Source organism: Autumnicola patrickiae (assembly GCF_031846525.1).
In the GTDB taxonomy this organism is placed as follows: Bacteria; Bacteroidota; Bacteroidia; order Flavobacteriales; family Flavobacteriaceae; genus Autumnicola; species Autumnicola patrickiae.
Genome location: NZ_JAVRHM010000005.1, coordinates 1 through 57,671 on the forward strand (window position 1 = coordinate 1; position 57,671 = coordinate 57,671).

Here is a 57,671-nt window from a genome sequence, read left to right on the forward strand (position 1 = left end):
GTTGTTAGTAGAAAGCCCTCGCAGATTCAGTTCTGGGAGGGCTTTTTTAATTAATGAGCTTCCAGCCAATTTTGTCCTTCTCCAAGATCTACATCTAACGGTACTTCCAGCTTAAACGCATTTTCCATTTCATGCTTGATCATTTTTTTGATTTCTTCCAGTTCTGACTTGTAAACATCAAAAACAAGTTCATCATGTACCTGTAGGAGCATTTTAGTTTTGTACTTCTTTTCCTTCAGCTTTTTGTGGATGTTGATCATAGCTAGTTTAATGATGTCGGCAGCGCTTCCCTGGATTGGTGCATTAACGGCATTTCTTTCCGCAGCTCCTCTTACCATTGCATTCTGCGAATTTATATCTTTCAGATACCTTCTTCTACCTAAAACCGTCTGGACATATCCGTTCTCTCTTGCGAATTCTACCTGTTCACTAATAAAATTGCTCAGTTTAGGATAAGTCTTATAATAAGTGTCAATTAACTCTTTGGATTCAGATCTACTTAGGCTGGTTTGATTGCTAAGGCCAAAAGCGGAAACTCCATATATAATACCAAAATTTACAGTTTTCGCATTGCTTCTCTGTTCGCGCGTCACTTCTTCAATAGGTACATTAAAAACATTTGCAGCTGTAGAAGCATGGATATCTTCTCCTTCCTTGAATGCTTTAACCATTGTTTCTTCCTGGCTAAGTGCAGCAATAATCCGTAATTCAATCTGGGAATAATCGGCAGCCAGTAAAATATAATTTTCATCCCTTGGGACAAATGCTTTTCTCACCTCCCGGCCTCTTTCTGTCCTTATAGGGATATTCTGAAGGTTAGGGTTATTAGAGCTTAACCTACCAGTAGCGGCAATTGTCTGCACATAATCTGTATGTACGCGGCCTGTGGATTTTTCGATTTGCCCGGGGAGAGCATCTATATAAGTATTTTTTAATTTTACAAGTCCGCGGTAATCCAGGACACGCTGAATAATATCGTGATCTTTGGCTAATACAGAAAGTACATCTTCGCTGGTGGAGTATTGTCCTGTTTTAGTCTTTTTAGGTTTCTTTACCAGCTCCATTTTTTCAAAAAGAATAATTCCTAATTGTTTGGGAGAACCAATATTAAATTCTTCCCCCGCATCAGAATAGATTTTTTCTTCCAGCTCTTTAATGTCTTTATCGAGTGCTTCGGAAAGGGAATTAAGAAATTTTTCGTCAAGGTTAATTCCTTCCAGTTCCATTTCGGCAAGAACTTTAACCAGCGGAATTTCAATTTCATTAAATAATTTCCGCGTGTTTGCCTCATTAAGTTCCTTTTCAAAAAACTGCTTAAGCTGAAGGATAACATCTGCATCTTCTACAGCGTATTCACACTGGCGATCCAGCGGAATGTCCCGCATAGTCTTCTGATTTTTTCCTTTTTTACCAACAACTTCAGATATGGGCTGCGGAGAATAATTGAGGTAAGTTTCTGCCAGGATATCCATATTGTGGCGCATATCCGGGTTTATCAGGTAATGGGCAATCATCGTATCAAAAAGTTTTCCCTTGATTTCGATGCCATACCGGGCCATTACTTTAATGTCATACTTTAAATTCTGACCAATTTTTTCGGTGTTTTCGTTTTCAAAGAAGGGCCGTAGTTCTTCAATAAGCTGTTGCGCTTCATTAGTATCTTCAGGAAACGGGAGGTAAAAACCTTTTCCGGTTTCCCAGGAAAAGGCGATCCCTACAAGTTCTGCATCCATTGGATTGGTGCTTGTAGTCTGGGTATCGAAACTTACGCTCTGTTGCTTCATTAAATTCTGAAGAAAAAGTGTGCGTGCCATTCCTGTGCTTAAGCTTTGATAAACGTGCGCTGTATCTTCTAAAGATTTTCTGCCAGAAGTAGGCTCAATCTTTTCTGCATCTCCAGATCCAAAAAGAGAGAACTGTCCGGCTCCCGCCACCTGTGCATTCTGCTTTGCTGAAGGGGAATTGGTAACCTGTGTTTGTGGATGATCTTCTTCCCCACTAAACAACTTCAGAAACTGATCCTTCAGTCTTCTAAACTCCAGCTCATCAAAAATTTCCTGCACTTTTTCAGCGTCAGGCATCGAAAGTTGATAATCTTCAGCATGAAATTTTACATCACAGTCCGTTATAATTGCAGCGAGTTTTTTGGAAAGGATTCCCTGTTCTGCATGGGCTTCTACCTTTTCGCGCATTTTGCCTTTTAGCTTTGCGGTGTTGGCGAGCAGTTCTTCCATACTGCCGAATTCCTTCAGAAATTTCTTAGCAGTTTTTTCGCCCACCCCCGGAAGGCCTGGAATATTATCAACAGCATCGCCCATCATCCCAAGGAAATCGATCACCTGCTCGGGACGCTCTACCCCAAATTTCTTCTGAACTTCAGGAATTCCCCATATTTCAATACCATTTCCCATTCTTGCAGGGCGGTACATAAAAATATTTTCGGTAACCAGCTGTGCAAAGTCCTTATCGGGAGTTACCATAAAAACCTTGTAATCTTCTTTTTCAGCTTGTTGCGCCAGCGTTCCAATAATATCGTCGGCCTCGCAACCGGGAAGTACCACTACCGGAATATGCATTGCTTTCAGGATATCCTGGATTATAGGAATTGCCTGCATTATTGGCTCCGGCGTGGCATCGCGATTGGCTTTGTATTCGCTAAACATTTCCTTTCTTACTTCGCTGCCTTCTTTGTCAAAACATACCGCGAGATGATCTGGTTTTTCACGCCGAATAACATCAAACAGCGAATTGGTAAATCCCATAATTGCTGAAGTGTCAAAACCTTTAGAATTAATCCTTGGATTTTTTATAAAAGCATAATAACCACGGAAAATAAGTGCGTATGCGTCAAGTAAGAATAAGCGTTTTTGAGCGGACATATATAGTTTGGATGTTATTTACAGAATATTTCAAAACTACAAAGATAATGTCATATAAAAGAAAAGCCATTCAGAAATGAACGGCTTTAAGAGAATTAAATTGCCACCTGCCGGCGCTTATTTCGGTAGCCAAAGTATAGAACATAGAGATAGCAAAATATCACGAGTAGAAAAGCAACTTTAAAGCTAAAATTGTCTATTAGATAGCCAAATGCCGGAGGTATGATTGCCCCTCCCATTATCATTGTACAAAGGATTCCCGATCCCTGTGGCTTATCGTCTCCCAGCCCGTCGAGAGCAAGACTAAAAATAGTTGGGAAGACAATGGAATTAAAAAATCCAATTGCAATAATTGTCCACATCGCCAAAAGACCTGTACTAAAGTTGGTTATTACTAAAAGTGCGATTGCGCAGGATGCAAATATACTCAGCACTACAGCGGGATTCATAATACTTGTAAGGTAAGAACCAATAAACCTGCCCACCATTGCACCTGTCCAGTAAAAGGTAACAAAAACGCCTACAATGGCCATACTGCTTGCTTCAGCTAATCCAGAATTCAGCGTCCATTCTGCAATATTCCGCATGAATGGTGTATCGCGGATAGTTTCAGATAATTCCAGGCTTAGAAAATAATTTACCATATAACTCCCCAGTGCAACTTCTGCACCTACGTAGAAGAAAATGGCAACTGCACCAAGAATGACATTCTTGTTCTTAAGTACTTTTCGGTAGTCGTTGGATGCGGCTGTATCTCCAATTTTTGGAAGTTTTACAAAAAGAAAAACCACGGCTATAAGAATTATAAAAACTGCAATCCCCAGAAAAGGAGTTTGTACTGTAGCAGCTTCAGAAATATAATATTTTTGTTGTTCGGCTTCAGTCATAAAAGCAATTTCATCGGTAGACATTACTTTGTCACTTAAGATAAAAAGTGCTCCAATAATTGGCGCAATAGCTGTCCCGAGAGAATTAAAAGCTTGTGAAAGATTTAGTCGGCTAGAAGCAGATTTTTCCGGACCAAGTATGGTTACATAAGGATTAGCAGCCACCTGTAAAATTGTAATTCCGCCTGCGAGGATAAAATATCCAAGCATAAAAACTCCAAAAATCCTATAGGATGCAGCCGGATAAAAAAGCAGACAACCCACTGCCATAGTCAGCAGGCCAAGTATGATTCCTCTTTTGTAACCGATTTTTGACAAAATATATCCCGCGGGAATAGACAATAGTAAATAGGCTCCAAAAAATGCAAATTGCACCATTCCAGCCTGAAAATAGCTAAGCGTGAAAACTTCCCGTAAACGCGGAATTAATGAATCTACCAGTACAGTGATAAAACCCCATAGAAAGAAGAGGATGGTTAAAAATATGAACGCGGTACGATTGGTTTTTTTTTGATTCATCGTTAAGTATGGATTAGATCGATTTTTCGCTTAGAATTAATGCTATGTTTAGGAAGCATCTTTCAAAAAATCTTTAATTATCGGGTTCTGAAAAATGCAAATGGTTTTAAGTTTTAAGTCGGGCGAAAGTACATCTATGACTTTAGATAATCAAATTAAAAGAGTTTTGAAAGATGCTAAAGATTTTTGGTTTGTTGGCAGAAGCATTTGAAAGGCCTATGATGGTATTAGATAAATTAACTATAATCGGCAGTTATACAGAGGGATTAGAGCTATATTCGCGCAAAAATCACACTGGCCAATGCGTTGGATTATTTTTATTGTTATCTATGTCCTGCTGGATATTTACTCCTATCAGGTTTTTAAAACCGTAAGTAAGTATTCCTGGATCTATTATATTTACCTGTTCCTTTCCCTTGGGGTGCTGGCAAACCTTCTTTATCAGTTTAACAATGGAGAAGGAGACGGTTGGGCCGGTGCACGTTCTTATGCAGTAGGCTTCTTCCTTGTCTTTTTTGTGCCTAAACTCATTTTCTTTATTTTTATGTTTGGGGAGGATATCGTGAGGCTTTTTGTAGGTGGAGGTCGAAAATTGGCAAATTCGGGCACTGACTTTAATTTGCCTTCACGAAGGAAGTTTATTAGTCAGATTGCGCTTGGGCTGGCTGCCATTCCTTTTGCTTCTATGCTCTACGGAATGTATAAAGGCAGGTACGATTTCCGTGTTTTGAAGTATACGTTGTACTTTGATGATCTTCCCGAAGCTTTTGACGGGTACAGGATTAGCCAGATTAGTGATGTACATAGCGGGAGCTTTGATAATCCCGAAAAAATTAAATATGGCGTCGATTTGTTAAGAGAACAGGATAGCGACGTAGTGTTTTTTACTGGTGATCTTGTAAATGATGTAGCATCTGAAATGGAAGACTGGAAAGATTTATTTTCGACTGTAAAAGCGCGTGACGGAGTTTTTTCCATCCTCGGAAACCACGATTACGGAGATTATAAAAACTGGGGAAGTGCAGCTGCAAAAAGGGAAAATCTTCAGGCTCTAAAGAATACTCATGCAGAGATGGGCTGGAACCTGATGCTGAATGAACACCGTTTCCTGGAGAAGAATGGCGAACGGATTGCACTTGTTGGAGTTGAAAACTGGGGAGCCGGTGGATTCAAGAAAAACGGAGATCTCGACAAGGCTTCTGAAGGTTTAACAGCTAAAGATTTTAAAATTCTGCTTAGTCATGATCCTTCGCATTGGGATGAGAAAGTGCGGACAGACGAGAAACATTTCCAGTTAACCCTTAGCGGCCACACTCACGGGATGCAGTTTGGGATAGAAATTCCCGGCTGGTTCCAGTGGAGCCCTGTGCAGTATCGCTACGAGCATTGGGGAGGGATATATGAAGAAATGGGAAGGGTTTTAAATGTAAATCGCGGCTTTGGATTCCTTGCTTATCCCGGGCGTGTTGGAATATGGCCAGAAATTAGTGTTATTGAACTGAAAAAAGGTCCTAAACCTGCATAATAATTAGAATTTACTATATTTGAGTATGCCGGCATGTATGGTATACAAATCTAATTGTGATAAAAGCTTGATTTTATGTCAAAATTTGGTGAACTGGTAGATCTAAACATCCCTGTGTTGTTAGATTTTTATACTGAATGGAATGATGCTTCTAAAGCAATGCATCCGGTTTTAAGAGATGTTGCAGCCGCACTTGGCGATAAGGCCAAAGTGATAAAAATTGATGTAGACAAAAATGCCCAACTGGCTGAAGCTCTTCGTGTAAAAGCCCTTCCAACATTAATGATCTATAAAAACGGCGAAATGAAGTGGAGGCAGAGTGGGGAACAGGATGCCAACACAATCATTGGCCTTTTAAAAGAATACGTCTAAAGCTTTTTAAAGCTGAAGTTCTTGTTTTTGTAATATTCCAGCACCTGCGGCAGTACTTTTTGAAGGTTTTTAAAGGCTTTTCTGCTATCGTGAAAAACGATAATGCTACCTTTTTCTGAATTATCTAAAACATTTTTTAAACAGTCTTCCTCAGATACATTAGCATCGAAATCCCAACTTATCACATCCCACATCACTAACTGATAGCCCATATTTGCCAATTTTCGTGCCTGACTGTTTTTGATCCTTCCGTAGGGAGGGCGAAAAAGTTTGAGAGTTTGTAGTTCAGAGTGAGGAGTTTGGAAACGTTCTTTTCCTTCAAAGTTCATTACTTCTTCAGCTTCAAGAACGTTCTCAATATATGCTGAAGTTGAAGTTTTCCAGCCGTCCAGGTGATTAAAAGTATGATTTCCCACAGTATGCCCTTCGGTAAGTATTCTTTCAAAGATTTCGGGATGCTTTTTCACATTATCACCAATACAAAAGAAGGTGGCGTGCGCATTATATTCCTTTAAAAGATCCAAAACCCAGGGAGTAACTTCAGGAATTGGTCCGTCATCAAAAGTGAGGTAAATACTCTTTGAGGTTTGCAGTTTTGTCCATCTGCGGGGGTAAAGCCGCTTTAGAACTGAAGGATATTTTACCAGAAATTTATTCATGTTAATTTCTGTGGAAGATGAATTTGTGAATTTTAGGAGCACCTTCAAAAATGGCAAATATCGACCTGCTATAATAATAAAGCTCGTTTCATTCTGAAGTGAAATAATTCAGCCATGAAACAATTTTGGATCATGGCTGAAGTTTTCTTTACTACTGAAGTTCTTCCGCTTCTGCTGGAAATTCTTCAGAAAAAGTATCTATTCCCTGCTGCGGATTAATTTCACGGTCAAACTGCTCTTCAATTAATTGCTGCGAAGGACCGGCATCAGTATCTATTTCTTCATCTTCAGCATAAAAATGTCGGAACAGTCGCAGATATTCATTATACTCATCTGCCTTTTCCTTTACGATTTCCTCGTCCTGTTGTCTTACCAGGATATCTACAAGGGAACGGTATCTCTCAATATCTGTTATAATTTCATTTGCATAACGATATTGCCTGTCCCTGTCCCAGGTTTGGTAATATCTGAGGTTCTCCTGATATTTTGCAGCTATTTGCTCCCAAAGAGCCCTGGCTTTTTCTACTTCATTTACTTCGTAATAACCTTCAATAAAAGGTTCTACAAGGGAATAGTACCCGTAATAATCAATTGGCATTTTTTCTATTCCTAAATCCAGAATTTCTTTAGCAGCCGATGTATCCTGTTCCTGTAAAAGATTTTCTACCAGTCGGGCGAGATTGCTTCTGTAGGTAATCGCATTTTTGCGGGTTTCGGGATCATGGTAGATATCGGGATCTCCCATATTACCCCAATCCCAGTTTTTCACAATATTGTACATCTTCTCGGTATTCACCCTACCCATATCAAACGGATTTCGTGGATTAACGGGGGTACGGATAGGTACGAGCTTATAGGCCACTCCTTCCAGTTGCAGGTAATCCTTCATCCAAAGGTAATCTTCGTCTCCAAAACTGCCTCCGGTAAAATAAATTGGACGTTCCCAATCGTTGTTGGCAATTATATCTAACATCATTAATCTGTTCTTGTACAAGACACTTTGATCGATATGGATGTCTATATGATCTACAATTTGATCGCTTTCATCTTCCTGTACAATTCCATTTTGAAGAACTTTCTGCTTATCCACAGGGATTCTTACATTTTGGGTAGGGAAGGTGTTAATCGTTTGTCCACCTCTAAGCTCTGCCTGGGTGCGTTCGTCGTCACTTTCAATGTAGTTCATCCAGAGCTTGATAGACAGCGTATCAGAGGTTCGTTCACTAAAGAAGATTGCATCATTTTTTCCTGTGTAGAAATCATGGTCCAGTTGGGATGGGATTGGATCACTTTCAAAAGCCTTGCGCTTCATCTGGTCGATGTACCAGTCGGTCGCAAAGAGGCTGGTATTAATAACCCTTACATCTGTTCTGTATTTCTCCACCTGCTGTATATACCATAACGCAAAGGTGTCATTATCACCAATAGTAAAAATAATTCCGTTTTCCTCCACAGAATCCAGGTACATTTTGGCCATTGCAAGTGCGGTATAGCGGCCGGATCTATCATGGTCGTCCCAGTTCTGACTTGCCATGATGGTAGGCACAGCCAGTAAAGTACCTACAATTACAATGGGCACTGCGAGTTTGGGTTTTAAATAATCTTTGAGCATATCAATAAGAGCATAGACCCCAAAACCAATCCATATTGCAAATACATAAAAAGAACCAACAAGGGCATAATCCCTTTCCCGTGGCTCAAAGGGCCTCTCATTAAGATAAATTTTTAGCGCTATCCCTGTGAAAAGGAAGAACACAAGCAGCACCCAAAAATTATTTTTGTCCTTTTTAAACTGAAATACCAAGCCTATTAATCCCAAAATCAACGGAAGGAAATAATACGTATTTCTTGCTTTGTTATTTTTTACATCACTGGGTAGCTCGTCCTGAGACCCCAGGTGCATTTCATCAATAAAGTCTATGCCGCTTAGCCAGTTTCCGTTTAAATCAGTATATTTCCCCTGCACGTCATCCTGGCGGCCCACAAAATTCCACATAAAATAGCGCCAGTACATATACCCAATCTGGTACTCCAGTAAGTACGCGATGTTAGATGCAAAAGTGGGTTTTTCTACATCTATATAATCACTAAACCTCTGCAGGAAGTTATGATATTCCTCAGTATCCAGCTGGTTTGCATTATAGCTTCTCCGGAATTCATTAATAGCCTGCATGAGCTGTTCTTCCCCCTGGTACTCACGTTTTACTGTAAATTCCAGTGGACCGGTAAACTCCATATAATTTACTGCGTGCTGGGTGCTCCACATTCGTGGTAGAAAGGCTTTATGATCATCATCCAGGTTTTGCCTGGCGTTCTTGTAATCATTTACAATAACATATTCTCCCTTCTCCTCATCTTTCTCATAATAGGGCTTGTCGTCTTTGTAAGGATTGTCTTCATCCAGACCGGCATACATTTCTGACCATTGCGGGCCATAAAAAAGATGAGTTTCTCCATATTGTTCCCTGTTGTAATAAGCCAGAAGTTCCCGTGCATTATCGGGACTGTTTTCGTTAATTACCGTTGGAGCGTTGGAACGGATTGGCAGCATCATCCAGCTGGAGAAACCAATCAGGATAAAAAGAATACAAAGAAATAAAGTATTTAGCTGGTAGTACTTCTTTTTGCGGGTATAGTTGATTCCGAAGTAAAACCCAGCGACAATAGCGATAAAAGCTATAATTGTTCCCGTATTAAAAGGAAGTCCGAGAGAATTGGTAAAAAATATTTCTGAAGCTGAGAAAAATGTAAGGGTGTAAGGCAGTAAAAGTTTAAAAACAAAAAGCAACACAGCAACAACCACAATGTTGGCTATTATAAAGTTTTTTACCGTCACTTTTTTGTAGTTTTTAAAGAAATAAAGGAATCCAATGGCTGGGATTGTTAACAATCCCAGGAAATGAACACCAAAAGACAGACCTATTACCAGAGAAATTAGAATCACCCAACGGTTGCCACGAGGTTTAAACATATCCCTTTCCCAAAGCAATCCGAGGTAAAATAAAATTGCCATAAAACAGGAAGCCATTGCATATACCTCAGCTTCAACGGCACTAAACCAAAAACTATCAGTAAAAGTAAAAGCAAGTGACCCAACAAAAGCGCTGCCTAAAACCGACATTTTTTTAGACGCGGAAATTTTAGAAACAGGCCCTGCAATCTTTAGCAAAAGGAGGGAAATAGACCAGAACATGAACAGAATAGTGAAGGCACTTGCAACACCAGACATAAAATTTACCATCAATGCCACCTGGCTGTCATCTGGGGCAAATGTGGAAAAGAATGCCCCCATCATTTGATAAAATGGTGCTCCCGGGGGGTGACCAACTTCAAGATTGGCAGAAGTAGCGATATATTCTCCTGCATCCCAGAAACTTGCAGTGGGTTCCAGGGTTAACGTGTAAGTGGTAAGTGCAATTACAAAAACCAGCCATCCCAGGATTTTGTTCCACTTACGAAAGTTAAAATCTGTCATTCTTGTGTTATGTTGATCCCCTTAAAAAGGGTATGATTACCCGAGGCTTGCCTCGATTTTTATATTTTTTTGATTTTTTCTCTTTAATTACTATGAGAGGTAATTTATATTAATGTGGCGAATTTAATAATAAATATGCGAATGCCTGATGAACGTCCTTTAAAAGGAAATATTTTATGGAAAACAGGAAAATTAGTTTATCTTTTAAGGTGTAAACATCAACAGTACAGCTGATTTAAAAAAAGAAGAAAATATTTTAGATAATTTTGATGAAAATGTTTGTGTAAAAAGAACTTTGTTTTAAATTTGCATCCGCATTTAAGCATTGGCCTATGGTGTAACTGGCAACACGTCTGGTTTTGGTCCAGAAGAGTCTAGGTTCGAGCCCTAGTAGGCCAACAAAAAATGTAAAACCGAATTCTGAAAAGAGTTCGGTTTTTTTGTTTTCCGGAAAACTTAATAATCAGCAAACTACTGATTTCTAAATTCCTTATAGTAAGTTTCAATTTCGTCAGTTGAAAGACCTGAGTGTACCAGGATTTGGTTTCGGAAATTTAAACTTTTACCTTTTTTAATTTCAATAGCTTCTTTTCCCGGGAAAGCCATGTTCTGCATGCTCTTAGAACTTCTAAGGATCCAGCCCTGGTAGGAAGGCAAATTCTCCGGTTCACCCATAATTACTATTCCCAATTGTCCTATTTCTGATGGATCAAAACTGCCTTTCAGTTCCATCCATGGTCCGGCTTGTACCGGCAGGTTTTGAGGTTGAATTTTCCCGGAGGTGGAGTGGAAGCTCACATTTTCAGGTAAGGCAAACCGGGGAGAAAATCCGCCGTAGCCTTTTTCATCTTCAGATCCTCCAATGGCAACTCCGTCGACCAGCGCGGTGAATTTTAAATCGAAGGTTAAGGTGTAGATTCCGTCTTCCAGACTTTCATAAGTAATGGATACATTTTCTTTAATTACTGCATTTTCAGTTGAAGTTGGGATCCAAAAAACTTCAGCTTTTATTTCCGCAGTATTCTCATTTATACTGGTAGAAATATTCTGAACTTCCCAGTGTATATTTTCGGTTAACCAGGGATCGGCTATTCGTTTTCCTTCAACATATAATTGATGCCAGCTCCAGAAAATTCCGCGGTGGTGTAAATGATCTTCTGGAAAATCTTCGGTTAAAACCTCACCGTTGGGGCCGTAAAGCGGATGAATATAATTTGCACGGGGATATTCTCCATCTTTCGATTTTGTCGCTGTCTGATAGAAAAAACGCGGATATTCATTTTCCATAAGCAGAATTCCTTCCTCAGATTCCCTGAATTCCAGTTCCTGGGAATTGAGTAGTTCCGGTACGAGAATGGCTGTTGCCAGAAGCAGAAGTAGTTTAATTCGGATCATTCTGAAGCTTTAATTTTCTAAAATTACGGGAATTTAAATTAACCTTGATTCTGAAGTTTAAATATAGATCAAACTTCAGGAGGAAGTCGAAAATTGCCAATTTTCGGCATACACTTTTTAAGGCCTTCGAACTAAACCACTACTGAAAGGCTTCCTGTAACTGGATAGGTTGGAGATTTAGTTCTTCGGTTTCAGGCGTATTCTCGGTTATTTTATAGAAAGTGTTTAGATTCAGATTTTCGAAACTTTGATTGTTGCCGCTACCCGCCCAAAGTATTTTTACCTCAATTATTTCTGATGCTTTTCCCAATCCTATTTGCGCCCTTAGCGTAGAACAGCCAAAACTTCCTCCTGAACTAATGGTATGAAATATAGAACGTACAGTTCCTTCTTCCATAACTGTTACTTCAATTTTGCTGCCAATGGCAGCCTTGTTTGCCTGAGTTCCTTCCAGTTTTAAGGCTAGCCAGTTATTCTCATCCTGATAAGGATTCACGTAAAGCGAATTAAAGAATTTATCACCTTCATAGGCTCCTCCCATTACCACATGGATTTCCTGATCACCGTCATTATCAATGTCCGAAAATGAAACGGCATGTCCTTTTTGAATATGTCCAAATCCTCCCGCAGTGGTAACATCCTGAAATTCTTTTCCGGAGTTATTTCTGAAAACTCTGTTTGGGATTATTGACTCATAGCTTACTTCCCCTGTACTCAGGTAAATATCCGGGTAACCATCGTTGTCAAGATCTCCATAATTAGAACCCATAGCATAACCTATTTTATTCAGGCCAACCTCAGCCGAAACATCTTTAAAAGAGCCGCCATTATTCTGGTAGAGCCGCATGGTTTCTGCTCTGTTTGGCTCTCCTAAATACTCCTTAACAATATCGGGAACAATGGTATAAGCATTCGTCTTTTGGTAACCGGCAACAAAGATATCCATCCATCCGTCGTTATTATAGTCGAACGACCAGGTTGGGAAACTCGAAATTTTCTCTCCCAGTCCCATTTGCGAGCCGGCTTCTTCAAAGTTTAAATTTCCGGATTCATCAAGTCCTCTATTCAGAAACAATAAATTTTTGCTCGAAGACTGGAGCGTAGAGATATAAATATCCATCCATCCGTCATTATTATAATCTCCACTGGTTACTCCTTTAATATAGTAAGGTTCCTTATCTGTACTTACCGTGAGTCCTGCACTTGTAGTAAGATTAGAGAAGGTTTCATCGCCATTGTTAATATAAAACTCGCAGGAATGTATATTTCCTTTTTCAGATTCATTTCCAATAAACAAATCTATCCATCCATCATTATTAAAATCTGCCCAGGTTGCTGTTTGAGTGGGATGAAGGGAAAGTAAACCGGCATCTATGGTTACATCTGTAAACGTGTTATCACCATTATTTCTTAAAAGCGAATTAGGATGTTTGCCTAAAGTTCCCATCCAGGCGCCCCGCAGTACAAAAATATCCAGAAAACCATCATTATTATAATCTGCTTGTACCATATTAAGACCTCCTGTAGCGAGTTCCAGGCCAGAAGTTTCTGTTTTTTCTGAAAAACTACCATCTCCGTTATTAATAAAATATCTTAGATGATCTGAAGGAAACCAACTGGAAACAACCACGTCTAAAAGATGATCATTATTGAAATCGTCTACTATACCGCCTCCCGATAATTCATTGACGTTTAATCCCAGTTTTGGGGCAATGTCTTCAAACTTTTTTAGCGGATATTCAGATTCAAATGCACTTTCGGGGATTAGCCATTTTTCAGGTACACCTTCAGGATATTCTCCTAAAGTCATATAGGCGATATTCAGAAGCCACATGCTATTATAGTCGTGCGAATTCTGCGTTAAAAATTCTTCATAAAGCTTAATGGCACTTCTGGAGCCTTTCGGATCCTGGTGAAAACCTTTTGGGTTTATAGGAATAATGCAGGATGCCGAGGCATCATGGTGATGGATACAATTTTGTTGTTCCCCCATTCTCATATAAGCCAAAGCCAGCAAAGGACCAATACTATCTTCTTCATCTGTATCCAGTTTGTACCGCAATAATCCGTTGTTACTTGCTTTCCATAAATTTTCTAAAATAACAATAGCATCTTCGGTTTTACCTGCATATAAAAGTGCACGTGCTTTCTTAAGATGGTATCTTTCTTTTTGATTTTCAGGAGCTATTTTCGAAATGCTATCAAAATAAGTGGCTCTCACAGAGGAAGCGTAAATATTTTCCGGAACAAAAAATTGCTCGTCAGCTGTTTTTTCCAGTAGCTCAGGCATTGTTTCCTTATTGTCGCAGGAAACAAAAAAGAGAAATGACACTATTGTAAGTGTTACAATGTACTTCATGCTATTATGTATTGCACCTCGCTAAGTCCTCATTACTAATATTATAAAACAAAACTTTATGGATACATGATTGAGGCAAAGATAAAAGAGAAATCGAAATTGGATGTATTTTTCCAAACAAGTAGGATCTTCAAAATGCAATTTAAAAACTTACCTGTGTTTCCAACACTTATAATCAGCATTTATGAAAATCCGAAATTTTCCGAATTTAAACATAGGTCTTATTCAGAGAATACAAGAAAACAGAATCTTTGCTTTAGTGTTTCCTTCAATTGAATAAGCTTTTGTAAATTCGTGCAAAACCTATATTGTGTCTAAAAGCGAGTTTTTCCAGAATAAAAATATTTTTAATGTCCTTTTTGAAGCTGCTTCTGAAGGTATTATCGTGGTAAATTCTTCGCAAGTTGTAATTGCTGCAAATACTGCTGCAGAACATATGTTTGGATACGAATCGGGAGAATTATCTGGAAAACCCTTAGACCTGCTTATTCCTAAGAATTACCGGCCCAGCCATGGTCAGCACTTTTCGAGATTTTTAAAGAATAGCGAAAACCGGCAAATGGGACATGGGAGGGATCTTCACGGATTAAGAAAGGACGGCAGTCAATTCCCTGTTGAAGCTGGTTTAAACCCATTTCAGATAGATGGTGAGGATTATGTGATGTCTCTTATTATTGATATTAGTGTTCGAATAGAGACACAGCGGCAAATAAGAGAACTTAATACGAAACTGGAGGATAAAATTGCGATTAGAACACACGAGCTTCAGGAAAGTGTCCAAAAATTGCAACATCTAAACCTGGACCTTGAAGATGAAATTAACAGGAGGAAAGCTGCAGAGCGAAGAATAAAAGATGCCCTGCAAAAGGAAAAGGAACTTAACGAGCTAAAGACAAAGTTCCTTTCCCTGGTTTCCCATGAATTTAAAACTCCGCTCAGCGGAATTTTAACTTCGGCTACACTTGCTGAAAAATATACCAAGGGAGAGCAGCAGGATAAACGGGAAAAGCATTTAGGGACCATAAGAAATAAAGTTCATTATCTTAACAACATCCTGAATGATTTCCTTTCCATAGAACGATTAGAAGCTGGAAAAGGACAATATAAATACACCAATTTCAGCCTTAAAAGGTTGATAAATGAAGTGGTTTACAATGCAAACATTACTTTAAAGAACGGACAGGAGATTACCTATTCTAAAGATCTTGAAGATATGATGCTTTACCACGACGAAAAAATCCTGGAACTCATTCTCTCCAATTTGCTCGGAAATTCAATAAAATATTCCCCAGAGAATACACTAATTGATTTTCGTGTCACTCCAACAGAAAATTCTGTAATTTTTGAAGTACAGGACCAGGGGATAGGAATTCCGGAGAAAGACCAAAAGCATATTTTTGAACGTTATTTTAGAGCAGAAAATGCTCTTTTGGACCAGGGGACAGGGATTGGACTTAATATTGCCTATACCCATCTGGAAAATCTTGGGGGAAGTATAAAGTTTGAAAGTAAGGAAAACGTAGGCACCAAGTTTACGGTAGAAATCCCAATATTAAAGCCATAAAAATTTTCAGAAGAAAATATAAAGAAGTGAGTACAATGAAAAAAGTATTACTAATAGAAGACGATGTAACTGTAAGGGAAAATACGGCAGAACTGCTGGAACTTTCAGATTACGAAATCGAAACCGCTTCCAATGGACGTCTGGGCGTAGAGAAAGCAAAGAAAATTCTTCCAGATGTAATTGTGTGTGATATTATGATGCCAGAAATGGATGGCTATGGAGTACTTGAGGAGCTCAGTAAACATGAAGATACCATAGATATTCCGTTTATTTTTCTTTCTGCAAAAACAGAACATAAAGATATTCGTAAAGGGATGGATCTTGGAGCCGATGATTATCTTACCAAACCTTTTGAAGAGGAAGATTTACTGAGTGCAATTGAGAGCCGGCTAGCAAGGGTTTCAATCATAAATTCCTTTAAAAAGAAGAAGAACGTACAACAACCTGGAGATTCATCTTTAAATGGAGTTGAAGATTTGCGCAGTCTTATTAGTAAAAATGAGTTGCTCGAATTCCGGAAAGGTGAGAATATTTATGAACCGGGCAAGCAGGCCAGCTTCTTTTACCTCGTTAAACGCGGTGTGGTAAAAGCCCACAGGATGGATAGCCAGGGCAAAGAACTTATTACCGAGCTTTTTAAGGATGATGATTTCTTCGGAAATATTTCTATGAATAATGCAAACCCATATCAGGATTTTGCCACTGCAATGGAAGACACTCAACTTTACGCAGTTTCTAAAGAAGAGTTGCATAAGATCCTGGCGAACAATGGCCGGGTTACCCTGGAATTGGTGGAAATCTTGAGCAATAATCTTTCAGGATTAAAGGAGCAGTTAATGGGAATGGCCTATGGTTCTGTGCGTAAAAAAACGGCTAATACTATTTTACTTTTTGCTGAAAAGATTAAAAAACATCCTCTAAAAAGTATAAGGATTTCGCGTGCAGATCTTGCAGGTGTTGCAGGGATGGCGCCAGAAAGTCTTATAAGAACGCTTTCAGATTTTAAAAAAGAAGGATTAATAGAGATTGAGGGTAGAAATATTAAACTTGTTGATTCTCAAGCGCTAAAGAACATAATGTAAAATCCGGAGAGAAAATTCCGGTAACTGATTTTGGTCATTTTTAATCGGGTATGGTTACTATAGTTTTGTATAAATTATTGAACCATAACGATGAATGTACTAATCCTGACAGACTTTTCAGAGGTGTCAGATAATACAGGGAAATATGCCCTTGATTATCTGGCCGGCAGGCCCGGGAATGTGTATGTGCTAAATATTCAGGATTTCAATTTTAGCAAAACAGATCCCGTCGCGCTGGAAAAGAAGATGCTTTACATCTCCAAACAACTTCACCATAGCCTGGGAATGCTTAAAAGCCATTCTCAAAGTGCAGGTCAGGAATTTCACAGTATATTATCTTCTGAGAACCTTATAAGCGCAATTCGAAAATGTATAGCCGAGAAGAAAATTGATCTTATTTTTATTGGTGCAGCCAGTCAGGATGTAAGGCACCATCCTATACTTGGGAACCATGCTTATGAGGTGGTACGAAAGATTAAATGTAATATTGTAGCGGTACCGGGAAAAAGTGTTTACCGCAAACCGGAAACCAGTATTCTTCCTATAGATTATTCTGTCCTTTCTAAGGAAAAGACTTTTCGATTAATTGAGGAATGTGATTTTATAAAGGATTCACGCATTACGGTACTTGAGATGAATGAAGCACTGCCCCTGGAAGCTTATAAAGATTCTATCCAGGAGACCTTACCAACAAATTTAAAGAAAACAACTGTAGATTATGTAGACATAGAAGCTTCTACAATTTTTGACAGGGATTTACTTATGGAAATTCAGGACAAATTTGACATAATTGCGATCATTGGTAAAAATCTTAATGTATGTGACAAGCTCCTGCACGATCGTTACGGTCTCTGCTCCAAAGTAGATAACTCTTTGCCCATCCTTGTATTACACGAGTAAATAAATAGACTGGCTATTAGGTTTACAGGCCGATAATTGGCATTTTAGAGGTGCTTTTTCTTCGGAAAAGTATCAGAACCATCACCATCAGCGGTAGCAAATAATTGTTTTGTATTATTCGCAGTTGGGACTACAGGCCGATAATTGACATTTTAGAGGTTTCGATAATTAGCAAGAGTCTCTTCTGAAGAGTTTTTAAGTAAAAAACAGCTATTTTTAATCTGAAACTTCAGTTGTAAGTAAAGAAGTATTTAAAATTGCCATTTGGAGTCACCATTTGGTTTTTGGAACGCCATTCTTTGGTAGATATAATCAGCAGAAGTAAAGGTTAATATCGAAAATTGCCATTTTAGATCAACCTTTCTGAACATGTCTGCTCTGGAACATTTTTATATAAAGATGAGTGGACATTTTACGGGCATTATGCTTGGCCCTTTCTGCTAATTCCCCTTCAAAAAGTTCATCTATAGTCTCAAACCACATATTTAGCCAGGTGCCGAAGTGACTCTGATCAATTTTTCCCCCATTCTCCTGATCTATCTTTACATGCGCCCGCTGTGGATTACCAGCGTAGGTCCCGGCAAAGAAAAGGTTACTTTCCCAGAAATCAGTTAGCTTGGAAAGGTGTGCATTCCAATCGCTAATACTGTTATTGAAAAAGTAACCAATTTCAGGATTTTTTCTCACTTTTTTATAGAAAGAATTCACCAGCAGGTATACATCCTCTCTATTCCGGAGATCTTCTTTCATATTATAATGGTACGTTTATCGCAATAAAAAAAGTGCTTACCACAATACTTAAGATAAATGAATTGAGTACGTGTTTAGGCTTTAATTGTGCAAGTACAGCGGCATTATACCCCATACAAACAATTACCACAAAAAACAGCTCTATCATATTAGCAAAGGCATGTCCCTTCATTAAAATCATCATAGCGGCAATAGATCCTACGCAGCTGGAAACGATAATTCCGGCAGACATATAAGCGTAATAGGTTTCTTCAAAATCGGCAAGCAAGCTTTGATATAGTTTCATGATTTTTTATTTTTTAATTATGGTGTAAAATTATCACGAAAGGCCTTCCTAATATATGATCATGGTCATATAGGCCGATATTTGCCATTTTTTGAACCCGGCTCTAAAAATCACGAATGGGATTCAACAATTTTTACAATTTCATCTTTTGGTAATACTCCAGATTGTCTCCAAAGCTGTTCACCGTTTTTAAAGAGGATCATGGTAGGTACACCGCGTACCTGATATTTACCTGCAAGACTTTCATTTTTATCAACATCAATTTTTACAATTTTCACTTTGTCACCAAGGGTTTCCTTGGCGTCTTTTAAAATAGGGGCAAGTGTTTTGCATGGCCCGCACCAGTCAGCATAGAAATCTATCAGAACAGGTTTGTCTGAATTGATGATCTCGTTAAAATTACTTTTCATAACAAAGGTATTTTTTGTGTCTCTTTTAAATTTACGAATAATCTGTTAGCTTTTAAAGCTCCCGAAGTAATTTTACACGAACAGGAAATGAAAGTTGCAGAAGGAAATTTTGCTAATAGAACGATTCAAAAGCGGCTTTTTCCAAAGATTCCCGATGATCTGGATGGGCAATAGAGATAAGGGCTTTTGCACGTTGTTTCAGGTTCTTTCCGAAGAGGTTTACCACTCCATGTTCAGTAACAATATAATGTACGTGTGCCCGGGTGGTGGTTACTCCGGCGCCTTCCTTTAGGAACGGTACAATTTTGGAAATTCCTTTGTTGGTAGTAGAGGGTAAAGCAATTATGGCTTTTCCACCTTCAGATAAAGATGCCCCTCGAATAAAATCCATTTGCCCGCCTACGCCGGAATATTGATATTTCCCAATAGTATCTGCACATACCTGGCCGGTAAGATCTATTTCAATAGCTGAATTCACAGCAGTTACCTTAGGGTTCTGACGGATAATAGAAGTGTCGTTGGTATAAGCTGCTTCTTTAAAATGAACCAGAGGATTGTCATTTATAAACTCATAAAGTTGTGGAGAGCCCATTGCAAAACAGGTTACAATTTTTCCGGTTTTGATTTTTTTGTCTTCTCCGGTAATGATCCCCTTTTCAACAAGAGGTAAAATTCCGTCGGAAAATAATTCCGTGTGGATTCCAAGTCTTTTATGGTTCATGAGATTATCCAGCACCACATTGGGTATTGCGCCAATACCCATTTGTAAAGTAGCTCCATCTTCCACCAGCCCAGCTACGTTTTTTCCAATTTGCTGTTCAATTTCTGAAGGAGTCGTTAGCTTATGAGCATGTATTGGCACATCTACTTCTATGGCTGCATCTATTTTGCTGAGGTGAATAATCCCGTCGCCATGGGTTCTGGGTACATTTGGATTGATTTGAGCGACGATTTTCTTGGCGGTTTGTACTGCTGGAAGGGTAATATCTACCGAAACTCCCAGCGAGCAAAAGCCGTGATTATCTGGAGGGGAAACCTGGATAAAAGCAATGTCCAATGGTAAAATATTTCTTCTGAAGAGCAAATGCACCTCACTTAAGAATATTGGAATATAAGCTCCATAGCTGGAATTCACAGCTTCCCTAACATTGCTGCCTACAAAACAGCTGTTTGTTATAAAAGCTTCTTTAAATGGATCCTGCGTATAACGTGCCTCTCCTTCGGTATGAATTTGAAATAATTCTACTTCCTGTAATTCTTTATAGCGGTCACACAATGCATCAATTAAAATATTAGGAGTCATTGCAGCTCCCTGAAAGAAAACGCGGTCACCAGATTTTACACAGGATACTGCTTCGGCCGGCGACGATATATTTAAATCATTCTTTCTCATCTCCATTATTTTTGAATAGATAAATCAAAATCTATTTCAATTTCGTCCTTTACAACGATCATCCCAAAAAGTTTTTTAGGAGGCTCCAGCTTAAAGTCCTTAATGTCCAGCATTAAAATTCCCTTAATGTTTGAAACGGCACCTGCAGTAAACTCCACGGGAAAAGTATGTTCTTTTCTTGTTCCGGCAATGGTAATATTAACCACTGCATTGGCAGAACCGGCTTTTTGAAGCCGCACTTCCAGTAGTTCAATCAGGATTTGCGGATGTTTATCAGATTGTATCAGCTTGTGAAAATCTCTGTTAATCGGTGCGCTTCCGCAGTCAAAACCTTTGGTGTTAAGGCTAAGGATCGCATTTTTAAAGCGGATGTGGCCGGGGTCATCAGTAATGAATTTTATATGATTCTCCTTCTGAAGGTATCCCATATCAAAAACACAGTCGAAAGATTTAATGTTAGTATCTCCGGTTATAGTAAGTTTACTATTAAGCAATATTTTTATGGTTCTGTTTTGAAAGTTATTCTGTGCATTTGTAAATGCACTAAAGAACAGTACCGTAACAATGAGCAGAACATTTTTCATGTTTAAATTTTAATAGTTACTAAATAAAAAACGGGGGAATGTTTGATTCCCCCGCTCTTTTGGCTAATTCAAACAATTTTTTTAGAAGCTTATAGCTGCTTCGAACATAAGTCCATTAAAACTTCCTTCGTGTAGAATATCACTTGTAGGGAAACCGTTGTAATTCTGATTTACATACTCAACTTTTGCAAGAATATTCCTGGTCATGAACCAACCGGCAGCAAGGTTATATCTTGATATGTCAATATCCTCCCCGCTTGCAAGTTCTCCATCCACAAGGTTGTAGCGACCGCCTATATAAAAGTTTTCATTATTTCCAAATCTGTAAATAAGTTCACCGGCATACTGGTTGAATGTTCTGTCATCAGCTTCAGCGGCAGCTTTACCTGAGGCTCGCTCATAAGTTCCGAAGAATTCCAATCCGCCGTACTTAAGGAATGGGTTGATCATAATAGCAGTGAGCTCATTGCGGAGTCCGGGGTTAAACCTACCAGATCTAAAGTTGCTTGCAGGGCTTGCACCTTCTGCTTCCATTACAAGGTAGTATCGTGAACCTGCACGATCTGCACTGTAAAGGTATGCATTAGCACTTTCGTTAGTGTGATATACAGAACCTGTTAATCTGAATCTTAGATCATCTTGAGTAAAAGTGTCAGTCAAATAATTGTCATATCCAATTTTCCCAATGTAAGAAGGAGAAGTTCCAAGTATTGCAGGGTCATCAAGGTGTGGAGCACTTACAGACTGGTTTAGTTTACCATTAGTCATACTACCCATAGCAAGGAATCCATTGTCTATATAGTAAAGCTCGGCACCAACTTCTGTAGTAAACGCATCCATAATAAGGTTTCCAACAAATGGGTTGTGAAGCGCCTGGGCGTTATCACTTCTTCTAAAGTGCATATCACCATAGTTGTTTTCCATGTGACCAATTTTGATCCTTACCTTGTCCATTACATCCTGCATAAAGCCTTCGCTTATAAAATCAAGCTTGTCAATTTGGATGTACCCGCCTTTTACGTAAGGTTCCGGGTGGTGACGCGAAGAAAGATAGGTTCTCAGGTGCATTCTAACACCATCATAAAGGTGAACATCAAGATCGAGGTTTGCAGTTGGAAGGTTAAAGTTGTCTCCAATAGTAAGTAGGGGGATATCTCCTGCGTTTTCATGATCCAATCCCTGGAATTGGATAGCAAATGCACCACCAAGTCTCACATTTATGCCGTCAAATACCTCGTTTTTATCCTTTTTGGGTTCAAATACATCAAGCCCTCTTTGATCGTAGTATCTAAAGTTTGGCATGTACCTGCTACTTTCTGTAGATTCTTCAATCTCAAGTACGTTTACTTCTACTTCCTGTGCCTGTGTTTGAACTCCCATTGCCATCATTAATGCAATTCCGGAATATTTAAAGAAATTTTTCATTTGGATAATTTTAAAGTTGGAAAAAGTTATTTTGAAAATGTAGTTTGAAAATTAATTTTTAAGTCTTCGCCGGTGGTTATAGTCCCAAACATCGCTGTTGGAGGCTCCACATTAAATTTTGTCATATCAATGTCCTGATTACCTGTTAAAGTGATTTTATTACCACTTACTTCTGCATTAAACGTGATATCTATAGGTTTTTTTGTGCCTGCTATAGTCAGGTAGCCAGAGGTGGAAACAACACAGTCGCTGTTGGATGTGCAGTCGATATTTTTCACTTTATCGAGCTGATAGGTTATGCTCTTGTTCTTGTCTGTTTTAAGTGCTTTATAGGTGTTTTTATCCATTCCGCCTTTACCGCTTTTAAGACTTTCTGCCACTACAGTGAAATTAAGTGTGCTGATGTCTACTAATTGTCCATCTTTCATTTCAGCATTAAGATTTCCTTTAAAATCTTCAGCTACCATTTCCCAGTCATGTATATTAGAAGTTCCTTCTATTTTCACGCTGGATTCATTCTTATTAACTTTATAATTTTGTGAAGAGACAGTTTGTACTGAAAGGAATATTGTAAGGAAGCTTCCAAGTACCAGTAAAGTTTGTTTTGAGGTTTTCATATTCTTTGTTTTTAATTATGGTACAAAGATGGGGTAGGAATGCATCCTGAATTATGACAATTATCAGCATTTAGAAGGTTTTTGAAGGAGAGGTAAACGAAAAGGTTATAGTAGAAATAAAGAGAGACCATATTGAAATAGAGATTTGGTACAGTAAATTTCCTTATCTTCGGCCGATTAAATTATAGACAATAAGTTTTCTTTTCTGCTTGCCCTGCATATGTGTGTATTAACCAATTTTTCTTTCTCTTGGTGGAATAAACCTTCTTTAAATGGTACACCTCGGCCTTTTTCTGCGCATATCGCATGCCGTTCCCTTGTTTCTTATGATCTTAAAGTTAATGCGTTCAGGCTTTTTATTTTAAATGCGCCATCCCAATGAGATTGAAAAAGAAAATATGTGTTATAGATGATGACGAGATTTACCAGATGATCATGAGAAGGGTGATTGGTAAGGCAGATGTGTTTGAAGGAAAACAGCATTTCTGTAATGCCATGGATGCGTTAAGAGAATTTCAGGATTTGTCCAGGACTTTGCCGGATCTAATATTGTTGGACATTAATATGCCTGGAATAGACGGATGGCAATTTATTGAGGAGTTGCGGGAAAAACGACCCGAATTTGAAAAGAAAACCAGACTTTATATAGTGACATCTTCTATTGCACAATCAGACCAGATTAAGGCAAAATCTTATAAGGAAGTCTTCGATTTTATTAGCAAACCGATTAGCGTTGATCAATTAAGAGCCATAGCAGATAGTCTGTATTAACGTAATACAGAAAAAGTAGGTAAGAAGGTAGGGGGAGAGTGGGGAATAGTAAGTAAAAATCAAAAAAAACTTCAGCGTAGGGACTGAAGTTTTTTATTTTATGCAGCTACAATTAAATTGTAGTGTGATAAAAGGTCTTTATAAAAATAAGTGTGTTTTTCATCTTTCTTTAGACATGCTTTAAGGAATCGTTCAATATCCTGGCATTCAAAAGTTATATTGGTATACTTTTTTCTTCCAACAGGAATCTGCATTGTCACTAATTGCTTATCATAATCAATATTCACATTCTTAGCTTCAAAATATTTCTTTATAATAGCTCTGTGCATTAACGTGAAATTCGATCTCTCAGTCTCCAGGTTTGATATGCTGAACGAAATAAGATTTTTGACCTCATCTATCAGCTCCGTAGTTGTATAGCTGTTCTCCATAAAAATCTTTATTAATAGTTAGTTATTCTTTTTTTCTGGGTGCTAAGTTACTATGAGAAAGGACATTTCATGTTAAAAAAAATCTAATAATGTTCCAGTTAATAAAGATTTAACTTGATTAAAGTTTCCTTTAAAATCAATTTAAGAGTCTTCAACAGAATACGTTATGGGGGAATTGATATTCCTGTACTTTCCATCCAGACAGGAGGAGTTAATATAAAGCGTGTTTTTTGTTCTTACAGAACCATAAGAATTGTGGATGTGACCAAATATATGCAGTTTGGGCTGCAAAACATTTAGGTGCTTACGCAATTCTTCACATCCAATGGACATTCCATTATCCAGGGTATCCATAATTTTATAGGGAGGTGTATGAGTGATAAGAACATCTGTATGTTTGGGGATCTTATTCCAGTGTGCTTTTATTTCCCTGCCCCTGGAACGTTCAAAAGCCCAGTTGGTGTTTCCGGGTATAACCGGTGATCCCCAGAAGTTAAAATTTGCAATTTTTAGTCCGCTGTCATTTAAATAATAGATGTTAGAAGGGATGAAATTGGACTGATCTTCGTTGTTCTCCATAAAATAATCGTGGTTCCCGGCTATAAGAATTTTATGTTTGTGGTTTTGATTAGAAAACCAATTAAGAAAGTCCATGGTTTCCTTTTTTGTGCCAGCTTCAGTAAAATCTCCTGCATGAACAAGAACATCGGCATCAGGTAAATTTAATTCGCTGTGTTTACCATGAGTATCAGAAATACAGGTGATTTTCATGCTGAATTCATCTTTAAATACAAAGTGCAAAATCCGATGAAGTTGCTCACCGGATGAAATGTCGCTATAGAGCTTCAGGGAAAAAGTTATACTTCCTCCTCATCTTGCTGTTCCCTGGAGATATAATCCTTATCTGCCGGAAGTAGTGTGTCTATAAGTTTGGTGGCAATAAAAGCTATAATCACTGCCGTTACTGCAAAGAAAATAAATTTTACAAGCAGGCTGTCGCTAAGAATCATGCTGTAGACCCCAAGAACGAGTTCTGCCGCAATAAATAATATTTTAATACTTAGCTTAAAAAACATAATTATAGGAGAATTTTCAGCAAAGATACAATCAATTAAGAATGATTCTATTACTGTTCTTTTAAGTTTGACTAAAATTTAACAGCTTAATAATATGGAAATTGTTTGGCGTTAAAAACATGTAAAAGCAGGATGCACAGCCAAATTTAATTGTACATTGTTTACAAAATTTGTCTCTTTTGAAGATATCCCGAAAAATGGCAATAATTGCCGGTTCTTTAGTGTTGTTAGGTGTTATCCTTATTATTCTGAATCAGGTAGCCGAAAGTAAATTAAAAAATGCCGTAGATGCTGCACTAGCAGAAGCAGGAGGGTCTTATGAAGACATTAATGTGAATTTGCTTGGAGGATCTGTTGAAGCAAATGAGGTAAAGCTGAAGCTTGAAGAGAAAACTGTCGAAGCCTCGGCTATACAACTCGATGGGATTGGAATTATTGAATACCTGCGCACCGGGAATATTGAAATAGGAGAAATTATAATTAATGATCCGCGATTTGTGGTCGATAATGGTAAAAAAGACACTGTGACTGAAAAATCTTCAGAAAAGGATAAGAAGTTTAAGGAAAACATTTCCATTGAGAATGTAAAACTAACAAATGCAGAAATTCGTATCCTTCAGAAGGATTCAACAGATAAATTATATTCAAAATTCAGCAATTTTGAGCTTCAAAAGGTGAAAATTGACAGTAATACGATAAAAGCTGCTATTCCTTTTAAATTTGAGCAGTACAAACTTCAAAATGATTCCCTGTTCTTTCAGCTAAATGACTTGCACACCTTAACTGCGGAAAATATAAATGCCGAAAATGGCCATTTTGAGGTGGTCGCTTTAAAGATGTTGCCCAGGTATAATAAGGAAGAACATCAGCAACAAATTCCTTATGAAAAAGACCGGTATAATTTTTCATTTTCCAGTATTGAGCTAAAAGACCTTAGCTGGTCTATCGAAAATGACACGCTGCACCTCCTAAATCCATACATGGAAGTTAATGAACCCAATATGGAAATTTACCGTGATAAATTACAGCCGGACGACCCCAGGGGCAAAGATCTTTATAGTAAAACTATCAGGGAGTTACCTGTAAAAATTAAATTTGACAGTATTGCCCTGAAAGATGGATATATTGTATACGAAGAGAATACTCGTCCTTCCCGTCCCGCGGGAGCTGTGGATTTTTCAAATTTTGATGCTACAATATACAATTTCACCAATATTGGAATGGATAAACCTGATTTTCCAAAGACCGAAATAGATGTGCAAACTCTGCTTTTTGAAAATGCTCCTTTAAAGGTGCACTGGGAGTTTGATGTAAGTAACCTGGCCGATAGGTTCCAGATTTCAGGAAATTTAGGTTCTCTTGCAAGTACGCAAATTGATGAATTTTTAAAGCCAGCTATGAATGTAACAACTTCTGGCTCAATTGAAGATATGCAATTCAATTTTTCGGGTAACGATGACATAGGGAGTGGAGATCTGCGGCTTTCCTATAAGGATTTTAAAGTAGAGGTGCTTAAGGATGATGGAACCGAAAAAAACAGTTTTTTATCTGCCATTGCCAATCTTGTAATTGACAATACCACGAGTGAAGACCGGGAATTTAAAGATGTGGAGGTTGAGCGAAACAAGAAAAAATCGTTTTGGAATTTTTTATGGCTTTTTATTCGTGATGGTGCTATTAAAACCCTTATTTAATATTATAGCATAAATGTAACCACAGGACGTTTGGCATTGTTCACAAGGTCTTCGCTAATACTTCCATTAAAGAAATGCGCAATTCCTTTACGGCCATGGGTGCTTATTCCTATTAGACCAGCATCAATTTCTTCAGCAAAATTCATAATACCTCTTTCTATAGAGACATCATTGTAGATGTGGATTTTTGGATTGATATCTTCGAGTCCTTCAGTAAAAACTTTTAGTTGTTCCTTAATTTGTTTAGAGGTTTTAAAAACATTTGGTGTGTTTACGTAAAGAAGATGAAGTTTTGCGCCGAGCAATTTAGCAAATTCTGAAGCTTTTTGCAGCGAATGTTGGTTTGCAGGTTCGGCATCTGTTGCCAGTACAAAATCTTCAACATTAAATTCACTTCCCCCTTCTTTAATTACCAATACTGGTATTTTGGAAGATCGAACAATCTTCTCTGTATTGGATCCAATTAGCATTTCCTGAAATCCGCTGGCACCATACGAACCCATCACTATTAAGTCGCATTCTATGTTTTTGCTAAATTCCAATATCCCTTTGGAAACCGAGTTAAAATGTACATTCTCATATACAGTTATATCCTGTAGAAAAGGCCTTTGCAATAGTTTTAAAAACCGCTGATGTGCCAGTTTCATAAAAAATATAGCTTCCGGAAGGTTACGGCTGGCATGGCCCTGGACAGGATCTATTAATTCCAGCGGTAACTCCAGCATATGCACAAGATGGATTTCACTATTGAACCTTTTCGCCAGCTTTGCCGCCACTTTCAGTGCGTTTTCAGCTTGATCTGAAAAATCGGTAGGTACCAGGATCTTTTTCATGTTATTAAGGGATTGGAATGTACTTATTATCATAAATTTACTAATAAATTATCATTTGCACAGCTGTTTTCTATCTCAGAATTAATTATTATATTTGCATCGTTGAAACTAAAAAGTACAGCGAGGGGACGTAAAGTCCCCTCTTTTTATAACCATTATGTTGAAGGAGAGAGTAGAAAAGTTGCTGGAAGAAGCGTTTGAAGAAAATAAATCATTATTTTTAATAAGCCTCGAGATCAACAGTAACAATCAAATAAGAGTGGTGATTGATGGTGATCAGGGAATTTCGGTTAATGATTGCATAGAAATTAGCCGGAGTGTGGAACACAACCTGGACCGGGAGGAAGAAGATTTTTCCCTGGAAGTTACTTCTTCAGGAGTTTCAGAGCCATTGAGCTTGCCCCGCCAATATAAAAAAAATATAGGAAGGAAATTGCAGGTAAAAACCAACGATGAGAAAATCGAGGGAACTTTAACCGATGCAAATGAAGATGAAATAAGCCTGAAGTGGAAAGCCCGGGAGTCAAAACCCGTTGGTAAAGGAAAGCAAACAGTGGAGAAAGAAGCTGTTTTACCATATTCGGCTATTGTTGAAGCTAAAGTTATGATAACATTTTAATCAAAAATTGATATGGAAAATATCGCCCTGATAGAATCATTTTCAGAATTTAAGGATGATAAATTAATAGATCGAGTTACATTAATGTCGATCCTGGAAGATGTATTTAGGAATGCTCTGAAGAAGAAGTACGGAGAAGATGATAATTTTGATATTATCGTGAATCCTGATAAGGGGGATCTTGAAATCTGGAGAAATCGTGTAGTGGTTGCAGATGGTGAAGTAGAAGATTCTAATAAGGAAATTTCTTTGAGCGCGGCGCGCAAGATAGAGCCGGATTTTGAAGTGGGGGAAGATGTTTCTGAAGAGGTAAAACTTAAGGATTTAGGACGAAGAGCAATTCTTGCTTTGCGCCAAAATCTTATCTCTAAAATTCATGAGCACGACAACACCAATATTTATAAGCAGTTTAAGGAGCTTGAAGGCGAAATTTACAATGCGGAAGTTCATCATATAAGACATCGGGCAATTATTCTTCTTGATGATGAAGGGAACGAGATTGTGTTGCCAAAGGACAGGCAAATACCTTCAGATTTTTTCCGAAAAGGAGAAAATGTTAGAGGTGTAATAGAGAGTGTGGAGCTTAAAGGTAATAAGCCTACGATTATAATGTCTCGTACTGCACCAGGATTTCTTGAGAAATTATTTGAGCAGGAAATTCCGGAAGTTTTTGATGGTCTCATTACGATTAAGAAAGTGGTTAGGGTTCCTGGAGAAAAAGCTAAAGTAGCAGTAGATTCTTATGATGACAGGATTGATCCTGTAGGTGCCTGTGTGGGTATGAAAGGTTCAAGAATCCACAGTATTGTGCGTGAATTGGGCAATGAGAATATTGATGTTATTAATTATACCAATAATGATCAACTATTCATAACACGAGCTTTAAGTCCTGCAAAAATTACTTCTATTAAATTAGATGAGGAAAATAAAAGGGCAGAGGTTATCTTGCGTCCCGAAGAAGTTTCAAAGGCTATTGGTAGGGGTGGTCATAATATAAGGCTGGCAGGTCAACTCACTGGTTTTGAAATAGATGTGTTTAGAGAAGGTGTTGAAGAGGATGTCGAGTTGAGCGAATTTACAGATGAGATTGAAGATTGGGTTATCAAAGAATTCTCAAAAATAGGTTTAGATACTGCTAAAAGTGTTTTGGAACAGGATTTGGAAGACCTTGTGCGTCGTACAGATCTTGAAGAAGAAACAATTAGACAGGTGTTCCAGGTATTACGTGATGAGTTTGAGGAGTAGTGACCTGGACTTAGAATTTTTATAATAAACAAAAAGAGGTTAATTTAGAGGGCAATTTATGGCTGAAGCAAAAACAATGCGATTAAACAAGGTATTACGTGAATTCAATATTTCGTTGGATCGGGCTGTGGAATTTTTAAATTCGCAGGGTCACGACATTGAGGCACGTCCCACTACCAAAATCTCTCCTGAAACTTATCAGGTGCTCTTTAATGAGTTTCAAACTGATAAAAGCAAAAAAGTAGCTTCTAAAGAAGTGGGAGAAGAGAAGAAAAAGGAGAAGGAAGAAATACGTTTAGCTCGCGAAAGGGAGTTGGAAGAAAAACGTAAAGCTGAAGAGAAAAAAGATGAAGAGGTAGTTTCTGCAAGAGCAAAGCTTTCTGGACCAAAAAAGGTTGGGAAAATTGATCTGGATAAGAAACCCGAAGAAGCTCCAAAAACAAAAGAAAAAGAAGCCGAGAAAGAGGAATCTGTAAAACCTGAACAGCCACAGGAAAAAGAAACCCCGGCGGTTGAAGGAGCTGTACCCGAAACGGTAAAGGAAACTCCGGAAGAACCTCAAAAAGATACTCCAAAAGAAGCTTCACAGCCTGCCAAAGAAGAAGAACCTCTGCCAAAAGAAGAAGAGAAGCCTCAGGAGGAAAAGAAACCTGAAGTGGCACAAGAGGAATTAAAGGAGAAGGAAGAGGAAGAATCCAGTACATTAAAAACCAATTACGCAAAACTGGATGGTCCTAATTTTACAGGTCAAAAGATTGATCTTTCTAAATTTAAGAAACCTGAAAAGAAAAAGGACGATAAGAAGGCCGCAGAAGAAAAGGAGAAACGTAAAAAACGTCGTCGTAGAATAAGTAAGGATCCAAAACCGGGAGCAACTGGAACAGGTGCGGCCGCAAGGAAAGGACGTGGTGCTAAAACACGCTCAAGACCTATAGCCAAGGAGGAGCCAAGCGAAGAAGAAGTACAAAAACAAGTGCGTGAAACGCTTGAAAAACTTCAGGGTAAATCTGGAAAAGGTAAAGGAGCTAAATACAGAAGAGGTAAGAGGGATCAACATCGCCAACGTTCTGAAGAAGATCTTGCACAACAGGAAATTGAAAGCAAAACATTAAAAGTAACAGAATTTGTTACGGTAAGTGAAGTCGCTACGATGATGGATGTTCCTGTAACCAAAGTCATTTCTGCATGTATGTCATTAGGAATGATGGTTACCATGAACCAGAGACTGGATGCAGAAACTTTGTCTATAGTTGCAGACGAGTTTGGATATGAAGTAGATTTCGTAACTGCAGATGTTGAAGAAAACACTGTAGTGGTAGAAGAAAACCCGGAAGACCTTAAGCCTAGAGCGCCCATTGTTACTGTAATGGGTCATGTAGATCACGGTAAAACCTCGTTGCTGGATTACGTTCGTAAGGAGAATGTAATCGCCGGTGAGAGTGGTGGTATTACACAGCATATTGGAGCTTACGGGGTGCAGCTTGAAGGAGGACAGAAAATCGCCTTTTTAGATACACCAGGTCACGAGGCCTTTACCGCTATGCGTGCCAGAGGTGCCAAAGTAACGGATATAGCTATTATTGTAATTGCCGCAGATGATGATGTGATGCCTCAGACAAAAGAAGCAGTCTCTCATGCACAGGCCGCAGGTGTGCCAATAATTTTCGCAATAAATAAGTCTGATTTGCCAACGGCAAATCCGGAAAAGATTAAAGAAAAGCTGGCAGCTATGAATCTGCTGGTAGAAGATTGGGGAGGTAAAATCCAGTCTCATGATATTTCTGCCAAGACAGGAATGGGTGTAAAGGAATTACTTGAAAAAGTATTGCTTGAAGCTGAAATCCTGGAGTTACAGGCTAATCCTGATAAACTTGCCGTAGGTACTGTGGTTGAGGCTTATCTGGATCGTGGTCGTGGTTATATTTCTACTATTCTTGTTCAGTCAGGAACTTTAAAGATTGGAGATTATGTCCTTGCCGGTAGAAATAGTGGTAAGATAAAAGCAATGCACGATGAGCGAGGTCACGAGATCAAAGAAGCAGGACCTTCCACTCCGGTTTCCATACTTGGTCTGGACGGGGCACCACAAGCTGGTGATACCTTCAAAGTGATGACCGATGAGAGGGAAGCAAAAGATATTGCTTCTAAAAGAACTCAGTTACAAAGAGAACAATCTGTACGAACTCAAAGACATATTACGCTTGATGAGATTGGAAGAAGGATTGCTCTTGGTGATTTCAAAGAATTAAATATTATTCTGAAAGGGGATGTGGATGGTTCTGTAGAAGCACTTACAGATAGTTTCCAGAAACTTTCTACTGAAGAAATTCAGGTAAACATTATACATAAAGGTGTTGGGGCCATTACCGAAAGTGATGTATTATTAGCGTCGGCATCTGATGCTGTCATTATAGGCTTTAATGTTCGTCCTGCCGGTAACGCAAGACAGGTTGCTGATAAGGAAGAAATTGATATCAGGACTTACTCCATTATCTACGATGCTATTAATGATCTTAAAGACGCGATGGAGGGTATGTTGTCTCCTGAATTAAAAGAGGAGATTACTGGTACTGCCGAGATAAGGGAAACATTTAAGATATCTAAGATTGGTACAATCGCAGGTTGTATGGTTACTTCAGGAAAAATATACAGAAGTGCCGGTGTTAGATTAATTCGTGACGGAGTAGTGGTTTACACTGGAGAGCTGTCTTCTTTAAAGCGTTTCAAAGATGACGTTAAAGAAGTGGCAAAAGGTTATGATTGTGGTCTCCAGGTAAAGAACTATAATGATATACAAGAAGGAGACGTAGTAGAAGCTTTTAGAGAAGTAGAGGTGAAAAAGAAATTGAAATAAATCAACTTTGTTTATCCATAAAAAGAAGAAGCCGCTTTATTTAAAGCGGCTTCTTCTTTTTATAAAAAATATGTTATTATCTTCTTTTTGGTTTCGGAATAAATGCTCCCGGAAAATTTTCTTTAATTTCTAACAAAGCTCTGTCTGCTTCAAGTCGGTTACGGAAATTACCTACATATACTTTATAGTTCGGGGTTTCATAATCGATCATAGCAGGGTAGGAATGCTTGCTCTCATAGTCTTTAAACACTTCGCTGGCTTCATTATTATCACCATAAAATAATTGGATCTTGTATCTGTCCCCAATTTTATTAGCTTCAGACATTTCTATTTTTAATTCCAGAAGTTTAGGAATTTTTTGATCCTGACTGATATTTATCCAGGCATCCTGAGCTGATATATTTGTGAACGAAATCGCTGTAAGGAAACCAGAAAAAATAAGGTTTTTTAGGTTTAGAATTCTCATAATCATTACATTTAAAACAAAGGTAAAACTAAATAACTTAAACAGGTCTTAATTTATTATTTAGAACAAATATAAATTATCGATTAACACATCTGTAACATTACTTAAATCCACTTTATATATTACTTTTGTGCACGAATTTCAAGGTACGGAAATACAATTTTATTGCTTTTATTAGTAGAAAAACCATACCAAAGTTTAGACGTTAATTCAACTTATAATATGAAAAAGGTGAAATACCGCCATTCAACTTCACGATTGCTGCTCTTAAGTGTAGCGTTTTTCTTATCGTTTACAGTTACTGGGATTGCTCAGGATGAGACTTCGGCCGATGCTTCTCAGGATCAGCAGGAGCAGGCTCAGGGAGAGGAGCAGACCGCGGGAGCGGCTGCAGCCACTGGTGGATTGGGAGATCCGGCTAACGGTAAATCTTTGTTTAACTCTTTGTGTGCTGCATGTCACAAACCTTATTCTGAATCTATAGGTCCGGCCCTTCATGGTGTTACCGAAGAGCGTGATATGGACTGGCTTTACCAATGGATCAACAATAGTACTAATCTAATTGCTTCAGGTGATCCTGAAGCCGTGGCTGTCTTTGAAGAATATAACGAGACGGTGATGCCTCCGTTTCCTCAATTGACAGAAACGCAGATTAATGATATTCTGGCTTATGTAGAGCAGCCAAAAGCTGAGGCTCCTGCCTCATCTGAACAAGCTGGTGCCGACGGTGCGTCTGGCGGTGGCGGTCAGGGAGCTTCAACTAATTTGATATTAGGGGTTCTTGCTTTTGTATTGTTAATGCTTTTGGTGGTGCTCTTTCTGGTTAATAAAACCCTTAGAAATTTTGCTGCGGCCAGTGGTGTGGTGATTCCAGAAAAGCCTAAAAGAAAGCCTTTATATAAATCTTTTGTAGAAAACCAGTTTCTTGTAGTAGTGCTGTCAATAGTAGTTTTGCTGGGTGTGGCTTATTATGGATATGGATATATGATGCAGGTTGGTGTGGATCAAGGTTACCAGCCAATCCAACCTATTCACTTCTCGCATAGAATACATGCTGGAGACAATCAGATAGAATGTAAGTTCTGTCACTCGTCTGCGCGTGTTTCAAAAACCTCTGGAATACCTTCGTTAAATGTGTGTATGAATTGTCATAAGTCAATTGCTGAAGTTGCTCCTGAAACAGCGACTGAAGAGTTTTCAAAAGAATTTTACGATAAAGAGATAGCGAAGTTATACGCTGCCACCGGTTGGGATCCTGGTTCCAGAACTTATTCAGGTGAAGCCAAGCCAGTGAAGTGGGTTCGATTACATAACCTGCCTGATTTTGCATATTTTAATCACTCTCAGCACGTTTCTGTTCAGGGGACGCAATGTCAAACCTGTCATGGTCCTGTTGAGGAAATGGAGGTAATGTATCAACATGCTCCCTTAACAATGTCCTGGTGTGTTAATTGTCACCGGGAAACTAAAGTCAATATGGCGGGCAATGAGTATTACGAGAAAATTCATGAAGAGTTAGCTAAAAAATACGGTGTAGAAGAAGTTACTGCTGCTGATCTTGGTGGTATAGAATGCGGCAAATGCCATTATTAAAAAATTTTTTCCTGCCGTCGAGCAGGCTTAATTTAGAAGTTAATATTTAGAAATATATGTCATCAAACAAAAAATACTGGACAAGTGTTGAGGAGTTGGATACAAACAACTCTATTGTTGAGGCACTACAACAGAAAGAATTTGTTGAGGAAATACCGGTAGATGAATTTCTTGGAGATAAACAATCTCTGGAAAGTTCTAAAACCTCAAGAAGGGACTTCCTTAAGTATGTTGGTTTTAGTACTGCAGCAGCTTCGCTTGCAGCTTGTGAGGGGCCTGTTATTAAATCTATACCATATGTGGTGCAGCCGGAGCGAATTGTTCCCGGTAATGCGAATTACTATGCAACTACAATGGCAGATGGTTTTGATTTTGCGGGTGTTTTGGTAAAAACCCGTGAAGGAAGACCAATAAAAATTGAAGTCAATACAATGGCTAATACAGGGGCAAATGCTCGGGTTCAGGCTTCTGTGTTGTCTCTGTATGATAGAAAGCGTCTTAAGAATCCAAAGGCTAACGGACAAAATATTTCCTGGGAAGAATTTGATAATTCAGTAAGAGGAAGATTGGAAAATGTTAGCGGTGAAATAGCCTTGCTAACACCTACGTTCGCAAGTCCTTCTACATCAAGAATTATTAGTGAATTTTCAGAAAAATACGGTAATGTAAGACATGTGGTTTATGATGCTGTTTCTGAAGATGCTGCTTTAAATGCATTTCAAGCCAGATATGGCAGACGTGCATTACCTAGTTATGATTTTTCTAAGGCTGAAACTATCGTTTCTGTTGGTGCAGATTTTCTGGGAGACTGGAATGGTGGTGGATATGATTCCAAATATGCCTTAGGGCGTATTCCAAAAGATGGAAAGATGTCCAGGCATATTCAGTTTGAAGCAAATATGAGCTTGTCTGGTGCTAATGCAGATAAGCGTGTTCCTTTGAAGCCATCTCAGCAAAAGGCTGTTTTGGCTGCTCTTTACGGATATATAGTGGGTGGTAGTTCAACCAGTAATCTTTCTTCAGAGCTTGATGATATAGTTGTTAAAGCTGCTTCTCAATTGAGACGTTCAGGTAGTAATGGGGTGGTATTGACCGGTCTTCAGGATAATGATGCACAGTCTCTGGCTTTAGAAATAAATGAAAGTCTCGGGAGCCAAGTAATGGATGTTGAAAATCCAAGATTGCTAAGGCAGGGAAATGCAGCTGCTGTTGCACAGCTTGTAAATGATATGGCTTCAGGTAATATTGGGGCAGTAATAATAGCTGGCGTAAATCCCGTTTATAGCTTGCCTAACTCATTAGAGTTTGTTGAAGGTCTTAAAAATGTAGAGCTTTCAGTAGCTTTTACATCTAAAGAAGATGAAACTGCAAAACTATGTGAATTCGTCGGTCCTACACCGCATTATCTCGAAAGTTGGGGGGATGTTCAGTTTGCAGCAAGAAACGTTACTTTAATGCAGCCTACTATTAGGCCTTTATTTAACACAAGGCAATTTCAGGATATTTTATTAAAGTGGAGTGATAATTCTCAGAACTATTACGAATATCTGCGTGAAACATGGACAGGTGCTTTGGGAGCAAACGCCTGGAGCCAGGCTTTGCATGATGGTGCTTTTGAACTGGATGCAACTTCTGAATTTGCTGCCGCGGATAATGCAGGAACGCTCCCTCAAATGAACAGTGGTGCTGCTGCGGCCAGAAATCTTTCTGCTTCGTTAGAAGAAGGGGATGGTCTTGAGCTTGAACTTTATACTTCTGTTGCTATGGGAGATGGTCAACAGGCAAATAATCCATGGCTACAGGAACTACCAGATCCTCTTACGAGAGTGTCATGGGATAATTATTTAAAAGTTTCCAGAGCAGACGCAGAAGCAATGGGGCTTGAAAACTATCATGTAGCCAACGGGGGTCTTAACGGAAGTAAAGTTAATATTATCCTTGGAGATACAGTTGTAAAGGATGTTCCTGTTTATATTCAACCTGGTCAGGCCAGGGGATCTGTCGCACTTGCTTTTGGTTATGGAAAGACAGAAGCTGTGCAGGATGAAATGAAAGTTGGTATAAATGCCTATCCTTTGTATAAGAATTTTAATTCTTTTCAAAAAGTTAGTATAGAAAAAGCTGAAGGAGTTCATGAATTTGCATGTGTTCAGCTTCATAATACTCTTATGGGAAGAGGGGATATTATTAAAGAAACCACATTAGAAATATTTAATACCAGGGATTATCATTTCTGGAATCCTGTTGCAGAAGTTTCTCTTAACCACCAGGAAACACCAGTTACTTCGCCTAAAGTTGATATTTGGGAAAATTTTGATCGCAGCATAGGACATCACTTTAACATGTCTATAGATCTTAATGCTTGTACAGGTTGTGGTGCATGTGTTATCGCTTGTCATGTAGAAAATAATGTTCCTGTAGTTGGTAAGGAAGAGGTAAGAAAATCCAGGGATATGCACTGGCTGCGTATCGACAGATATTATGCTTCTGAAGACGAAGGATTTGGAGCTGATATTGACACAAAGGAAACTATGAGCGGGTTAGGAAGTTCCCTTAGCACTTTTGCTGAATTGGAGAACCCTGCAGATAATCCACAGGTAGTCTTCCAGCCAGTTATGTGCCAGCACTGTAATCAGGCTCCTTGTGAAACTGTTTGTCCTGTAGCGGCAACTGTTCATGGACGTCAGGGGCAGAATCAAATGGTGTATAATCGTTGTGTAGGTACGAGATATTGTGCTAACAACTGTCCATATAAAGTCCGTAGGTTTAACTGGTTCCTTTATAACAAAAACGAAGAGTTTGATTATCATATGAGCAATGATCTTGGTCGTATGGTGTTAAATCCTGATGTAACTGTAAGGTCCAGAGGTGTGATGGAGAAATGTTCACTTTGTATCCAAAGAACTCAAAAAACAATCCTTGACGCAAAAAGGGAGGGAAGACCTGTTGAAGATGGAGAGTTCCAAACCGCCTGTTCACTTGCTTGTGACAAAGGTGCTATCGTGTTTGGTGATGTTAATGATGAGGAGAGCTTGATATATGAAAAAAGACAGGACGAAAGGATGTACCATATGTTGGAGTATCTTGGTACTAAGCCGAATGTGATGTATCAAACTAAAGTGAGAAATACGACAGACGCTTAATAAATCAATAATAAAGAATCAATTATAAAAAGGATATGTCTCATTACGAAGCACCTATAAGAAAGCCTTTAATAACCGGTAATAAAACTTACCACGACGTTACTCTGGACGTAGTTGCACCGGTTGAGGGAAGGGCTAATAAATCCTGGTGGATTGTTTTCTCCATTGCGCTTGTAGCCTTTATGTGGGGATTAGGATGTATAATCTACACCGTTTCAACCGGGATCGGTACTTGGGGATTAAATAAAACTGTGGGTTGGGCCTGGGATATCACCAACTTTGTATGGTGGGTAGGTATTGGTCACGCTGGTACACTTATTTCCGCTGTACTTTTGTTATTCCGTCAAAAATGGAGAATGGCTATTAACCGCTCTGCGGAAGCCATGACTATTTTCTCTGTAATGCAGGCAGGTCTTTTTCCAATTATTCACATGGGTCGTCCATGGTTAGCTTACTGGGTATTACCTATTCCTAACCAGTTCGGGACTTTGTGGGTAAATTTTAACTCACCGTTATTATGGGATGTATTTGCTATTTCTACTTACTTATCCGTATCGCTGGTTTTCTGGTGGACAGGTTTGCTTCCCGATTTTGCAATGATCCGGGACAGGGCTATTACTCCTTTCAATAAAAGGATCTATGGAATTCTGTCTTTCGGATGGAGTGGAAGAGCTAAAGATTGGCAGCGTTTTGAAGAAGTTTCACTTGTTCTTGCTGGTTTGGCCACACCATTAGTACTTTCAGTACACACCATTGTATCCTTTGACTTTGCAACATCCGTAATTCCGGGATGGCATACCACTATTTTCCCGCCGTACTTTGTTGCGGGTGCGATTTTCTCTGGGTTTGCAATGGTTAATACCCTGCTTATTATAATGAGAAAGGTTTCTCATCTGGAGGATTACATTACCATACAGCATATAGAACTGATGAATATCGTTATTATGATCACAGGTTCTATTGTGGGTACAGCATATATAACAGAATTAGTGATCGCCTGGTATTCAGGTGTGGAATATGAGCAGTATGCTTTCCTCAACAGGGCTACGGGACCTTACTGGTGGGCTTATTGGTCCATGATGACCTGTAACGTGTTCTCTCCACAATTTATGTGGTTCCCTAAGTTGAGAAGAAGTATAATGTTCTCCTTCTTTATCTCGATAGTTGTAAATATTGGAATGTGGTTCGAGCGTTTTGTGATTATTGTAACATCTTTGCACAGGGATTACCTTCCGTCTTCATGGACAATGTTCTCCCCTACATTTGTGGATATAGGGATATTTATAGGGACCATAGGATTTTTCTTTGTACTATTCCTTTTATATGCTAGATCATTCCCTGTAATTGCTCAGGCCGAGGTGAAGTCAATATTAAAATCTTCAGGAGAAAAATATAAGAGATTGCGTGCTGAACATGGCGATCATGTAAAGCATTATGATCCTAAACCAGTTCAACAACCATTAGCTAATTCTGCAAGGGGTGAGGAGAAGGCAAGAGAATTTAATAAATCTTTGCCAGGAGAAACTCAAGATAAAGGTGAAGAAAATGGACATGAAGGAACAGTGAATGCCAATTCTTTGACGACTAGTGAGGTTACAAGGGATAGAATTGACGAAATGTTAAGCAGAATCGGAATTTATGATCCTGCTACACAATCGCAGGATGACTTGCAAAAGCTTAAAAATGTAGGTCCTTTATTGGAACAGCGTTTACATCAGGTGGGAATATACCTTTTTGACCAGGTTAGCAGACTAACAGAGAGAGATTTTGAATTGCTTGATGAAGTTATTGATACTTTCCCAATTGCTGAAAAGCGTGAAAATTGGGTGGCACAGGCAAATGATTTAAAAAACAGGAAATAAGATGGCATCAAAAGTTATACACGCTATTTATAATGATGACGACTTGCTTTTGCAGGCAGTAAAGCAGGTTCGTGAAGCACGCTATCATATTGGGGAGGTATATACACCATTCCCAGTGCACGGTCTGGATAAAGTAATGGGACTGGCGCCAACCAGGCTTGCCGTTACATCATTCATTTACGGTGTTATTGGATTAACCGTATCCGTTTTAATGATTAATTATATAATGATAGAGGACTGGCCACAGGATATTGGAGGAAAGCCTAGTTTCAGTTTTCTTCAGAACTTGCCGGCTTTTGTGCCTATTATGTTTGAACTTACTGTATTTTTTGCGGCCCACTTGATGGTGATTACTTTTTATATGAGAAGTAAATTGTGGCCATTTAAGAAAGCAGAAAATCCTGATTTAAGAACAACAGATGATATGTTCCTGATGGAAGTTGATGCAGCAAGTCATAATATAGATGAGCTTACAAAGTTTCTATATGATACCGGAGCATCTGAAATTAAATTAATTGAAAATAAATAGACATAATGAAAAGTTTATTTAAAAGATTCTTATTGTTGTTCATTCTGGCTACAAGTGTGGTTTCGTGTGTGGAAAATAATAAGCCTAATTACGAGTATATGCCAAATATGTACCGTACGGTCCCTTATGAGACCTATGGGGAATATCCTGTATTTGAGAATGGACAGGAAGCAAAACTGCCTGTAGAAGGAACAGTATCCAGAGGATGGATGCCTTACCCATACGAGAATAGTGCAGAAGGTTATGCTGCTGCCAAAGAAAACCTACAGAATCCTTTGCCATATACAGAAGATAATCTTGCTGAAGGTAAACAGTTATATACAATTTACTGTGCGGTTTGTCATGGTGATGATGGAGATGGACAAGGAATTTTAGCTGAAAGGGAAAAGATCCTAGGAGTTCCGGCTTACGACGATGCTGGAAGAAATATTACAGAAGGTAGTGTTTACCATGTAATGTATTACGGTCTTAATAATATGGGGTCTTATGCTTCTCAAACTTCTATAGAGGAGCGTTGGTTGATCGATCATTACGTAATGAATCTTAAGGATCAGTTGGCCGGAAATCCGGAAAGAGAATTCGAAGTAGAAACTAATCGTTTCAACGAGGCTGAAAATCTTATTCCGGCAGTTAATGCAGATAAAGAAATGGTTTCCAAAGAGACTTCTACTACGGGTGAAGAGGAAGAAAATCAAAACGAAGAATAAAAGTATTTAGATCTATCAATATGTACACGCTATCCAGTAAATTAAAATTAACGGCAATTATATGTATGATTGTTGGTGCCATAGGTCTTATATACGGATTTATAGCCGCACCGGGTTCTGTGGAAGAGGTCAGGGAAATGATGGCATCTCACGGAGAGCACGAAGATGAAACGCACCAGGAGGTAACACACAACGAAGAAGGAATAGAGGGTGCTACAGAGCACAATTTGTCCAAAGAAAAAAATGATGCAGGCTATGAGATAGAAGGGGAGGGTGAACATGCCGAGGCAGGGTCACATGAAGATGAGCATTTAGAACATGTACTGCATCAATTACAGAATAAGCCATGGGCTGCCATATATGTAGCGGCGTTCTTTTTCTTTATGATATCCCTTGGGACACTTGCCTTTTATGCTATTCAATACGCAGCTCAGGCCGGTTGGTCACCAGTTTTATTCAGGGTAATGGAAGCTATATCGGCTTACCTGCTGCCTGGTGGTATAATTATGTTCGTTCTTCTTGTACTTTCAGGACTTCATTTAAATCATCTGTTTATCTGGATGGATCCGGAGGTGTTAGCCAAAGATGAAATTATTCAGAATAAATCATCATATCTTAATGTTCCGTTCTTCTTAATTAGAGCCGCGATTTATCTTGGTGGATGGATCTTCTTTGGATATTTACTTAGACGTAATTCATTGAGGAATGATGATGCTAATGATAATCGATGGTTTAAAACAAACTTCAAATTAGCTGCTGGATTCCTGGTATTTTTTATTGTTACAGAATCTATGATGTCGTGGGACTGGATAATGAGTTTGGATCCTCACTGGTTTAGTACCCTTTTTGGATGGTATGTTTTTGCCAGTATGTTTGTTTCCGGGATTACAACAATTGCCTTGGTAACCATTTATTTAAAGTCACGGGGCTATCTGCCGTTTGTTAACAACAGTCATATTCATGATTTAGCTAAATTCATGTTCGGGATTAGTATTTTCTGGACCTATCTTTGGTTTTCACAATTTATGCTGATTTGGTATTCTAATATACCTGAAGAGGTGGTATACTTTATATCACGTATGGAGGATTATGCCCTGCCTTTCTTTGGTATGGTTGCAATTAATTTTCTATTCCCTGTTCTGGTGCTAATGAATAGCGATTATAAAAGAGTCAACTGGTTTGTGGTAATGACTGGAATTGTTGTTCTAATAGGACATTACCTTGATATATTTGTTATGGTAATGCCTGCAACCGTTGGGGAATCGTGGTTTATTGGAATTCCTGAAATAAGTGCAGTGCTTTTCTTTGGAGGATTGTTTACTTTTGTGGTCTTTAATGCACTTACCAAAGCACCGCTTTTGGTGAAGAGAAACCCTTTCCTTAAGGAAAGCGAGAATTACCATTATTAATAAAGATTATTGTTTAAAGAAGAATTTATAAGATGACCGTATTTTTAGTAATAGTAGTACTGGCACTTCTTGCCGTAACGGGTTGGCAAATGTCGAAGATATTTCAGTTGTCAAGAAGTCCTGATACAGATACATCTGAAATCGCAAATGATAAGGATAATAACAGTCAGGGATTGTACATGATGATCTTTGTGGTACTGTTCTTTATTCTAATGGCTTACTGTTTTTGGTATTACAGTAAATTTTATCTTCCGGGGGCATCATCAGAGCACGGTTCTGAATATGATAGTCTGATGTTTATTTCCATTGCCGTTATTATGGTGGTACAGGTGCTAACTCAGGCCTTGTTGTTTTACTTTTCATATTATTATCGCGGGAATAAGCGTAAGAAAGCGCTTTTCTATGCAGATAATGACAAGCTGGAATTTATCTGGACTATAATCCCTGTTATTGTACTTGCAGGTTTAATTATATATGGTTTGTTCACCTGGTCCAGTATTATGAATATAAATGAAGAGGATGATCCGCTTGTAATAGAATTATATGCAAAACAATTTAGCTGGACTGCAAGATATGCGGGTGACGACAACACTTTAGGAAAAGCTAATGTACGCTTCATTGAAGGTGTCAATACAGTAGGTGTAGACGTTAATGATAGTTATGCTGAAGATGATATTGTTACAACAGAACTTCATTTACCAGTAGACAGACCTGTTCTTTTCAAGTTCCGTTCCCAGGATGTACTGCATTCTGCATACTTTCCACATTTTAGGGCGCAAATGAACGTAGTGCCGGGGATGATCACTCAGTTTGGCTTTACACCAACAATTACTACTGAGGATATGCGTCAGTCTGAATATATGGTAGATAAGGTGCGAACTATTAACGAAATCAGGAAAGACAATAGCGAGCAGTTGATGGCGAATGGAGAAGCTCCACTGGATTCTTATGAATTTGATTATTACCTCCTGTGTAACAAAATATGTGGAGTTGCGCATTATAATATGCAAATGAAGATCGTGGTAGAGAGTCCTGAAGATTACAACGCATGGCTTGCCGAGCAGCAAACTTTTGGTGCAACCATGGCAGACCAGGAGCCGCCAACAGGACAAGAAGCAGATATTAAGGAAGAGAAGCGGGAAGCACCAACAGAGGTGAGAGAAATGACCGAATCTATGGAACAAGGAGAAGAAATTTAAAAAGATTAAAGTAAAGAATTAAAGATATGTCAGCAATAGCAAACGCACCGGCTCAGGATCATCACGACGATCATGGACATCATCATAAGGAAACATTTATAACAAAATATATTTTTAGCCAGGATCATAAGATGATTGCCAAGCAATATCTTATTACTGGTCTATTAATGGGGGTTATTGGGATTTTAATGTCTATTCTTTTCAGAATGCAACTGGCATGGCCTGAAGAATCTTTTTGGATATTTGAAGCACTTCTTGGGAAATGGGCTCCAGATGGGGTAATGACCCCTTCTGTATACCTTGCCCTTGTAACTATCCATGGTACAATAATGGTATTTTTCGTGCTTACGGCAGGACTGAGTGGTACTTTTAGTAACCTTTTAATTCCTTTGCAAATTGGGGCAAGGGATATGGCTTCAGGATTTCTTAACATGCTTTCTTACTGGTTGTTCTTCCTTTCATGTATAATCATGTTAAGTTCGCTTTTTGTTGAAGCAGGCCCTGCATCTGCCGGTTGGACAATTTATCCGCCATTAAGTGCATTGCCACAGGCAATAGGTGGATCTGGTATGGGAATGACACTTTGGTTAGTATCTATGGCGATCTTTATTGCTTCTTCTTTATTGGGATCACTTAACTATATTGTAACTGTACTTAATCTTAGAACAAAAGGAATGTCTATGACGAGACTTCCTTTAACAATATGGGCATTCTTTGTGACTGCAATAATCGGGGTGGTTTCTTTCCCTGTATTACTTTCTGCAGCGCTATTACTTATAATGGACCGTAGCTTCGGAACATCTTTCTTTCTTAGTGATATCTATCTGGAAGGAGAAGTGCTTGCACACCAGGGAGGTTCTCCGGTTCTTTTTGAGCATTTATTCTGGTTCCTTGGTCACCCGGAAGTTTATATCGTTATCCTTCCTGCCATGGGAATCGCTTCAGAAGTTTTAGCAACAAACTCCCGTAAACCTATCTTTGGATACCGGGCGATGATTGCTTCTATTCTTGCAATTGCATTCTTATCAACAATAGTTTGGGGTCACCATATGTTCGTTTCTGGTATGAATCCGTTCCTTGGTTCTGTATTTACCTTTACAACATTATTAATTGCGATTCCTTCCGCAGTAAAAGCTTTTAACTGGATTACAACCATCTGGAAAGGAAATTTACAGATGAACCCAGCAATGTTATTTTCTATAGGATTCGTAAGTACCTTTATTACCGGTGGTCTTACAGGGATTATCCTTGGGGATTCAACGCTCGATATTAACGTTCATGACACATACTTTGTAGTAGCTCACTTCCACCTGGTGATGGGTATCTCGGCATTGTATGGTTTGTTTGCCGGAGTGTATCACTGGTATCCAAAAATGTTCGGAAGAATGATGAACAAGAATCTCGGTTATATACACTTTTGGGTAACAATAGCCGGAGCTTATGGTGTTTTCTTCCCTATGCACTTTATAGGTATGGCAGGTCTTCCACGTAGGTATTACACCAACACAGCGTTTCCATATTTTGATGACCTTCAGGATGTGAATGTTATTATTACAGTTTCAGCTATAATTACAGCACTGGTGCAGTTGGCTTTCATGTATAACTTCTTTGGTTCTATGTTCTACGGCAAAAAAGCTGTTCAAAATCCATGGAAAGCAAATACTTTAGAATGGACAACTCCGGTAGCGCATGTTCACGGGAACTGGCCTGGACCAATCCCTTCTGTTCACCGTTGGGCTTATGATTATAGTAAAACCAACAAAGATGGTGAATACGTAATCCCGGGACAGGATTATGTACCGCAAACTGTACCGCTTCAGGAACATGAAGAAGAATTGGGTGAGGGGCACCAGGTAGCCAATCCGTAAATAGAAATTTTTCAAGAGTAATTTTCTCTACTTTATAAGTTACATTCAAATGCCCCGCTATTTTTTTTGCGGGGCTTTTACGTTAAATCTACTTTTTCTGAATCTTTGGTCTGTCAATGAGATTTTGGGTTATTCAGAAGCTTTTGACATCGGGAGGTTTTTTCTTTTATCTTTGTGAACAGGTTGAAGAAGATAAGCTGAAGCCAACCCTAAACTTTGTGTATGAATGAAAATCTGGATCCTACCGGTGAGAATTTTTCTTCGGAAGAATTTGATGTAGAAAGAGCTTTGCGGCCGTTGAGTTTTGATGATTTTGCGGGACAGGATCAGGTGCTGGAAAACCTGAAGATCTTCGTTCAGGCTGCGAACCAAAGAGGCGAAGCATTGGACCATACTCTTTTTCATGGTCCTCCCGGTTTGGGAAAAACCACACTTGCCCATATTTTAGCAAACGAACTCGGTGTTACACTCAAAGTCACTTCCGGCCCGGTTCTGGACAAACCTGGTGATCTTGCCGGTTTGCTAACAAACCTTGAAGAAAGGGATATTCTTTTTATAGATGAAATCCATCGGCTAAGCCCTGTTGTGGAAGAATATTTATATTCTGCCATGGAGGATTATCGTATAGACATAATGATAGAATCGGGGCCAAATGCGAGAACTGTTCAGATTAATCTAAATCCGTTTACCCTTGTTGGTGCCACTACGCGTTCGGGTTTACTTACCGCACCTATGAGGGCGAGATTTGGTATTTCCAGCAGGCTTCAATATTATACTACAGAATTACTTTCTGATATTGTACAACGTAGTTCAGAAATTCTTAATGTTCCTATTGCTCTTGATGCTGCCATCGAAATCGCGGGAAGGAGCAGGGGGACTCCGCGTATAGCAAATGCGCTGTTAAGGCGTGTCCGGGATTTTGCCCAAATTAAAGGAAACGGAAAAATAGATCTGGAAATTGCAAAATATGCCCTCAAAGCTTTAAATGTCGATGCACATGGCCTGGACGAGATGGATAATAAAATATTAAGCACGATAATTGACAAATTTAAGGGTGGTCCTGTGGGCATCACCACCCTGGCCACCGCGGTTAGCGAAAGTGCCGAGACCATAGAGGAGGTTTATGAGCCTTTTCTTATCCAGCAGGGCTTTATTTACCGCACTCCGCGTGGTAGGGAGGTCACCGAGGCCGCTTACAAGCATCTGGGACGGATAAAAGGCAATGTCCAGGGCGGACTTTTTTAAACTGAAGCCAAAAAATGGCAATTTCCGCTTTTGCGGGGGCTTTTTGCCTTCCCGGAATTGCAGTTACTGCCTCACATTTTTATTAACTTCTAAAACATTCCTCAAAAATGGCAAATATCGATATACCTACAGTCTCATCTTTCCGGTTTCTTAAAAATGCCAATCTTATCCTTCGGAATCCGTTGCCTTTTCATCGTGAAAACTTTGAAAAGCTTGGGGATATTTTTCAGGTGGACCTTGGTTTCAGAAAAAATGTGATCTTTTGTCGTGATGCCAATTTTGCCGAATATGTGCTAAAAAAGAATCACAAGAACTACCATAAATCCACAATTCAGACAGAAGATATGGCCAAATATCTTGGCCACGGACTTTTAACCACAGACGGGGAAGAGTGGAGGAAGCAAAGGCGAATGATTCAGCCTGCTTTTCATAAAAAACAACTTGCGCAGTTATTAGATAGCGTAGATGCGGCAATAAAAACTGAAATTAATAGGGTAGAAGCCGGAAAAGCAATAGATGTTTTCCCAATTTTTAATGATCTCGCTTTCCAGACGGTGGTAAAATCTCTTTTCAGCAGTGCGGCAGGGCAGGAGGAAATCAACCGGCTACAGTACATTACAGAGGCTGCTCAAAAAATGCTGGTAAAGGAATTACGGCAACCTTTTAAGGGCTGGTGGTTTAAACTGAGCGGCCAAATTAAGCACCACCTGGAACTAACGGAGGAAGCCAGGGAAATTCTGAAGAAGATAGTTGCAGAGCGCAGGCAAAGCGGCCAAAGACAGGACGATCTGCTGGATATGTTGCTGGATGCACGTTATGAAGATGGCGAAGGAATGAGCGAAAAGCAGCTAATAGATGAAATTCTGATTCTGTTTACTGCAGGTCACGAAACCACTTCCAATGCACTTACTTTTACTGCCAAATTGCTTGCAAACAATTCTGACGTTCAGGATAAAATTGCTGCTGAAGTAAAAGAAGCTAGGACAAATTCAGAAAATCACTTTGAGTTTCTGAAAAATTGCACTTATACTTCCCAGGTTGTGGAAGAAGCTATGCGGCTGTATCCGCCGGTTTATTTTATAGATCGGGTGAATCTTGAAGATGATGAATTTAATGGAATTCATATTCCGAAGAATTCCAGTTTGTTGTTTTCGCTTTACGAGATCCATAGAAACCCGGAGCATTGGAAAAATCCAGATGAATTTGATCCAGACAGATTTGAAGGAGGCGGCAATAAACATGAGCCATATTATTTTCCGTTTGGAGCAGGTCCAAGAAAATGTATTGGCAACAATTTTGCAATGTATGAGATGATAATGACGGTTGCAGAATTAATTTCACGTTTTAAAATTTCAGCTCCTTCAGAAGAAATTGAAATTCAGCCGCTAATCACAGTGAAGCCGAAAAATGCCATTTTGGAGTTCACATCCAGGTAAGAATGAATAACCAGAAGAAATATTCAGAAATGATAAAAACCGAAGCCAAACGTCTCGGTTTCTTATCTTGTGGTATTTCTAAAGCAGAATTTCTTGAAAAAGAAGCTCCCAGGCTGGAAAATTTTCTTCAGAATAACATGCATGGGGAGATGCGATGGTTGGAGAATCATTTCGATAAGCGCCTGGATCCTACAAAACTCGTCGAAGGATCAAAAAGTGTAATTTCTGTTTTGCTCAACTATTATCCACACGATTTTCAGAAAGAGGATTCTTATAAAATCAGCAAGTACGCCTATGGTCAGGATTATCATTTTGTCATTAAAGATAAACTGAAGCAGTTGCTGCATTATATGCAGGACGAAATTGGTGAAATTCAGGGTCGTGCTTTTGTAGATTCTGCGCCGGTTTTGGATAAGGCCTGGGCAGCAAAAAGTGGACTCGGTTGGATTGGGAAACATTCAAATCTTCTCTCCAAGCAAACCGGCTCCTTCTATTTTATTGCCGAATTAATTGTGGACCTGGAGCTGGATTATGATGCTCCTGTCACCGATCACTGCGGAAGCTGTACCGCCTGCATCGATGCCTGTCCCACAGATGCTATTGTGGAACCTTATAAAGTTGATGGCAGTAAATGCATTTCTTACTTCACCATTGAACTGAAGGATGAATTGCCAAATTCGTACAGTGGTAAATTTGATGATTGGATGTTTGGGTGCGATGTTTGCCAGGATGTTTGCCCCTGGAACCGATTTTCCAAACCTCACAATGAACCACTTTTTGATCCGCATCCACAACTGCTGGAAAATGAAAAAAAGGACTGGGAAGAGATCACAAAAGACACTTTCAACGAAATTTTCAGGAAATCTGCCGTAAAAAGAACAAAATTTGAAGGTTTAAAGCGGAATATGAGGTTTCTTCAGAAGTAACTGAGCCTTTTTCGGCTGACACACCTTAAAAAAGGGCAGATTAGTTTTTTATTAAAAAAGACCACCTCCAAATTTGCCAATTATCGATCTTCTATATAGGGTTTGTCCTTCTTAAATCCTTCAGTTCTTCAAAATTTCACTTTTTTTATTGTTTGTGTAATAAACCAATTTTTCTGTCACTAAACAGGTAAAGACAATTTTGAGCAAAGATTTCTACACCCAATTTATTCTTCCGTATGCCGGGATTATCATCAAAATCTGCAGGGCGTATACAGATACCGAAGAAGATTTTCAGGATTATTACCAGGAGGTTTGTCTGCAAATATGGAATAGCCGTAAGAATTTTAGAGAAGAATCTAAATGGTCTACCTGGATTTATAGGATTTCCCTGAACGTGTGTATGAGTCTTTTGAGAAAGAGCAAAAAGAAACAGTTTCGGCCTTCAGATTATATTGAAGTTCAAAATGTGCCGGATGAGCAGAATTCTTTTCAGGATGAGTCATTGAAGCTATTATACAAGGCTATCCGCCAACTTTCAGAACTGGATAGGGCTATTATTTTACTCTACCTGGAAGAAAAATCTTATAAAGAAATTGCTGCTATTATAGGAACTACTTCAAATAATATTGGGGTGAGAATTACACGGATTAAAAAACAACTAAAAAATTTACTTGATGGAAAGATCTATTGAAAATATTTGGAAAAAAGGATTTGAAGCTGAAAAAATACTTTCAGCTCCGGTGGTGTCTAATCTTTACGAACGCAAGTCAACGCTGCTTATCGAGCAAATGAAAAGAACCACCAAAAAGGACAATTTCAGTTTAATTCCTGTGGGGGTCGTGATTTTCGGGATCTTGATTTTTATGGGTCAGGTCATTTTAGGTTTTTATTTCGCTGTTTTGATTACGCTGCTATATTTCTCAAACAAAAGAAAGCTGAAAGAACTGGAAACATTGGATGTTAAAAACAGTACCTATGATTATCTTTTGAATTTCAGAAATCAGGTAAAAAGTATTATGAGGCATTCCACATGGCTTGTGGGAGTGGGTTTTCCTTTGGTAACTATCCCGGCTTACTGGATATTCTTTCGGGACACCAAAGTAATGACCATATTCACACAGCTCGGTTTAGCTGAGGAGATCTTCATTGTCTTAGGCTTAGCTGTGCTGTTCTCTATATTGGGAATTTTTGGTTTTCGCTTAAGTACAACAATCATTTATGGAAAATTACTGGCCAGGCTGGAAAGTACTATTGAAGATATGGAAGAGCTGATGAAGTCTTAATGCCTGCGGCACAATTTTAAGGTGGAGGTATTAATAAACTTTTGCTTCAGTTTTCTAAAGAAACCTTGTTATATTTGTTAGTAAGGCAAAAAAGAATTTTATGAGTAATAAAGCAAGGAAGAGACGGGAAGCATTGGTGTATCATGCTAAACCGAAACCCGGGAAAATAGAAGTAGTACCAACCAAGAAATATGCTACACAAAGAGATCTGTCCCTGGCTTATTCTCCCGGTGTTGCAGAACCTTGCCTGGAAATCGAGAAAGATAAGGATAACGCCTATAAATATACAACCAAAGGAAATCTGGTAGCGGTAATTTCTAATGGAACTGCTGTACTCGGTCTTGGTGATATTGGTCCGGAGGCTTCTAAACCAGTTATGGAAGGGAAAGGGCTTTTGTTTAAAATCTTTGCAGATATTGATGTTTTTGATATTGAGGTAGACACCAAAGATGTAGATAAATTCATTGAAACAGTCAAGAATATTGCTCCGACTTTCGGCGGAATAAACCTTGAAGATATTAAAGCTCCTGAGGCTTTTGAAATTGAACAACGGCTAAAGGCAGAACTGGATATTCCGGTAATGCATGACGACCAGCACGGGACCGCAATAATTTCGGCAGCTGCATTGTTAAATGCGCTGGAGTTGGCGAAAAAGAAAATGGAGAAAGTGAAGATTGTGGTAAGTGGCGCAGGTGCGGCTGCAGTCTCCTGTACAAAGCTATACAAGGCTTTTGGTGCAAAAGATGAAAATATTGTGATGCTGGACAGTAAAGGGGTAATCAGAAAAGATCGTCCCGGCCTGTCGGAAGAAAAACTTGAATTTGCCACCGAAAGAAAAATTGATACTCTGGCGGAAGCCATGAAAAATGCCGATGTTTTCGTGGGACTTTCCATTGCCGATATTGTATCTCCGGAAATGCTTACCAGTATGGCGAAAAGGCCAATTGTTTTTGCAATGGCAAATCCAGATCCCGAAATTGATTATCAACTGGCTATGGATACCCGAAAAGACATTATCATGGCCACGGGTAGAAGTGATCATCCTAATCAGGTAAATAACGTACTTGGATTTCCGTTTATTTTTAGGGGAGCATTGGATGTTCGGGCTACGAAGATCAATGAAGAAATGAAAATGGCTGCGGTAAAAGCCCTTGCAGAGCTTGCAAAAGAGGCTGTTCCTGAGCAGGTGAATATTGCCTATGGCGAAACCCGCTTAAATTTTGGTCCCGAATACATTATTCCGAAGCCTTTTGATCCGAGATTAATTGCAAAAGTGCCACCGGCAGTGGCAAAAGCTGCTATGGAGAGTGGTGTTGCAAAAGAGCCTATTCATGACTGGCAGAAGTATGAAGATGAACTGCTGGAACGTATGGGTAATGATAACAAAATTACCCGTCTTCTTCTTAATCGTGCAAAAACAAATCCGAAGCGAATTGTTTATGCTGAAGCAGATCATCTGGATGTTCTTAAAGCTGCTCAGATTGCGAATGACGAAGGAATTGCAATTCCTATCCTTCTGGGTAGAAAAGAAGTGATCCAGGAACTAATGGCTGAAATTGACTTTGATGCCGATGTGGAAATTATCGATCCAAAATCTGACGAAGAGGAAGAAAAGCGTAATGCTTATGCCAACGTTTACTGGAAAACCCGAAACAGAAGCGGAATCACCCTATATGATGCTCAGAAATTAATGAGGGAGCGTAACTATTTTGCCGCAATGATGGTGAATGAGGGGGATGCCGATGCATTACTTTCCGGCTATTCCAGGGCTTATCCTGCAGTGGTGAAACCAATGTTGGAGCTTATAGGTATGGCAAAGGGAGTAACCCGGGTTGCCGCAACCAATCTTATGAATACTGGACGAGGACCTATTTTTATTAGTGATACCTCAATAAATATAGACCCTACGGCAAAGGATCTGGCAAAAATTGCACAGATGACGGCGAAAACCGTTCAGCTTTTCGGAATGGATCCGGTGATAGCCATGATTTCCTACGCCAACTTTGGGTCGTCCAAAGATCCGAGGGCGAAAAAAGTGAAAGAAGCTGTCTCGTACCTTCATCGTTCTCATCCGGAATTAAAAGTTGATGGGGAACTGCAGAGTGATTTTGCACTTAATAAAGAAATGCTTCAGAGTAAATTTCCGTTTTCGAAACTGGCAGGAAAGAAAGTGAACACTTTAATCTATCCTAATTTGGATTCAGCTAACAGTACCTACAAGTTAATAAAAGAACTTAATAATGTAGATTCTATAGGTCCTATCATGATGGGGATGAGAAAACCCGTTCATATTCTACAGCTGGGTGCCAGTGTTGAAGAGATGGTAAATATGTCTGCCGTTGCAGTAGTAGATGCGCAGGAGAAATCTAAAAAGGCAAAGAAGTAGTTGTCTGCCAAAGCTTTAAACAGATTTTAGCCTTATCTTAATTTCACTACATTTGAGCCCTATATTTTCTTTTAAGTTATGATCCATCATTTAAAGGGGCAGCTCATTGAAAAGAACCCAACTTTTGTCGTTATTGAATGCGGCGGAGTTGGGTATTTTGTTCATATTTCCCTTCACACATTCTCACTCATTTCTGCTTCTGAAGCAATTAGCATCTACACCCATTTACAGGTAAAGGAAGATTCCCATACCCTTTTTGGCTTTAAAGAAAAATCGGAAAGAGAAATTTTCCGGCTTTTGATTTCCGTTTCAGGAATTGGAGCCAGTACCGCCCGTACCATGCTTTCTTCACTGGAGCCTAACCAAATAAAAGAAGCAATTGCAAGCGGGGATGCGGCAACCATCCAAAGTATAAAAGGAATTGGTGCTAAAACTGCACAACGGGTAATTCTTGACCTTAAAGATAAGATACTAAAGGTGTTTGGTGCCGATGAAGTTTTTGTCTCTTCAAACAATACTATTAAAGAGGAAGCGTTATCTGCTTTAGAAACCCTTGGCTTTGCCAGGAAACAAGCAGAAAAGGTTATTGACAAAATTCTAAAAGAGACTCCAGACCCAAGCGTGGAGTCCCTGATAAAGCAGGCGCTTAAAAACTTATAATTACTTTGAGGAACAATTACTTGCAATTGTCAACATCGGGACGGTTTACCTTAGTGTTGCTACTAGTAATTACATTTAAACTCTCGGCACAGGAAGAAGAAACTGCACAGGACACTACCGGTACAGGCTATGTTCTGGGAGAAATTTCCCTGCCTGACCCGGAAAGTATTGTTACAAAGTACGAATATGATCCTGTTTTAGACCGTTACATTTATCGCCAAAGCCTTGGTGAAATAAATTTCTCACTTCCTCTTATTTTAACTCCAGAAGAATACGAAGAACTTGTACTGCAGGAGGAAATGCGTGATTATTTTAAGTTGAAAAATGATGCGCTTTCAGGAAATAAGGAAGGGGCAGAAGAGATTCAGCGGGACCTGCTTCCCGATTTTTACGTAAATAACAACTTTTTTGAAAGTGTATTTGGTGGTTCCGAAATTGATATTGTCCCACAGGGAACGGTGGAGATGGACCTCGGGTTGCTTTATACCAGGCAGGACAATCCTGCGTTTTCGCCAAGGAACAGGAGCAATTTAACTTTTGATTTCGACCAGCGTATCAGCCTGAGCCTCATGGGGCAAATAGGGAAAAGGTTGGGAGTAACTGCCAATTACGACACGGAATCTACTTTTGATTTTCAGAACCAGTTAAAACTGGAATATACGCCTACAGAGGACGATATTGTGAGAAAAATTGAGGTGGGGAATGTTAATATGCCACTAAATTCTGCACTTATTCAGGGCGCGCAGAGCCTTTTTGGGTTTAAAACCGAACTTCAGTTTGGTAAAACAAGAGTTACAGGTGTTTTTTCAGAACAAAAGTCAGAGCGACGTACAGTAAATGTGGAAGGTGGCGCCACGGTAGAAGACTTTGAACGTTTTGCTCTGGATTACGACCAGGACCGGCACTTTTTCCTCGCGCATTACTTCCGGGACCACTACAACGAAGCTTTAGAAAATTATCCGTTTATAAACTCCAATATTCAGGTAAAAAGAATTCAGGTCTGGATTACCAACAGGACCAATAATGTCCAGAATTTGCAGGATACCAGGAATATTGTGGGGATTCAGGATTTAGGGGAAACTAATATTTCGGGAAACATCGGTCTTCCAACTGTGCCGGCAGGATTTTTTAACCAACCGCCGGGAGCTTATCCGGACAATGCGAACAACGACTTTAACCCTTTCGGAATAAATGCTGCGCCACAATCTGTTTTAACCCCTGCCATAAGAGATGTTTCTACCGTAGAGAGCGGTTTTGGAGGTGTGCAGGTTTCTGAAGGGACAGATTACGTGAAACTGGAAAATGCACGGCAGTTAAATCCTTCAGAATTTACTTTGAATACCCAGTTGGGTTATATATCCCTTAACCAGCGATTGAGCAATGATGAAGTGTTGGCTGTCGCTTTCCAGTATACGATAAATGGTGAAGTTTTTCAGGTTGGTGAATTTGCCAATGATGGAGTTAATGCCACTGGTGATGCGAATGTGAACGATGATCCTGAAGCCAATCCGCGCTCTAACAGGAACCTGGTTGTAAAAATGCTGAAAAGCACAATTACGAATGTTAACGAGCCGGTTTGGGATCTTATGATGAAGAACATCTACAGTCTTGGTGCTTATCAGCTGGAGCGACAGGATTTCAGGATGAATATTTTATATACAGATCCACAACCGCTTAACTACATAAAACCTGCTGAAAATGCTTCTGTACCTTTGCCCGAAGATGTTGAGGAAACACCTTTGCTGAGAGTTTTTAATCTGGATAAGCTTAATAATAATAATGATCCCATAAACGGCGGGGACGGTTTCTTTGATTATGTTCCGGGAATCACTATAGATCCGGTAAACGGAAACATAATTTTTACTACAGTCGAACCTTTTGGTGAATATCTTTTTGAAAAGCTGGATGCAACACCCAATAACGCAGAAGAAATTTACAGCCAGCCCACTACCTGGAACGAAAATCAGCAAAAATATGTTTTCCGTTCGCTGTACCGTACTACCAAAACACAAGCTGAACAGGAGGATGCTGACAAAAATAAGTTTCAGTTAAGAGGAAGGTACAAATCTGCAGAGGTGGAAGGAATCCCCATTGGTTTTAACCTGCCCCAGGGTTCGGTTACTGTGACTGCAGGTGGCCGTCTTCTTCAGGAAGGGGTGGATTATGTCGTGAACTACGAGTTGGGAAGAGTGCAGATACTGGATGAGGCTTTGCTTGCTTCAGATATCCCCATTCAGGTAAATACAGAAAATAACGCATTGTTTGGACAGCAGACAAAACGTTTTACAGGAATTAACGTGGAGCATCTCTTCAATGAAAATTTCCTGATTGGTGGTACTTTTCTGAATTTAAAGGAGCGGCCGCTAACACAAAAAGCCAATTACAGTTATGAGCCTATAAATAATACTATTTTGGGACTTAATTTAAATTATTCTACCGAAGTTCCTTTTCTTACAAGGCTGGTCAATAAATTGCCAAATATCGATACAGATGTAAAATCGAATTTATCCATACGCGGTGAATTTGCATATCTTCTTCCGGGAGCACCCAATGCCAATGATTTTGATGGTAAGGTGACCACTTATGTAGACGATTTTGAGGCAGCACAAACTTCTATTGATATAAATAGTCCGCTTGCATGGGAGCTTTCCAGTGTGCCACTGGGTTTTGGTGGTGAATTGGCCAACGGTGACCTGGCTTATGGCTATAGAAGGGCAGGAATGTCCTGGTACACAATAGATCCTATTTTTTACAGTAATGGAAGACCCGATGGGGTGACAGATACCGACCTTTCAGATTTCAGGACGCGACGTGTTGCACTAAATGAAATTTTCCCAAATACTGATGTGGTGCAGGGACAGCCGCAGGTACTTTATACGATGGATGTAGCCTATACCCCCGGGGAGCGTGGTCCCTACAATTACAATCCGGCCACTGCAGGAACCAATACTTTGCCCAATCCTGAAAATAATTTTGGAGGGATAATGCGTGGAATAAATACCACTAATTTTGAACAATCCAATGTAGAGTTCATCGAATTTTGGGTAATGGACCCTTATATTTATCCTGAAAACCAAGGAGACTCCGGTGGGAATATTGTTTTTAACCTGGGAAATATTTCAGAAGATGTACTAAAGGATGGAAGGAAGCAATACGAAAATGGATTGCCTCGTGAAGGAAGTGCATTAAACTCTGTAACTACTGCTTTTGGGCGTGTTCCGGCAGATCAATCCCTGGTATATGCTTTTGATTCTGAAGGGGAAGCCAGAGTTAATCAGGATGCAGGTTACGATGGACTTCTTGATGAGGAAGAGGCACTAATGTTCCCCGATTTCGCCGGGCTGCCTGACCCTTCCCGTGATAACTTTGAGTATTTTCTGAATACGACCGGTGATATCCTTAACAGATATAGTAATTATAACGGTTCGCAGGGAAATTCACCAACAAATGTGGGTGCCACCAACCGTGGGAATACAACCTTGCCAACTACAGAGGATATTAACCGGGATAACACGATGAATACCATAAATAGTTATTTTGAGTATGAAGTTCCGTTTTTTCCTGGAATGAGCATCGATAATAATCGGTTTATAACCGATGTTAGAGAATTAACCACCACGCTTAGAAATGGACAAAGTCTTCCCGTAAGATGGATCCAATTTAAGATCCCTATTTATGAACCTACCAATGCCCGCGGCGGAATTGGGGATTTTAGGTCTATACGTTTTATGAGAATGTTTTTAACCGGATTTGAAGAAGAAGTTCATTTGCGTTTTGGGGCTATGGATTTGGTTAGAGGGGATTACAGGAGGTATAATCAAAGCCTGAATTCTGAAAGCCCATTACCAGTAAACTCCGGGACCTTATTTGAAGTGGCAGCTGTAAATATTGAAGAGAACGAAAACAGGCAACCGGTGCCTTACGTTTTGCCTCCCGGGGTTTTTCGGGAAGAGCTTTTTGAGAGTAATACCAATATCAGGCAAAATGAACAATCCCTTTCCATTAGGGTTTGCGAATTAGAACCTCAGGACGCGAGGGCAGTTTATAAGAATTTCCAGGTTGATATGCGCCAGTACGAGAATTTGGAAATGTTTTTACATGCCGAATCTTTGGTGAACAGAACGCCCCTAAAGGATGATCAGCTTGTGGCATTTATAAGAATGGGAACAGACTTTAAAGAGAATTATTACCAGATTGAAATTCCATTATCACCCACAGCCTTTGGTGCTGCCACTGCTGATGAGATCTGGCCGGAAGCTAACCGGCTCAATCTCTCGCTTGATCTGCTTCAGAAGGTGAAAACTGCCGTTTTAGGGGATCCATCTTTAAATCCTTCAGAAGTAAATTTCTTTACG

44 protein-coding genes and 1 tRNA gene (1 of these 45 running past the window's edge) are annotated in these 57,671 nt (G+C 39.2%); 27 read left to right on the forward strand and 18 right to left on the reverse strand.

Translation table 11 applies throughout. The features are described 5' to 3' along the window. Positions 1-50: 50 nt before the first annotated feature. Positions 51-2,879: a DNA polymerase I gene (polA, locus tag RM549_RS05615; RefSeq protein WP_311682652.1), complete on the reverse strand. Its 2,829-nt coding sequence runs from the start codon at positions 2,877-2,879 to the stop codon at positions 51-53. Positions 2,880-2,974: 95 nt separating this feature from the next. Continuing rightward, positions 2,975-4,285: a sugar MFS transporter gene (locus RM549_RS05620; protein WP_311682654.1), complete on the reverse strand. Its 1,311-nt coding sequence runs from the start codon at positions 4,283-4,285 to the stop codon at positions 2,975-2,977. 301 nt (positions 4,286-4,586) lie between these two features. Here RM549_RS05620 and RM549_RS05625 point away from each other — a divergent pair, with 301 nt between their 5' ends. Beyond that, positions 4,587-5,810 carry a metallophosphoesterase gene (locus RM549_RS05625; RefSeq protein WP_311682656.1) on the forward strand — a complete coding sequence of 408 codons (1,224 nt, stop codon included), beginning with the start codon at positions 4,587-4,589 and terminating at the stop codon, positions 5,808-5,810. 75 nt (positions 5,811-5,885) lie between these two features. Then, positions 5,886-6,182, forward strand: coding sequence for a thioredoxin family protein (locus tag RM549_RS05630; RefSeq protein ID WP_311682660.1), 297 nt, complete (start codon positions 5,886-5,888; stop codon positions 6,180-6,182). Here the strand turns inward: RM549_RS05630 and RM549_RS05635 are convergent. Both RM549_RS05635 and RM549_RS05640 read right to left on the reverse strand, forming a co-directional pair. Next, the gene (locus RM549_RS05635; RefSeq protein WP_311682662.1) at positions 6,179-6,841 is read right to left on the reverse strand and encodes a polysaccharide deacetylase family protein; all 663 of its coding nucleotides are present in this window, start codon (positions 6,839-6,841) and stop codon (positions 6,179-6,181) included. The two genes, RM549_RS05630 and RM549_RS05635, sit on opposite strands and share 4 nt — an antisense overlap. Before the next feature lie 151 nt (positions 6,842-6,992). Next, a complete protein-coding gene (locus RM549_RS05640) occupies positions 6,993-10,316 on the reverse strand; it encodes a glycosyltransferase family 117 protein (RefSeq protein WP_311682664.1) in 3,324 nt (1,107 codons plus the stop codon). A 326-nt stretch (positions 10,317-10,642) separates the two neighbouring features. Here RM549_RS05640 and RM549_RS05645 point away from each other — a divergent pair. Continuing rightward, positions 10,643-10,715, forward strand: a tRNA-Gln gene (locus RM549_RS05645). A gap of 72 nt (positions 10,716-10,787) precedes the next feature. On the opposite strand, the gene RM549_RS05650 is transcribed toward RM549_RS05645, so the two are convergent. Then, positions 10,788-11,711 carry a DUF6807 family protein gene (locus RM549_RS05650; RefSeq protein ID WP_311682666.1) on the reverse strand — a complete coding sequence of 308 codons (924 nt, stop codon included), beginning with the start codon at positions 11,709-11,711 and terminating at the stop codon, positions 10,788-10,790. Between the two features lie 139 nt (positions 11,712-11,850). Then, the gene (locus RM549_RS05655) at positions 11,851-14,070 is read right to left on the reverse strand and encodes a CRTAC1 family protein (protein WP_311682667.1); all 2,220 of its coding nucleotides are present in this window, start codon (positions 14,068-14,070) and stop codon (positions 11,851-11,853) included. A gap of 310 nt (positions 14,071-14,380) precedes the next feature. Between RM549_RS05655 and RM549_RS05660 the strand changes: the two genes are divergently transcribed. The 3 genes from RM549_RS05660 to RM549_RS05670 all read left to right on the forward strand — a co-directional run bounded on the left by RM549_RS05660 (position 14,381) and on the right by RM549_RS05670 (position 17,616). Further along, complete coding sequence (locus RM549_RS05660; protein ID WP_311682669.1) at positions 14,381-15,634, forward strand: sensor histidine kinase; 1,254 nt, start codon at positions 14,381-14,383, stop codon at positions 15,632-15,634. Between the two features lie 35 nt (positions 15,635-15,669). After that, on the forward strand, positions 15,670-16,716 hold the full coding sequence (locus RM549_RS05665; RefSeq protein ID WP_311682670.1) for a response regulator: 1,047 nt from the start codon (positions 15,670-15,672) through the stop codon (positions 16,714-16,716). A gap of 90 nt (positions 16,717-16,806) precedes the next feature. After that, positions 16,807-17,616 carry a universal stress protein gene (locus tag RM549_RS05670; RefSeq protein ID WP_311682672.1) on the forward strand — a complete coding sequence of 270 codons (810 nt, stop codon included), beginning with the start codon at positions 16,807-16,809 and terminating at the stop codon, positions 17,614-17,616. Between the two features lie 354 nt (positions 17,617-17,970). Here RM549_RS05670 and RM549_RS05675 read toward each other — a convergent pair whose 3' ends face one another. The 7 genes from RM549_RS05675 to RM549_RS05705 form a co-directional block, all read right to left on the reverse strand. Beyond that, complete coding sequence (locus tag RM549_RS05675; RefSeq protein ID WP_311682673.1) at positions 17,971-18,366, reverse strand: group III truncated hemoglobin; 396 nt, start codon at positions 18,364-18,366, stop codon at positions 17,971-17,973. Between the two features lies 1 nt (position 18,367). After that, positions 18,368-18,652, reverse strand: coding sequence for a hypothetical protein (locus tag RM549_RS05680; protein WP_311682674.1), 285 nt, complete (start codon positions 18,650-18,652; stop codon positions 18,368-18,370). Between the two features lie 110 nt (positions 18,653-18,762). Next, positions 18,763-19,062 (reverse strand): thioredoxin, encoded by a 300-nt coding sequence (gene trxA / locus RM549_RS05685; protein WP_311682675.1) that lies wholly within the window; start codon positions 19,060-19,062, stop codon positions 18,763-18,765. A gap of 112 nt (positions 19,063-19,174) precedes the next feature. Further along, complete coding sequence (locus RM549_RS05690) at positions 19,175-20,455, reverse strand: acetyl-CoA hydrolase/transferase family protein (RefSeq protein WP_311682676.1); 1,281 nt, start codon at positions 20,453-20,455, stop codon at positions 19,175-19,177. Positions 20,456-20,460: 5 nt separating this feature from the next. Further along, entirely contained in the window at positions 20,461-21,039 is a 579-nt protein-coding gene (locus RM549_RS05695; RefSeq protein WP_311682678.1) for a YceI family protein, read from the reverse strand. An 81-nt stretch (positions 21,040-21,120) separates the two neighbouring features. After that, positions 21,121-22,464, reverse strand: coding sequence for a hypothetical protein (locus tag RM549_RS05700; RefSeq protein ID WP_311682679.1), 1,344 nt, complete (start codon positions 22,462-22,464; stop codon positions 21,121-21,123). 26 nt (positions 22,465-22,490) lie between these two features. After that, positions 22,491-23,081 (reverse strand): YceI family protein, encoded by a 591-nt coding sequence (locus tag RM549_RS05705; RefSeq protein ID WP_311682680.1) that lies wholly within the window; start codon positions 23,079-23,081, stop codon positions 22,491-22,493. A 378-nt stretch (positions 23,082-23,459) separates the two neighbouring features. Between RM549_RS05705 and RM549_RS05710 the strand changes: the two genes are divergently transcribed. Next, positions 23,460-23,852: a response regulator gene (locus tag RM549_RS05710; RefSeq protein ID WP_311682682.1), complete on the forward strand. Its 393-nt coding sequence runs from the start codon at positions 23,460-23,462 to the stop codon at positions 23,850-23,852. A gap of 98 nt (positions 23,853-23,950) precedes the next feature. Here RM549_RS05710 and RM549_RS05715 read toward each other — a convergent pair whose 3' ends face one another. The 3 genes from RM549_RS05715 to RM549_RS05725 all read right to left on the reverse strand — a co-directional run bounded on the left by RM549_RS05715 (position 23,951) and on the right by RM549_RS05725 (position 25,359). Next, positions 23,951-24,283, reverse strand: coding sequence for a hypothetical protein (locus RM549_RS05715; RefSeq protein ID WP_311682684.1), 333 nt, complete (start codon positions 24,281-24,283; stop codon positions 23,951-23,953). A gap of 141 nt (positions 24,284-24,424) precedes the next feature. After that, a complete protein-coding gene (locus RM549_RS05720) occupies positions 24,425-25,054 on the reverse strand; it encodes a metallophosphatase domain-containing protein (RefSeq protein WP_311682686.1) in 630 nt (209 codons plus the stop codon). 86 nt (positions 25,055-25,140) lie between these two features. After that, complete coding sequence (locus tag RM549_RS05725; protein ID WP_311682688.1) at positions 25,141-25,359, reverse strand: hypothetical protein; 219 nt, start codon at positions 25,357-25,359, stop codon at positions 25,141-25,143. A 197-nt stretch (positions 25,360-25,556) separates the two neighbouring features. Here RM549_RS05725 and RM549_RS05730 point away from each other — a divergent pair, with 197 nt between their 5' ends. After that, positions 25,557-27,053: a hypothetical protein gene (locus RM549_RS05730; RefSeq protein WP_311682691.1), complete on the forward strand. Its 1,497-nt coding sequence runs from the start codon at positions 25,557-25,559 to the stop codon at positions 27,051-27,053. A gap of 2 nt (positions 27,054-27,055) precedes the next feature. Here the strand turns inward: RM549_RS05730 and RM549_RS05735 are convergent, their stop codons facing one another. Further along, the gene (locus RM549_RS05735) at positions 27,056-27,886 is read right to left on the reverse strand and encodes a universal stress protein (RefSeq protein WP_311682693.1); all 831 of its coding nucleotides are present in this window, start codon (positions 27,884-27,886) and stop codon (positions 27,056-27,058) included. Between the two features lie 157 nt (positions 27,887-28,043). Between RM549_RS05735 and rimP the strand changes: the two genes are divergently transcribed. Genes rimP through infB form a run of 3 tightly spaced genes read left to right on the forward strand, consistent with a single transcriptional unit; the run spans position 28,044 to position 32,604 of the window. Continuing rightward, on the forward strand, positions 28,044-28,505 hold the full coding sequence (gene rimP / locus RM549_RS05740) for a ribosome assembly cofactor RimP (protein WP_311682695.1): 462 nt from the start codon (positions 28,044-28,046) through the stop codon (positions 28,503-28,505). Positions 28,506-28,517: 12 nt separating this feature from the next. Continuing rightward, complete coding sequence (gene nusA / locus RM549_RS05745) at positions 28,518-29,750, forward strand: transcription termination factor NusA (protein WP_311682697.1); 1,233 nt, start codon at positions 28,518-28,520, stop codon at positions 29,748-29,750. A gap of 58 nt (positions 29,751-29,808) precedes the next feature. After that, a complete protein-coding gene (gene infB, locus RM549_RS05750) occupies positions 29,809-32,604 on the forward strand; it encodes a translation initiation factor IF-2 (protein ID WP_311682700.1) in 2,796 nt (931 codons plus the stop codon). A gap of 76 nt (positions 32,605-32,680) precedes the next feature. On the opposite strand, the gene RM549_RS05755 is transcribed toward infB, so the two are convergent. Beyond that, positions 32,681-33,070 carry an SPOR domain-containing protein gene (locus RM549_RS05755; protein ID WP_311682702.1) on the reverse strand — a complete coding sequence of 130 codons (390 nt, stop codon included), beginning with the start codon at positions 33,068-33,070 and terminating at the stop codon, positions 32,681-32,683. A 222-nt stretch (positions 33,071-33,292) separates the two neighbouring features. Between RM549_RS05755 and RM549_RS05760 the strand changes: the two genes are divergently transcribed. The 16 genes from RM549_RS05760 to sov all read left to right on the forward strand — a co-directional run. Further along, complete coding sequence (locus RM549_RS05760; protein ID WP_311682704.1) at positions 33,293-34,663, forward strand: c-type cytochrome; 1,371 nt, start codon at positions 33,293-33,295, stop codon at positions 34,661-34,663. Positions 34,664-34,719: 56 nt separating this feature from the next. Next, on the forward strand, positions 34,720-37,806 hold the full coding sequence (locus tag RM549_RS05765; RefSeq protein ID WP_311682706.1) for a TAT-variant-translocated molybdopterin oxidoreductase: 3,087 nt from the start codon (positions 34,720-34,722) through the stop codon (positions 37,804-37,806). A 35-nt stretch (positions 37,807-37,841) separates the two neighbouring features. Beyond that, complete coding sequence (gene nrfD, locus RM549_RS05770) at positions 37,842-39,668, forward strand: NrfD/PsrC family molybdoenzyme membrane anchor subunit (protein ID WP_311682708.1); 1,827 nt, start codon at positions 37,842-37,844, stop codon at positions 39,666-39,668. Between the two features lies 1 nt (position 39,669). Further along, a complete protein-coding gene (locus RM549_RS05775; protein ID WP_311682710.1) occupies positions 39,670-40,197 on the forward strand; it encodes a DUF3341 domain-containing protein in 528 nt (175 codons plus the stop codon). A 5-nt stretch (positions 40,198-40,202) separates the two neighbouring features. Beyond that, positions 40,203-40,904: a c-type cytochrome gene (locus tag RM549_RS05780; RefSeq protein ID WP_311682712.1), complete on the forward strand. Its 702-nt coding sequence runs from the start codon at positions 40,203-40,205 to the stop codon at positions 40,902-40,904. A gap of 20 nt (positions 40,905-40,924) precedes the next feature. Further along, positions 40,925-42,313, forward strand: coding sequence for a quinol:cytochrome C oxidoreductase (locus RM549_RS05785; RefSeq protein WP_311682714.1), 1,389 nt, complete (start codon positions 40,925-40,927; stop codon positions 42,311-42,313). A 32-nt stretch (positions 42,314-42,345) separates the two neighbouring features. After that, positions 42,346-43,512 (forward strand): cytochrome c oxidase subunit II, encoded by a 1,167-nt coding sequence (locus RM549_RS05790; RefSeq protein WP_311682716.1) that lies wholly within the window; start codon positions 42,346-42,348, stop codon positions 43,510-43,512. Between the two features lie 26 nt (positions 43,513-43,538). Then, entirely contained in the window at positions 43,539-45,380 is a 1,842-nt protein-coding gene (locus RM549_RS05795) for a cytochrome c oxidase subunit I (protein WP_311682718.1), read from the forward strand. A gap of 222 nt (positions 45,381-45,602) precedes the next feature. Next, the gene (gene ruvB / locus RM549_RS05800) at positions 45,603-46,625 is read left to right on the forward strand and encodes a Holliday junction branch migration DNA helicase RuvB (protein ID WP_311682720.1); all 1,023 of its coding nucleotides are present in this window, start codon (positions 45,603-45,605) and stop codon (positions 46,623-46,625) included. Between the two features lie 107 nt (positions 46,626-46,732). Then, positions 46,733-48,061: a cytochrome P450 gene (locus RM549_RS05805; RefSeq protein WP_311682722.1), complete on the forward strand. Its 1,329-nt coding sequence runs from the start codon at positions 46,733-46,735 to the stop codon at positions 48,059-48,061. A gap of 2 nt (positions 48,062-48,063) precedes the next feature. Then, a complete protein-coding gene (gene queG / locus RM549_RS05810; RefSeq protein WP_311682723.1) occupies positions 48,064-48,987 on the forward strand; it encodes a tRNA epoxyqueuosine(34) reductase QueG in 924 nt (307 codons plus the stop codon). Between the two features lie 199 nt (positions 48,988-49,186). Beyond that, positions 49,187-49,678, forward strand: coding sequence for an RNA polymerase sigma factor (locus RM549_RS05815; protein ID WP_311682725.1), 492 nt, complete (start codon positions 49,187-49,189; stop codon positions 49,676-49,678). Continuing rightward, entirely contained in the window at positions 49,662-50,270 is a 609-nt protein-coding gene (locus RM549_RS05820) for a hypothetical protein (protein WP_311682726.1), read from the forward strand. Before RM549_RS05815 ends, RM549_RS05820 begins: the two co-directional genes overlap by 17 nt. Positions 50,271-50,370: 100 nt before the next feature. Next, a complete protein-coding gene (locus RM549_RS05825; RefSeq protein ID WP_311682727.1) occupies positions 50,371-52,656 on the forward strand; it encodes an NADP-dependent malic enzyme in 2,286 nt (761 codons plus the stop codon). 78 nt (positions 52,657-52,734) lie between these two features. Further along, positions 52,735-53,316 (forward strand): Holliday junction branch migration protein RuvA, encoded by a 582-nt coding sequence (gene ruvA, locus RM549_RS05830; protein ID WP_311682729.1) that lies wholly within the window; start codon positions 52,735-52,737, stop codon positions 53,314-53,316. 5 nt (positions 53,317-53,321) lie between these two features. Beyond that, on the forward strand, positions 53,322-57,671 hold the 5' portion of the coding sequence (sov, locus tag RM549_RS05835) for a T9SS outer membrane translocon Sov/SprA (RefSeq protein WP_311682730.1). It continues 2,823 nt past the right edge of the window; the window shows 4,350 of its 7,173 coding nt (coding positions 1-4,350); the start codon lies at positions 53,322-53,324; the stop codon falls past the right edge of the window.

Coding starts and splice junctions, on each gene's coding strand:
- polA (WP_311682652.1), bottom strand. CDS start 2,879: ATGTCCGCTCAAAAACGCTTATTCTTACTTGACGCATACGCACTTATT.
- RM549_RS05620 (WP_311682654.1), bottom strand. CDS start 4,285: ATGAATCAAAAAAAAACCAATCGTACCGCGTTCATATTTTTAACCATC.
- RM549_RS05625 (WP_311682656.1), top strand. CDS start 4,587: ATGCGTTGGATTATTTTTATTGTTATCTATGTCCTGCTGGATATTTAC.
- RM549_RS05630 (WP_311682660.1), top strand. CDS start 5,886: ATGTCAAAATTTGGTGAACTGGTAGATCTAAACATCCCTGTGTTGTTA.
- RM549_RS05635 (WP_311682662.1), bottom strand. CDS start 6,841: ATGAATAAATTTCTGGTAAAATATCCTTCAGTTCTAAAGCGGCTTTAC.
- RM549_RS05640 (WP_311682664.1), bottom strand. CDS start 10,316: ATGACAGATTTTAACTTTCGTAAGTGGAACAAAATCCTGGGATGGCTG.
- RM549_RS05650 (WP_311682666.1), bottom strand. CDS start 11,711: ATGATCCGAATTAAACTACTTCTGCTTCTGGCAACAGCCATTCTCGTA.
- RM549_RS05655 (WP_311682667.1), bottom strand. CDS start 14,070: ATGAAGTACATTGTAACACTTACAATAGTGTCATTTCTCTTTTTTGTT.
- RM549_RS05665 (WP_311682670.1), top strand. CDS start 15,670: ATGAAAAAAGTATTACTAATAGAAGACGATGTAACTGTAAGGGAAAAT.
- RM549_RS05670 (WP_311682672.1), top strand. CDS start 16,807: ATGAATGTACTAATCCTGACAGACTTTTCAGAGGTGTCAGATAATACA.
- RM549_RS05675 (WP_311682673.1), bottom strand. CDS start 18,366: ATGAAAGAAGATCTCCGGAATAGAGAGGATGTATACCTGCTGGTGAAT.
- RM549_RS05680 (WP_311682674.1), bottom strand. CDS start 18,652: ATGAAACTATATCAAAGCTTGCTTGCCGATTTTGAAGAAACCTATTAC.
- trxA (WP_311682675.1), bottom strand. CDS start 19,062: ATGAAAAGTAATTTTAACGAGATCATCAATTCAGACAAACCTGTTCTG.
- RM549_RS05690 (WP_311682676.1), bottom strand. CDS start 20,455: ATGAGAAAGAATGATTTAAATATATCGTCGCCGGCCGAAGCAGTATCC.
- RM549_RS05695 (WP_311682678.1), bottom strand. CDS start 21,039: ATGAAAAATGTTCTGCTCATTGTTACGGTACTGTTCTTTAGTGCATTT.
- RM549_RS05700 (WP_311682679.1), bottom strand. CDS start 22,464: ATGAAAAATTTCTTTAAATATTCCGGAATTGCATTAATGATGGCAATG.
- RM549_RS05705 (WP_311682680.1), bottom strand. CDS start 23,081: ATGAAAACCTCAAAACAAACTTTACTGGTACTTGGAAGCTTCCTTACA.
- RM549_RS05710 (WP_311682682.1), top strand. CDS start 23,460: ATGAGATTGAAAAAGAAAATATGTGTTATAGATGATGACGAGATTTAC.
- RM549_RS05715 (WP_311682684.1), bottom strand. CDS start 24,283: ATGGAGAACAGCTATACAACTACGGAGCTGATAGATGAGGTCAAAAAT.
- RM549_RS05720 (WP_311682686.1), bottom strand. CDS start 25,054: ATGAAAATCACCTGTATTTCTGATACTCATGGTAAACACAGCGAATTA.
- RM549_RS05725 (WP_311682688.1), bottom strand. CDS start 25,359: ATGTTTTTTAAGCTAAGTATTAAAATATTATTTATTGCGGCAGAACTC.
- RM549_RS05730 (WP_311682691.1), top strand. CDS start 25,557: ATGGCAATAATTGCCGGTTCTTTAGTGTTGTTAGGTGTTATCCTTATT.
- RM549_RS05735 (WP_311682693.1), bottom strand. CDS start 27,886: ATGAAAAAGATCCTGGTACCTACCGATTTTTCAGATCAAGCTGAAAAC.
- rimP (WP_311682695.1), top strand. CDS start 28,044: ATGTTGAAGGAGAGAGTAGAAAAGTTGCTGGAAGAAGCGTTTGAAGAA.
- nusA (WP_311682697.1), top strand. CDS start 28,518: ATGGAAAATATCGCCCTGATAGAATCATTTTCAGAATTTAAGGATGAT.
- infB (WP_311682700.1), top strand. CDS start 29,809: ATGGCTGAAGCAAAAACAATGCGATTAAACAAGGTATTACGTGAATTC.
- RM549_RS05755 (WP_311682702.1), bottom strand. CDS start 33,070: ATGAGAATTCTAAACCTAAAAAACCTTATTTTTTCTGGTTTCCTTACA.
- RM549_RS05760 (WP_311682704.1), top strand. CDS start 33,293: ATGAAAAAGGTGAAATACCGCCATTCAACTTCACGATTGCTGCTCTTA.
- RM549_RS05765 (WP_311682706.1), top strand. CDS start 34,720: ATGTCATCAAACAAAAAATACTGGACAAGTGTTGAGGAGTTGGATACA.
- nrfD (WP_311682708.1), top strand. CDS start 37,842: ATGTCTCATTACGAAGCACCTATAAGAAAGCCTTTAATAACCGGTAAT.
- RM549_RS05775 (WP_311682710.1), top strand. CDS start 39,670: ATGGCATCAAAAGTTATACACGCTATTTATAATGATGACGACTTGCTT.
- RM549_RS05780 (WP_311682712.1), top strand. CDS start 40,203: ATGAAAAGTTTATTTAAAAGATTCTTATTGTTGTTCATTCTGGCTACA.
- RM549_RS05785 (WP_311682714.1), top strand. CDS start 40,925: ATGTACACGCTATCCAGTAAATTAAAATTAACGGCAATTATATGTATG.
- RM549_RS05790 (WP_311682716.1), top strand. CDS start 42,346: ATGACCGTATTTTTAGTAATAGTAGTACTGGCACTTCTTGCCGTAACG.
- RM549_RS05795 (WP_311682718.1), top strand. CDS start 43,539: ATGTCAGCAATAGCAAACGCACCGGCTCAGGATCATCACGACGATCAT.
- ruvB (WP_311682720.1), top strand. CDS start 45,603: ATGAATGAAAATCTGGATCCTACCGGTGAGAATTTTTCTTCGGAAGAA.
- RM549_RS05805 (WP_311682722.1), top strand. CDS start 46,733: ATGGCAAATATCGATATACCTACAGTCTCATCTTTCCGGTTTCTTAAA.
- queG (WP_311682723.1), top strand. CDS start 48,064: ATGAATAACCAGAAGAAATATTCAGAAATGATAAAAACCGAAGCCAAA.
- RM549_RS05820 (WP_311682726.1), top strand. CDS start 49,662: ATGGAAAGATCTATTGAAAATATTTGGAAAAAAGGATTTGAAGCTGAA.
- RM549_RS05825 (WP_311682727.1), top strand. CDS start 50,371: ATGAGTAATAAAGCAAGGAAGAGACGGGAAGCATTGGTGTATCATGCT.
- ruvA (WP_311682729.1), top strand. CDS start 52,735: ATGATCCATCATTTAAAGGGGCAGCTCATTGAAAAGAACCCAACTTTT.